Annotated in this window: 49 protein-coding genes (2 of these 49 cut by a window edge); 16 read left to right on the top strand and 33 right to left on the bottom strand. The window is 64.8% G+C overall.

Annotation, left to right across the window (positions count from 1 at the left end; translation table 11 throughout):
* Both phoB and VOI27_RS07240 read left to right on the top strand, forming a co-directional pair.
* Positions 1-593, top strand: partial view of a phosphate regulon transcriptional regulator PhoB gene (gene phoB, locus VOI27_RS07245; protein ID WP_323764647.1) — the 3' portion only. The gene continues 97 nt to the left of window position 1, outside the view; the window shows 593 of its 690 coding nt (coding positions 98-690); its start codon lies beyond the left edge, outside the window; it ends in the stop codon at positions 591-593.
* 161 nt (positions 594-754) lie between these two features.
* On the top strand, positions 755-1,981 hold the full coding sequence (locus tag VOI27_RS07240; protein ID WP_323764646.1) for an acyl-CoA dehydrogenase: 1,227 nt from the start codon (positions 755-757) through the stop codon (positions 1,979-1,981).
* A 5-nt stretch (positions 1,982-1,986) separates the two neighbouring features.
* Here the strand turns inward: VOI27_RS07240 and VOI27_RS07235 are convergent, their stop codons facing one another.
* Positions 1,987-3,324, bottom strand: coding sequence for a hypothetical protein (locus tag VOI27_RS07235; RefSeq protein ID WP_323764645.1), 1,338 nt, complete (start codon positions 3,322-3,324; stop codon positions 1,987-1,989).
* A 273-nt stretch (positions 3,325-3,597) separates the two neighbouring features.
* On the opposite strand from VOI27_RS07235, the gene ilvD reads away from it, so the two are divergent.
* On the top strand, positions 3,598-5,433 hold the full coding sequence (gene ilvD / locus VOI27_RS07230; protein ID WP_323764644.1) for a dihydroxy-acid dehydratase: 1,836 nt from the start codon (positions 3,598-3,600) through the stop codon (positions 5,431-5,433).
* Between the two features lie 761 nt (positions 5,434-6,194).
* Here the strand turns inward: ilvD and tsf are convergent.
* From tsf to VOI27_RS07195, 7 genes are all read right to left on the bottom strand, one after another.
* The gene (tsf, locus tag VOI27_RS07225; RefSeq protein WP_323764643.1) at positions 6,195-7,070 is read right to left on the bottom strand and encodes a translation elongation factor Ts; all 876 of its coding nucleotides are present in this window, start codon (positions 7,068-7,070) and stop codon (positions 6,195-6,197) included.
* Positions 7,071-7,180: 110 nt separating this feature from the next.
* Positions 7,181-8,044, bottom strand: a complete 864-nt coding sequence (gene rpsB / locus VOI27_RS07220; protein WP_323764642.1) for a 30S ribosomal protein S2 — start codon at positions 8,042-8,044, stop codon at positions 7,181-7,183.
* A gap of 574 nt (positions 8,045-8,618) precedes the next feature.
* Complete coding sequence (locus VOI27_RS07215; protein WP_323764641.1) at positions 8,619-9,707, bottom strand: sn-glycerol-3-phosphate ABC transporter ATP-binding protein UgpC; 1,089 nt, start codon at positions 9,705-9,707, stop codon at positions 8,619-8,621.
* A 21-nt stretch (positions 9,708-9,728) separates the two neighbouring features.
* Positions 9,729-11,384, bottom strand: coding sequence for an alpha-glucosidase (locus VOI27_RS07210; RefSeq protein ID WP_416374652.1), 1,656 nt, complete (start codon positions 11,382-11,384; stop codon positions 9,729-9,731).
* A complete protein-coding gene (locus tag VOI27_RS07205) occupies positions 11,384-12,523 on the bottom strand; it encodes a carbohydrate ABC transporter permease (protein WP_323764639.1) in 1,140 nt (379 codons plus the stop codon). The genes VOI27_RS07210 and VOI27_RS07205 overlap by 1 nt, the downstream gene beginning before the upstream one ends.
* A 19-nt stretch (positions 12,524-12,542) precedes the next feature.
* Positions 12,543-13,541 (bottom strand): sugar ABC transporter permease, encoded by a 999-nt coding sequence (locus VOI27_RS07200; RefSeq protein ID WP_323764638.1) that lies wholly within the window; start codon positions 13,539-13,541, stop codon positions 12,543-12,545.
* 81 nt (positions 13,542-13,622) lie between these two features.
* Positions 13,623-14,978 (bottom strand): ABC transporter substrate-binding protein, encoded by a 1,356-nt coding sequence (locus VOI27_RS07195; RefSeq protein WP_323764637.1) that lies wholly within the window; start codon positions 14,976-14,978, stop codon positions 13,623-13,625.
* A gap of 278 nt (positions 14,979-15,256) precedes the next feature.
* Between VOI27_RS07195 and VOI27_RS07190 the strand changes: the two genes are divergently transcribed.
* From VOI27_RS07190 to VOI27_RS07165, 6 genes are all read left to right on the top strand, one after another.
* Complete coding sequence (locus VOI27_RS07190; protein WP_323764636.1) at positions 15,257-16,285, top strand: LacI family DNA-binding transcriptional regulator; 1,029 nt, start codon at positions 15,257-15,259, stop codon at positions 16,283-16,285.
* Between the two features lie 64 nt (positions 16,286-16,349).
* A complete protein-coding gene (locus VOI27_RS07185; protein ID WP_323764635.1) occupies positions 16,350-17,324 on the top strand; it encodes a glucokinase in 975 nt (324 codons plus the stop codon).
* An 86-nt stretch (positions 17,325-17,410) separates the two neighbouring features.
* Complete coding sequence (locus tag VOI27_RS07180; protein ID WP_323764634.1) at positions 17,411-18,358, top strand: NAD(P)-dependent oxidoreductase; 948 nt, start codon at positions 17,411-17,413, stop codon at positions 18,356-18,358.
* A 386-nt stretch (positions 18,359-18,744) separates the two neighbouring features.
* Entirely contained in the window at positions 18,745-21,603 is a 2,859-nt protein-coding gene (locus VOI27_RS07175) for a molybdopterin oxidoreductase family protein (RefSeq protein ID WP_323764633.1), read from the top strand.
* 253 nt (positions 21,604-21,856) lie between these two features.
* Positions 21,857-22,597 (top strand): 4Fe-4S dicluster domain-containing protein, encoded by a 741-nt coding sequence (locus tag VOI27_RS07170; RefSeq protein ID WP_323764632.1) that lies wholly within the window; start codon positions 21,857-21,859, stop codon positions 22,595-22,597.
* Positions 22,598-22,605: 8 nt separating this feature from the next.
* On the top strand, positions 22,606-23,541 hold the full coding sequence (locus VOI27_RS07165) for a dimethyl sulfoxide reductase anchor subunit family protein (protein ID WP_323764631.1): 936 nt from the start codon (positions 22,606-22,608) through the stop codon (positions 23,539-23,541).
* Between the two features lie 22 nt (positions 23,542-23,563).
* On the opposite strand, the gene VOI27_RS07160 is transcribed toward VOI27_RS07165, so the two are convergent.
* The 9 genes from VOI27_RS07160 to ltnD form a co-directional block, all read right to left on the bottom strand.
* Positions 23,564-24,526: an oligopeptide/dipeptide ABC transporter ATP-binding protein gene (locus VOI27_RS07160; RefSeq protein ID WP_323764630.1), complete on the bottom strand. Its 963-nt coding sequence runs from the start codon at positions 24,524-24,526 to the stop codon at positions 23,564-23,566.
* Complete coding sequence (locus VOI27_RS07155) at positions 24,527-25,510, bottom strand: ABC transporter ATP-binding protein (protein ID WP_323764629.1); 984 nt, start codon at positions 25,508-25,510, stop codon at positions 24,527-24,529.
* A complete protein-coding gene (locus tag VOI27_RS07150) occupies positions 25,510-26,454 on the bottom strand; it encodes an ABC transporter permease (protein WP_323764628.1) in 945 nt (314 codons plus the stop codon). Before VOI27_RS07150 ends, VOI27_RS07155 begins: the two co-directional genes overlap by 1 nt.
* Positions 26,454-27,434 (bottom strand): ABC transporter permease, encoded by a 981-nt coding sequence (locus VOI27_RS07145; RefSeq protein ID WP_323764627.1) that lies wholly within the window; start codon positions 27,432-27,434, stop codon positions 26,454-26,456. The genes VOI27_RS07150 and VOI27_RS07145 overlap by 1 nt, the downstream gene beginning before the upstream one ends.
* Before the next feature lie 271 nt (positions 27,435-27,705).
* On the bottom strand, positions 27,706-29,268 hold the full coding sequence (locus VOI27_RS07140; RefSeq protein WP_323764712.1) for an ABC transporter substrate-binding protein: 1,563 nt from the start codon (positions 29,266-29,268) through the stop codon (positions 27,706-27,708).
* 99 nt (positions 29,269-29,367) lie between these two features.
* The gene (locus VOI27_RS07135; protein ID WP_323764626.1) at positions 29,368-30,141 is read right to left on the bottom strand and encodes a hydroxypyruvate isomerase family protein; all 774 of its coding nucleotides are present in this window, start codon (positions 30,139-30,141) and stop codon (positions 29,368-29,370) included.
* Complete coding sequence (locus tag VOI27_RS07130; protein WP_323764625.1) at positions 30,138-30,788, bottom strand: aldolase; 651 nt, start codon at positions 30,786-30,788, stop codon at positions 30,138-30,140. The genes VOI27_RS07135 and VOI27_RS07130 overlap by 4 nt, the downstream gene beginning before the upstream one ends.
* Positions 30,785-32,056, bottom strand: a complete 1,272-nt coding sequence (otnK, locus tag VOI27_RS07125) for a 3-oxo-tetronate kinase (protein ID WP_323764624.1) — start codon at positions 32,054-32,056, stop codon at positions 30,785-30,787. Before otnK ends, VOI27_RS07130 begins: the two co-directional genes overlap by 4 nt.
* Positions 32,053-32,961, bottom strand: coding sequence for an L-threonate dehydrogenase (ltnD, locus tag VOI27_RS07120; protein WP_323764711.1), 909 nt, complete (start codon positions 32,959-32,961; stop codon positions 32,053-32,055). The genes otnK and ltnD overlap by 4 nt, the downstream gene beginning before the upstream one ends.
* 276 nt (positions 32,962-33,237) lie before the next feature.
* On the opposite strand from ltnD, the gene VOI27_RS07115 reads away from it, so the two are divergent.
* Positions 33,238-34,272 carry a LacI family DNA-binding transcriptional regulator gene (locus VOI27_RS07115; protein ID WP_323764623.1) on the top strand — a complete coding sequence of 345 codons (1,035 nt, stop codon included), beginning with the start codon at positions 33,238-33,240 and terminating at the stop codon, positions 34,270-34,272.
* A 24-nt stretch (positions 34,273-34,296) separates the two neighbouring features.
* On the opposite strand, the gene VOI27_RS07110 is transcribed toward VOI27_RS07115, so the two are convergent.
* The 3 genes from VOI27_RS07110 to VOI27_RS07100 are packed head-to-tail and all read right to left on the bottom strand — an operon-like array spanning position 34,297 to position 36,443.
* Positions 34,297-34,497, bottom strand: coding sequence for an FCD domain-containing protein (locus VOI27_RS07110; RefSeq protein WP_416374651.1), 201 nt, complete (start codon positions 34,495-34,497; stop codon positions 34,297-34,299).
* The gene (locus tag VOI27_RS07105) at positions 34,494-35,648 is read right to left on the bottom strand and encodes a fumarylacetoacetate hydrolase family protein (RefSeq protein WP_323764621.1); all 1,155 of its coding nucleotides are present in this window, start codon (positions 35,646-35,648) and stop codon (positions 34,494-34,496) included. Before VOI27_RS07105 ends, VOI27_RS07110 begins: the two co-directional genes overlap by 4 nt.
* Positions 35,649-35,693: 45 nt before the next feature.
* The gene (locus VOI27_RS07100; protein WP_323764620.1) at positions 35,694-36,443 is read right to left on the bottom strand and encodes an SDR family oxidoreductase; all 750 of its coding nucleotides are present in this window, start codon (positions 36,441-36,443) and stop codon (positions 35,694-35,696) included.
* Between the two features lie 159 nt (positions 36,444-36,602).
* On the opposite strand from VOI27_RS07100, the gene VOI27_RS07095 reads away from it, so the two are divergent.
* From VOI27_RS07095 to VOI27_RS07080, 4 genes are all read left to right on the top strand, one after another.
* On the top strand, positions 36,603-37,421 hold the full coding sequence (locus VOI27_RS07095) for an IclR family transcriptional regulator (RefSeq protein ID WP_323764619.1): 819 nt from the start codon (positions 36,603-36,605) through the stop codon (positions 37,419-37,421).
* Positions 37,422-37,827: 406 nt separating this feature from the next.
* Positions 37,828-39,003, top strand: a complete 1,176-nt coding sequence (locus VOI27_RS07090; RefSeq protein ID WP_323764618.1) for an efflux RND transporter periplasmic adaptor subunit — start codon at positions 37,828-37,830, stop codon at positions 39,001-39,003.
* Positions 39,004-39,006: 3 nt separating this feature from the next.
* Complete coding sequence (locus VOI27_RS07085) at positions 39,007-42,135, top strand: efflux RND transporter permease subunit (protein WP_323764617.1); 3,129 nt, start codon at positions 39,007-39,009, stop codon at positions 42,133-42,135.
* 132 nt (positions 42,136-42,267) lie between these two features.
* Positions 42,268-42,465 carry a hypothetical protein gene (locus tag VOI27_RS07080; protein WP_323764616.1) on the top strand — a complete coding sequence of 66 codons (198 nt, stop codon included), beginning with the start codon at positions 42,268-42,270 and terminating at the stop codon, positions 42,463-42,465.
* 728 nt (positions 42,466-43,193) lie between these two features.
* Here the strand turns inward: VOI27_RS07080 and VOI27_RS07075 are convergent.
* From VOI27_RS07075 to VOI27_RS07065, 3 genes are all read right to left on the bottom strand, one after another.
* Positions 43,194-45,374, bottom strand: coding sequence for a hypothetical protein (locus VOI27_RS07075; RefSeq protein WP_323764615.1), 2,181 nt, complete (start codon positions 45,372-45,374; stop codon positions 43,194-43,196).
* Between the two features lie 579 nt (positions 45,375-45,953).
* Positions 45,954-48,197 (bottom strand): Hint domain-containing protein, encoded by a 2,244-nt coding sequence (locus tag VOI27_RS07070; RefSeq protein WP_323764614.1) that lies wholly within the window; start codon positions 48,195-48,197, stop codon positions 45,954-45,956.
* Between the two features lie 225 nt (positions 48,198-48,422).
* Positions 48,423-49,180, bottom strand: a protein-coding gene (locus VOI27_RS07065) for an IS5 family transposase (protein ID WP_323764613.1) whose coding sequence is annotated in 2 segments (ribosomal slippage) — positions 48,423-48,856 and positions 48,856-49,180 — 759 coding nt in all. Because the reading frame shifts where the segments join, the coding sequence is not laid out codon by codon here.
* 205 nt (positions 49,181-49,385) lie between these two features.
* Between VOI27_RS07065 and VOI27_RS07060 the strand changes: the two genes are divergently transcribed.
* Positions 49,386-50,381 (top strand): ParA family protein, encoded by a 996-nt coding sequence (locus VOI27_RS07060; protein WP_323764612.1) that lies wholly within the window; start codon positions 49,386-49,388, stop codon positions 50,379-50,381.
* Complete coding sequence (locus tag VOI27_RS07055; protein WP_323764611.1) at positions 50,378-51,247, top strand: SIR2 family protein; 870 nt, start codon at positions 50,378-50,380, stop codon at positions 51,245-51,247. Before VOI27_RS07060 ends, VOI27_RS07055 begins: the two co-directional genes overlap by 4 nt.
* Before the next feature lie 387 nt (positions 51,248-51,634).
* Here the strand turns inward: VOI27_RS07055 and VOI27_RS07050 are convergent, their stop codons facing one another.
* From VOI27_RS07050 to VOI27_RS07005, 10 genes are all read right to left on the bottom strand, one after another.
* On the bottom strand, positions 51,635-52,345 hold the full coding sequence (locus VOI27_RS07050; RefSeq protein ID WP_323764610.1) for a hypothetical protein: 711 nt from the start codon (positions 52,343-52,345) through the stop codon (positions 51,635-51,637).
* A gap of 459 nt (positions 52,346-52,804) precedes the next feature.
* Positions 52,805-54,373: a hypothetical protein gene (locus VOI27_RS07045; RefSeq protein ID WP_323764609.1), complete on the bottom strand. Its 1,569-nt coding sequence runs from the start codon at positions 54,371-54,373 to the stop codon at positions 52,805-52,807.
* 7 nt (positions 54,374-54,380) lie between these two features.
* On the bottom strand, positions 54,381-54,527 hold the full coding sequence (locus VOI27_RS07040) for a hypothetical protein (RefSeq protein ID WP_323764608.1): 147 nt from the start codon (positions 54,525-54,527) through the stop codon (positions 54,381-54,383).
* 8 nt (positions 54,528-54,535) lie between these two features.
* The gene (locus VOI27_RS07035) at positions 54,536-54,823 is read right to left on the bottom strand and encodes a hypothetical protein (protein WP_323764607.1); all 288 of its coding nucleotides are present in this window, start codon (positions 54,821-54,823) and stop codon (positions 54,536-54,538) included.
* Between the two features lie 22 nt (positions 54,824-54,845).
* Positions 54,846-55,130, bottom strand: a complete 285-nt coding sequence (locus tag VOI27_RS07030; RefSeq protein WP_323764606.1) for a hypothetical protein — start codon at positions 55,128-55,130, stop codon at positions 54,846-54,848.
* Complete coding sequence (locus VOI27_RS07025) at positions 55,105-55,551, bottom strand: hypothetical protein (protein ID WP_323764605.1); 447 nt, start codon at positions 55,549-55,551, stop codon at positions 55,105-55,107. The genes VOI27_RS07030 and VOI27_RS07025 overlap by 26 nt, the downstream gene beginning before the upstream one ends.
* Positions 55,548-55,925 carry a hypothetical protein gene (locus VOI27_RS07020; protein ID WP_323764604.1) on the bottom strand — a complete coding sequence of 126 codons (378 nt, stop codon included), beginning with the start codon at positions 55,923-55,925 and terminating at the stop codon, positions 55,548-55,550. Before VOI27_RS07020 ends, VOI27_RS07025 begins: the two co-directional genes overlap by 4 nt.
* A gap of 66 nt (positions 55,926-55,991) precedes the next feature.
* Entirely contained in the window at positions 55,992-56,537 is a 546-nt protein-coding gene (locus VOI27_RS07015) for an N-acetylmuramoyl-L-alanine amidase (RefSeq protein WP_323764603.1), read from the bottom strand.
* Between the two features lie 77 nt (positions 56,538-56,614).
* Positions 56,615-57,376, bottom strand: coding sequence for a hypothetical protein (locus tag VOI27_RS07010; RefSeq protein ID WP_323764602.1), 762 nt, complete (start codon positions 57,374-57,376; stop codon positions 56,615-56,617).
* Positions 57,376-57,671 carry the final stretch of a hypothetical protein gene (locus VOI27_RS07005; protein ID WP_323764601.1) on the bottom strand. 1,522 nt of this gene lie beyond the right edge of the window, so the window shows 296 of its 1,818 coding nt (coding positions 1,523-1,818); the start codon falls outside the window, past its right edge; the stop codon is at positions 57,376-57,378. Before VOI27_RS07005 ends, VOI27_RS07010 begins: the two co-directional genes overlap by 1 nt.

Here is a 57,671-nt window from a genome sequence, read left to right as displayed (position 1 = left end):
GCCGGGCCGAGGATGGCGAGCAGGCGCTGCTTCTGGCCGAGGAGGAGGCGCCGGACATCATCGTGCTCGACTGGATGCTGCCGAACGTCTCGGGCATCGAGGTCTGTCGCCGGCTGAAATCGCGCCCCGAGACCCGCGGTGTGCCGGTGATCATGCTCTCGGCCCGGGCCGAGGAGGTCGACCGGGTGCGCGGGCTGGAAACCGGCGCCGACGACTACGTGGTGAAACCCTATTCGGTGGTCGAATTGATGGCGCGGGTGCGCGCCCAGCTGCGCCGCACCCGGCCGGCCAGTGTCGGTGAGCGGCTGGAATACGAGGACATCGTGCTCGACAGCGAGACCCACAGGGTGACCCGCGCCGAGCAGCCGTTGAAACTGGGGCCGACCGAGTTCCGGCTGCTGACCACTTTCATGGAAAAGCCGGGCCGGGTCTGGACCCGCGAGCAGCTGCTCGACCGGGTCTGGGGCCGCGACATCTATGTCGACACCCGCACCGTCGACGTGCATATCGGCCGGCTCAGGAAGGCGCTGTGCCAGCATGGCGGCGGCGATCCGCTGCGCACCGTGCGCGGTGCCGGCTACGCCCTGGGCTGACAGGCAAACTGGCCGAGGACGCCCGCAAGGGCGGAGGAGGGCGCTCCTCAAGCCCTTGCGGGCTTTCCTCGTGCCTCAGCGTCATTTGATCATATCCCGGTTTCCTTCCGCCCCGGCGATGCGTTATTCTCGGCGCAATTCACCCCATGGGAGGCCTGCCGATGTCTGCACTTGATGTGACCCCACTGAAGCCCAAGGACGCGCCCGATCTCGGCCGCTTCGACTGGTCGGACCCGCTGCGCCTGTCGGGCCAGCTTACCGAGGAAGAGCGCATGGTGGCCGAGGCCGCCCGCGCCTATGCCAGCGAGAAGCTGGCGCCGCGCGTCATCGAGGCCTACGAAAAGGAAACCGTCGCGCCCGAGCTCTTTGCCGAGATGGGCGAGATGGGCCTGCTCGGCACCACCATCCCCGAGGCCTACGGCGGCATTGGCGCAGGCTATGTCACTTACGGTCTCGTCGCCCGCGAGATCGAACGGATCGACAGCGGCTATCGCTCGATGATGTCGGTGCAATCGAGCCTGGTGATGTACCCGATCTATGCCTATGGCACCGAAGAGCAGCGCCAGAAGTATCTGCCGGGATTGGCAAAAGGCGAATTGATCGGCTGTTTCGGCCTGACCGAGCCCGACGCGGGCTCCGACCCCGGCGGCATGAAGACCCGGGCGCAAAAGATCGACGGCGGCTACCGGCTGACCGGCACCAAGATGTGGATTTCCAACGCGCCGATCGCCGATGTCTTCGTGGTCTGGGCCAAGTCTGACGCCCACGATGGCAAGATCAAGGGGTTCGTGCTGGAGAAGGGCGCCAAGGGGCTCTCGGCGCCGAAGATCGGCAAGAAGCTCTCGCTGCGCACCTCGGTCACCGGCGAGATCGTGCTCGACGGGGTCGAGGTCGGCGAAGACGCGCTCTTGCCCAATGTCTCCGGTCTCAAGGGGCCGTTCGGCTGCCTCAACCGCGCGCGCTATGGCATCGCCTGGGGAGTGATGGGCGCGGCGGAGTTCTGCTGGCATGCGGCACGCGGCTATGGCCTTGATCGGCAGCAGTTCGGCAAGCCGCTCGCCGGTACGCAGCTGTTCCAGAAGAAGCTCGCCGACATGCAGACCGAGATCACCCTCGGGCTGCAGGCGGCGCTGCAGGTCGGACGGCTGATGGACGAAGCCAATGCTGCGCCCGAAATGATCAGCCTGATCAAGCGCAACAACTGTGGCAAGGCGCTGGATATCGCGCGGATGGCCCGCGACATGCATGGCGGCAACGGCATCTCAGGCGAGTTCCAGGTGATCCGCCACATGGTCAACCTCGAGACGGTGAACACCTACGAGGGCACCCATGACGTCCATGCGCTGATCCTAGGACGGGCCCAGACCGGCCTTCAGGCCTTCTTCTAAGGCCTTCAGAAGTCGAGGAACTTCGCGCTGGCAAAGCCGGTCTCGCCAGCGGGACCGGTGATCTTCCACCACATCCAGTTCGTATCGACGCAATTGGCCAGCGCCGCCCGGTCAAACACCCGGTCGGCATTGGCCGCACGGCAGAGCGCGGCGCATTCGGCATGGTCCGGATGATCCGTGTCCGCCGCCGGGCTCTTGCCAATTTCGAAGGTTTCCCCCAAAGGCAGTTCGCCCAGCTTCTCAGAGTCTACCGTAGGTTCGGCGCGCAAGGATGTGTAATTATTCACATTTATCACTTCAGCAGTGCCGCTTTCCGATCGGCAGGGCGTGGGCCGGGTCAGCACCGCTTCGCTGGCATCCTCGGGCAGGGCGCGGCCGTCGGCCAGCGCCTCGAGGCTGGTCCCGGCGGGAAACATCGCCGCCGCCGGGATTGGTGCCCAGAGGTACATCAGGTCCGGATCGCCGCAATCGTCGGGGCCGACGCTGGTGTAAGTCTCGCCATCGATGCCGCAAATCAGCGGCAGCGGCGTGCCATCACCGGCGGCGGCCACCGTGGCGGCGCATTCATGCAGGTCGTCGCTTGCGAACTGCAGCTCGTAGCGGTCTCGCACGGTGCCGCCGGCGATCCAGCTCGAGACCGAGAGCTCGTAGTCAGCCCCGTTGCGCCCGAAGCTCACCTGACTTTCAGCAAGACGTGAAGGCCAGGCAGTAAGACTCTGACACGCATGGAAAAAGCCGCGATCCGAGAGGGCCGGCGCGTCAAAGCCCGTGAGCGCGATATCCCAGCGCCCGGCCTTGTTGACGGTGTCGACCTCGAGCTGCGCACCGCCTCGCACCGCTTCTATCAGGTCGGCATCGACATAGGGGCGCGGTGTGTCAGGCCGGGGCTGTGCCGCAAGCGCATAGAAGCCCAGCAGATCGTCAGCGGTGGTCTCTGAGCCCAGGTCAGGTGCGGCGAACCCAAGGGTGCCGCCGACATGCAGCCGGCGGTGAGTCAGTCCCGGCGCCGTGCCTTGTGCGGCGGTTCCGAACAGAAAGACGAAGCCGCAGCTGCCGCTGCAAGTGGCACCTTCGTCCACCACAGTTCCGATCCGGTTCTCAAGAAGATGCGCCGCGATCTTCATGCTTTCGGCGAAGTCGCCGCCGGGGCTGTCGAGGCAGAACGTCTTCCAGCGGCCATCATCGTCGGCGGTCCAGTCTGCCGGAGGTTCAAGCGCCAGCGAAGCCAATGCCTCGGCATCGCCGGCGACGATCTCGCCACGCAGGGTGGCTTGACAGAGGCCGGCCGTTCCGGGCGCGTTCTCGAGCGCATGGGCGCTGTGTGGCAAGATCGTCAGCGACAAGACGGCGGTACAACAAGTTGAGAGGTATCGGGTCACGGGAAGCACTCCCAGGTGGGTCCTTGGTGGCAAGCGTACCGTGAGAGGATGGATCTGATCAAGGACGCGTCAAGGCGCGGTCAGGGGGCGCGCGAGGACGTGATCTGCATCTTATAATCAGTATTATGTAAATAAAAGCACTGCGGAACACCATGAAACACGGGGATTTGCCCGCGCCGCCCTTGCCTTTGCCCTGCGAATATTGTTCCTGTCGGGCAAACGTAAAGGAACGCCGACATGCCACATTACCGATCCAGAACCTCGACCCATGGACGCAATATGGCCGGCGCGCGCGGGCTCTGGCGCGCGACCGGGATGACTGACGAGGATTTCGGCAAGCCGATCATTGCCATCGTCAACTCCTTCACCCAGTTCGTGCCGGGTCACGTCCATCTCAAGGATCTGGGCCAGATGGTCGCCCGTGAGGTCGAGGCCGCCGGCGGCGTGGCCAAGGAGTTCAACACCATCGCCGTCGATGACGGCATCGCCATGGGTCATGACGGCATGCTCTACAGCCTGCCGTCGCGCGAAGTGATCGCCGACAGCGTCGAGTACATGGTCAACGCCCATTGCGCCGATGCCATGGTCTGCATCTCGAACTGCGACAAGATCACCCCCGGCATGCTGATGGCCGCGATGCGGCTCAACATCCCGGCGATCTTCGTCTCCGGTGGTCCGATGGAGGCCGGCAAGATCGATATCGCCGATCTCGACATGAAGAAGATCGACCTGGTCGACGCGATGGTCGCCGCCGCCTCGGACACGATGACCGACGAACAGGTGCAGCACATCGAGGAAAACGCCTGCCCGACCTGTGGTTCATGCTCCGGCATGTTCACCGCCAACTCGATGAACTGTCTGGCCGAGGCGCTTGGCCTGGCGCTTCCGGGCAATGGCTCGACACTTGCGACGCATGCCGATCGCAAAAACCTCTTCCTGCAGGCCGGCCGGCAGATCGTGGAGATCACCAAGCGGCACTACCAGCTTGAAGAAAAAGGCTTCCTGCCGCGCGACATCGCCACCTTCGAGGCCTTCGAGAACGCCATGAGCCTCGACATCGCCATGGGCGGCTCGACCAACACGGTGCTGCACCTGCTGGCCATTGCCTATGAAGGCGGTATCGATTTCACAATGCAGGACATCGACCGGCTGAGCCGCAAGGTGCCGTGTCTGTGCAAGGTCGCGCCCAATATCGAGAACGTCCACATGGAGGATGTGCACCGCGCCGGCGGCATCTTCTCGATCCTGGGCGAGCTTTATCGCGCCGATCTGCTGCATGGCGACACCCATACCGTGCACAGCGCCACCATGGCCGAGGCCATCGGCCATTGGGACATCAAGGTCGCCAACAACCCCGAGGCCGAACAGCTGTTCAAGGCCGCGCCCGGCGGCGTGCGTACCACCCAGGCCTTCAGCCAGTCGAACCGCTTCAAGGAGCTCGACACCGACCGCCAGGGCGGCGTGATCCGTTCGCAGGAACATGCGTTTAGCCAGGACGGCGGGCTTGCGGTGCTGTTCGGCAATATCGCCGAGGAAGGCTGCATCGTGAAGACCGCGGGCGTCGATGCCTCGATCCTGCAGTTCACCGGCAGCGCCTACGTCTGCGAGAGCCAAGACCAGGCGGTAAGCGACATCCTGACCGGCAAGGTCAAGGCCGGCGACGTTGTGGTGATCCGCTACGAGGGTCCGCGTGGTGGCCCGGGCATGCAGGAGATGCTCTATCCGACGAGCTACCTGAAATCCAAAGGTCTCGGCAAGGACTGCGCGCTGCTGACCGATGGCCGCTTCTCCGGCGGCACCTCCGGTCTCTCGATCGGCCATGTCTCGCCAGAGGCGGCCGAGGGAGGCACGATTGGCCTTGTCGAACATGGCGACAAGATCGAGATCGACATCCCGAACCGCTCGATCCACCTGGCGGTCGACGATGCCGAACTGGCCGCGCGGCGCGAGAAGCGCGAAGCGCTGGGCTGGAAACCGGACGCGCCGCGCAAGCGCAAGGTCTCGACCGCGCTCAAGGCCTATGCGGCGCTGACCACATCCGCCGCCCGCGGCGCGGTGCGCGTGGTCGACTGACACGCTGGCGGGCAGGGTCCAAGGCCCCTGCCCGGCTGCTGGCGGCTCTTCTGATGGCACTGGCTGCGCCAATCATCTGGTCCCTGCCTTGCTTGCCCTGGCGGAGGCCTCGGCGAGACGCGCCCTGCCCCGTGAACTCTGGCCCGCCAAGGGTCATGGGATTCGGTCCCGTCACCTATTCAAGCCATTGAGATAAATGCGAACGGGTGCGCTGCACCCGAACTGCGAAGCCTGGCCTTGCACCCGGGCGGCGCGTCACCGGAAGTGCTGCGCGATTGAGCATGTCGGTGCTGCCGTTGGTCTGGCGTGCCCGATCCGGCGGTCCCATTAACTGCTTTACGCTTTTTTGACGCTTCAAAGCGATTTGATTGCATCGGATCCGGGGGAGTTTGGAAAACCCCACTTCATTACTTAGGGGAAATGAGGCACTCTAACGGCGTTCCGTGAGTGGTGGCAATTCAGCCAGGGAACGTCAGGAGAGTGCCCCTTGTGATTTCAAGGTTCCGCTGTTCTGCCCGGATTTTCCGGACGGTCGGTTCGGGGTGAATTTCCACCTCGGGCCGGCCACTCGGGCCGCTTTGTCTCATCCCCATAAGATCGGGGCGGTCTGTCAAAGAGCGGAGCTGGCGGTCGCAGTCAGCTCCGCATTTTTTTTGCCCGTAGGTCAGCCTCCCCCAAGACGCAAAAAAGGCCCCGCCAGTCGCGGGGCCTCTGAAAATCGGTGCCACGGGTCGGGCACCGGGAAGATCAGCCTTGGGGGATCAGCCCTGAGCGGCCTTGGCCACTTCAGCGGCGAAATCTTCTTCTTTCTTCTCGATGCCTTCGCCCACTTCCAGACGGACATAGCCGGTGATTTCGACACCTGCGTCCTTGGCGGCTTCGGCAACGGTCTTGTCGGGGTCGACAACGAAGGCCTGGCCCAGCAGGGTGACTTCGCTCATGAATTTCTTCATGCGGCCGACGATCATCTTTTCGATGACGGCGTCGGGCTTGCCGGATTCGCGGGCGATATCGATCTGAACCGACTTCTCTTTTTCCACCACGGCCGGGTCGAGATCGGCCTCGGAGAGCGAGGTCGGGTTGGCGGCGGCGATGTGCATCGCGACCTGCTTGCCGAAGTCGTCATTCTCGGCCGAAAGCGCGACGAGGACGCCGATCTTGCCCATGCCGGGCGCGGCGGCGTTGTGCACGTAGGACACCACGGAGGTGCCTTCGAGACGCTCCATGCGGCGCAGCGACATGTTCTCGCCGATGGTGGCGATCTTGTCGGTGATGGTGTCGGCAACGGTCTTGCCGCCGAGATCGGCCGCGGCCAGCTCGTCAAGGCTCGAGGCGCTGAGGGCGGCCTTGGCGATATCGGAGACCATGCCCTGGAATTCGGCGTTCTTGCCGACGAAATCGGTTTCCGAGTTCACCTCGATGGCGACGCCTTTGCCGGCTTCGACGTTGACGGCCACGAGGCCTTCGGCGGCGGTGCGGCCGGATTTCTTGGCGGCCTTGGCCAGACCCTTGGTGCGCAGCCAGTCGATCGCCGCTTCGATGTCACCATCGGTCTCGGTCAGCGCCTTCTTGGCGTCCATCATGCCTGCGCCGGTCATTTCGCGCAGTTCTTTCACCTGCTTGGCAGAAATCGCCATCATGGCTCTCCTTGAAAGATGTGGGGCCCGGGGTCAGCCCGGAATATTGGGAACCGGGGGCAGCCCGTGCCGCCCCCTCCTGTCTCAAAAGCGTGACGCTGGCGTGACGCTCAGCTGTCGGCTTTCTCGGTCTTGGCTTCCGGCTGGTCGAGATCGTAGGGCGCGTCCTTGGCGATCGCGTCGTCCTTGACGGTCTCGGTCGAGGCGTCGCCGACCACGGTCTCGGTCACGGCTTCCTCTTCCGGAGCTTCTTCCATCGCGCCGATGTCAACACCTGCCGCACCCAGCTGGGCCGACATGCCGTCAAGCGCCGCACGAGAGGCCAGGTCGCAATAGAGCGAGATGGCACGGGCCGCGTCGTCGTTGCCGGGGATGATGTAGTCGACGCCGTCGGGCGAGCAGTTGGTGTCGACGATGGCCACGACCGGGATGCCCAGCTTGTTGGCCTCGGCCACGGCCAGCGCTTCTTTCTTGACGTCGATGACGAACAGCAGGTCAGGCACGCCGCCCATTTCGCGGATACCACCGAGCGAGGCGTTCAGCTTCTGCTGGTCACGCTCCATGCCGAGGCGCTCTTTCTTGGTGAGGCCTTCGAAACCGCCTTCCATCTGCTCGTCGATGTTCTTCAGACGGCTGATCGATTGCGACACGGTTTTCCAGTTGGTGAGCGTGCCGCCCAGCCAGCGGTGGTTCATGTAGTATTGCGCGCACCGCTCGGCGGCATCGGCCACCGGCTGAGCGGCCTGACGCTTGGTGCCGACGAAGAGCACGCGGCCGCCCTTGGCGACGGTGTCACGGATGACCTGCAGCGCCTGGTCCAGCATCGGGACGGTCTGGGTGAGGTCCATGATGTGGATGCCGTTGCGCGCGCCATAGATGAACTCGCCCATGCGGGGGTTCCAGCGTTGCGTCTGGTGGCCAAAGTGAACGCCAGCTTCGAGCAGCTGACGCATGGTGAACTCGGGAAGAGCCATGCTTCTTTTCCTTTCCGGTTTACGCCTCGGTACGGGGTGAGAAGCGGGTGCTTCAACCGGTGGACGCCCGGGGATGTCTCCCCCGAAGGCCCGCCCATACCTGCGGATTAGTGGCGCGCGTATAGACCGGTTGTGCATGGGGCGCAAGGGGCAGTTTGACGCCATGAGCCCGACACCGGTGAATTGTTCACGCGCCGCCTTAGCGCCCGAGACTAACCGAAGAAGAGTGTCCCTGCGCCAGTCGGCAGGTATCGATCTGTCGATGAGCCGGGCCAGCGGCTGCCCGCGGGATGCCGCTCTGACGGTCGTGCATGGCAGTTTGTGCCGACCAAGTCCGTATGACCTTCATTCGTCGCGCTTGGTGTCAAAGCGGCAGCCCGTCAAGCCAGAGGCGTGCCATGTTTTGTCGGCGCATCTCTGGTGCGACGGGGCGGGCAGCCGTTTGCCTCGTAAACGCCGAGAGACCGACGGCCATTGCCCTTGATCCGTACCCATTGCCAATCTCAACCGAATGTCACGGCGTCGACGGAGAGGCGCCGGATCAGGTCCGGCGCGCGGGTGCCCTGTCGCGGCGTCAGCGATAGAGCAGCGACACCCCGTTGGCAAAAAGATGCACCTTGGCCGGATCCGCCGTCAGCCGCACCGCCTGGCCGCGCACGTCGGTGTGGATGCCCTGCAGCTTGCCGATCACCGGGTCGGCCTCGCCCTGCGTTTCGAAATAGAGCAGCGTCACCTCTCCCAGCGCCTCGATGATGTCCACCCTGCCCTCGAAGATCGCCTCGCCCTCGGTCTCGACGAAATCCTCGGGCCTGACGCCCACGTTGACCATCATGCCCATGTCCTGCTCACGGGTCGGATAGTTGGACACCGCCACCCCGCCATCGGCCATCTGCACCTTGGTCTGCGCCCCGGTGCCCACCACCTGCCCCGGCAGCAGGTTCATCGCCGGCGAGCCGATGAACTGCGCCACGAATTCGCCGTTGGGCCGCTCGTAGAGCTCGAGCGGGCTGCCCACCTGGGCGATGCCCTTGTTGGCCAGCACCACGATCCGGGTCGCCAGCGTCATCGCCTCGACCTGGTCATGTGTGACATAGACCATGGTCGAGTTCGGCATCTGCTCCTTGAGCCTCGCAATCTCGATCCGCGTCGCCACCCGCAGCGCCGCGTCGAGGTTCGAGAGCGGTTCGTCGAACAGGTAGACCTTGGGGTCGCGCACGATCGAGCGGCCGATCGCCACCCGCTGGCGTTGCCCGCCAGACAGCGCCTTGGGCAGCCGGTCGAGGTAGTCGCCCAGCTGCAGCAGCCGCGCCGCCTTGTCGACCGCGGCATCGATCTCGGCCTGCGGCTTCTTGGCGATCTTGAGCGCAAAGGACATGTTCTCGCGCACCGTCATATGCGGATAGAGCGCATAGGACTGGAACACCATGGCAATGCCGCGCTGGCTTGGCGGCACGTCATTGACCACCTGGCCGTCGATCTCCAGCGTGCCGGAGGTGATCTTCTCGAGCCCGGCAATCATCCGCAGAAGCGTGGACTTGCCGCAGCCCGAGGGGCCGACAAAGACCACCAGCTCACCGGTCTGGATATCGAGGTTGATGTCCCTGAGCACGTTGACGGCGCCGCCGTAGGTCTTTTCCACATCGGTCAACTTGAGATTGGCCATCGGTCTGTCCCTCCCCGGGCGTTACGTCTTTTGTGCCAGCGCGGGCTGCCAAGGCCCCAGGTGCAGCCGGCCATCCGCCTGCGGCGCGGCCGATCCCAGCTCGGCGCCGATCTGCTGCCATTCGCCCGACGGCATGTCGATCACCGCCGGCCGGTCGCTCAGATTGAAGGCGCAGAACAGGGTCTCACCCTCGAAGCTGCGGGTGAAGCTCAGCACATCGCCCTCGGCCCGCAGGTCGTCATGCGCGCCCTTGACCAGCGCCCTGTGGGCGTGGCGGAACGACAGCGCCTTGCGGTAATGGTGCAAAAGCGCCTCTGGCGTGTCCTCCTGGGTGGCGACCGAAAGATGCAGATGTGCGCGGCTCACCGGCAGCCAGGGCGTGGCCTCGGTAAAGCCACCGTTCTGGTTCGAGGGGTTCCAGACCATCGGCGTGCGACAGCCGTCGCGGCCCTTGAATTCCGGCCAGAACTCGATGCCGTAGGGGTCCTGCAGGTCCTCGAAACCGACCTCGGCCTCGGGCAGCCCCAGTTCCTCGCCCTGATACAGGCAGACCGAGCCGCGCAGGCAATGGATCAGCGTCGTATAAGCCTTGGCGGCCTGAGGGCTCAGGTCCCAGCGGCTGACATGGCGCGGCACGTCGTGGTTGGAAAACGCCCAGCAGGGCCAGCCATCCGGCGCCGCCGTATCGACGGCGGTGAGCACATCGACAACGCGCTGCGCGGTCAGATCCTTGCCCGACAGGAAGTCGAAGGCATAACACATATGCGCCTTGTCGCCACCAGAGGTGTACTCTCCCATGATCTCGAGGCCGCGCTGCGCGTCGCCCACTTCGCCCACCGCGGTGGTGCCGGGGTATTCATCGAGCAATGCGCGAAAACGTTTCAGGAAATCAATATTTTCCGGCTGGTTCTTCGAGTGAATATGGAGCTGGTAGTTGTAGGGGTTCACTGACGGCGCGATCGAGGCATTGCGAAGTTCAGCCGGTAGCGGAGGATTGTCGCGCAACTCCTTGTCATGAATGTAGAAGTTGATCGTGTCTAGGCGGAAACCATCGACGCCACGGTCGAGCCAGAAGCGCACGCTGTCAAGCAGGGCCTCCTGCACCGCCGGGCAATGGAAGTTCAGATCCGGCTGCGTCGTCAGGAAGTTGTGGAGGTAGTATTGCTCGCGGCGCGTGTCCCATTGCCAACCCGAGCCGCCAAAGATCGACAGCCAGTTGTTCGGCGGCGTGCCGTCCTCTTTCGGATCGGCCCAGACGTACCAGTCGGCCTTGGGGTTGTCGCCGCTCTGACGGCTCTCCTGAAACCACGGGTGCTGGTCAGAGCTGTGCGAGAGCACCTGGTCGATCATCACCTTGAGGCCCAGCTGATGCGCCGTCTCGATCAGCGTGTCGAAATCGGCCAGCGTACCGAACATCGGGTCGACGTCGCAGTAATCGCTGACATCATAGCCGAAATCCTTCATCGGCGAGGTGAAGAACGGCGAAATCCAGATCGCATCGACGCCAAGCGAGGCGATATATGGCAGGCGCTGGGTGATCCCGTTGAGATCGCCGATGCCGTCGCCGTTGCTGTCCTGGTAGGAGCGCGGATAGATCTGGTAGATCACCCCGCCACGCCACCAGTCCTGGTCGTCCTGACGGGAAGGTTTCATTGCGATATCCGTATGTTGGTTCATCATTTTACCGATCCGGCCAAAAGGCCGCGTACGAGGAATTTCTGCATCGAGAAGAAGACGATCAGCGGCACCACGATCGAGACGAAGGCCGAGGTCGCGAGGATCTCCCATTGTCCGCCCCGAGACCCCATGAGGTTGACCAGACGCCCGGTCAGCACCAGCGTCTCGTCATCGGTGCCGAGGAAGACCAGCGCCACCAGCAGGTCGTTCCAGGTCCAGAGGAACTGGAAGATGGCGAAGGAGGCCAGCGCCGGAAAGCTCAGCGGCAGGATGATCTTGGTGAAGATCTGGAACTCGGAGGCGCCGTCGACGCGGGCATTCTCGATGATGTCGCGTGGCAGGCCGACCATGTAGTTCCTGAGCAGGTAGATCGCCAGCGGCAGGCCAAAGCCGGTGTGGGCCAGCCAGACCCCGAGATAGCCCTTGCCGATGCCGATCTGGTTGTGCAGCTGCAACAGCGGGATCAGCGCCAGTTGCAAGGGCACCACCAACAAGCCCACCACCGCCGCGATCAGCAGGGCGCGGCCAGGAAAATCCATCCATGCCAAGGCATAAGCGGCGAAAGCTGCAACGAGGATCGGGATCACCGTGGCCGGGATCGCCACTGTCAGCGTGTTGATGAAGCTGCGCCCGATCCCTGCCCCGGCGGTGTCCGAGGTCAGCACGTTGACATAGTTGCCGAGGGTGAATTCCGGCGGCGAGGAGGCGGTGGTGAAGAGCCGCGGCAGGCGCTGGCCCTCCCAGCTCTCGGGTCCGCTGAGGCGGAAGCTGCCGGTCTCGCTCAGGGTCACCGCGGCGCCGTCGTCCAGATCGACGATCGCGCCGGGCTCATAGGCCTCGGGTTCGCGCGACGAGGTGCCCCAGGCGGTGACGGTGGCATCGCTGCCGGCAAAGAGCTCGCCCTCGATGACATAGAGATCGGCGTCGCGGACCTCCTCGCCCGAGATGCGGACCGCCGGCAATTGCCGCTCCTGGGTGGTCAGCGAGGCCCACCAGCCCGACGAGGAGATCTGGTCCGAGGTGCGGAACGAGCTGACAAACAGCCCCAGCGTCGGGAACACCCAAGCCAGCACCAAGACCAGCACCGAGAGATGCACCGCCCAGGTGAGGGTCGACTTGCGTCCTGCGATATTGTCCATCAGTCAGCCCCTTTCGGCCTCAGCGCATTTCCTTGCGCGCATTGCGCACGTTCCAGACCAGGATCGGCGTCACCAGCAGCATGATCACCATCGCCGAGGCCGAGCCGACACCCCAGTCGAAGGCGCGGAACAGCTTGTCGTACATGTAGTTGGCCAGCACCTGCGTCTCCCACTGGCCGTTGGTCATGGCGAGCACGATGTCAAAGACCTTGAGCACCACGAGGGTGATCGTGGTCCAGACCACCACGATGGTCGGCATGATCTGCGGCACCTTGATCTTGAAGAAGATCTGCCAGGGCGAGGCACCGTCGATGATCGCCGCCTCGATGGTTTCCTCGGGGATGCCGCGCAGTGCCGCCGAGAGGATCACCATGGCAAAGCCGGTCTGGATCCAGACCAGCACGATCATCAGCATGAAGTTGTTCCACGGGATGATCGTCAGCCATTGCTGCGGCTCGCCACCCATCGAGACCCAGAGCGCGTTGAGCACGCCGATCTGGTCGGTGCCTTCGGGACGGGTGTCATAGATCAGCTTCCAGATCACCGAAGCGCCGACGAAGGAAATGGCCATCGGCATGAAGATCAGCGACTTGGCGAAATTGCCCCAGGAGATCCGGTCGGTGAGCTGTGCGGCCAAGAGGCCAAAGCCCGTCGACATCGCCGGCACCACCACCAGCCAGAACATGTTGTTGCGCATCGCCTCCCAGAACTTGTCCTCCGACATCATCTGCCGGTAGTTGGCCAGCCCGACAAAGGCACCGCCCTGGTCGCGGTCGGTCAGCGACAGCCAGAGCGTGGCAAAGACCGGGTAGGCAAGATAGAGGCCTAGCGCAAAGAGCGCGGGAAAGAGAAACAGCCAGGGCCGGATCTGGTTGGCGCGGTTGATATTGCGCCCGGCGTTGGGGCCGCGCGGCGGATACAGCACCGTGTCGAGCAGCAGGTTGGAGAAGTAGAAGTAGCCGATACAGCCGCCGACGCCCACGACGATGGTGATCAGTCCCATGATGGCTGGATGCATGTCTGCTGTCCTCTCAAAGTGACGTCGCGGCTCGAAAGGGCGAGGGCCCGGCCGGGTGTGGCCGGACCCCCGAAGGGGCGCCTACTTCAGCGAATCCCAGCTGTCCTGGATGGACTTGGCCACATCCTCGGCCGCGGTGCCGCCAGCGTAATCCACCATGCCGGTCCAGAACGACCCGGCGCCGACGCCCGTGGGCATCAGGTCCGAGGCGTCAAACCGGAAGGTGGTGGCGTCGAGCAGGATCTCGCCCTGTTTCTTGAGCACGTCATTGGCATAGAGCTCGGTATTGGCCCCAGTAAAGGGTGTCAGGAAGCCCGACTGGGCCATCCAGAGCTCATGCGCGATCGGCGTCTTCAGGAACTCGACAAAGGCGCGCGCGCCGGGGCTGTCCTTGGTGATGAAGGCCAGCGTACCGGCGCCCAGCACCGGCTTGCCCAGATCCTTGCTCTCATAGGCCGGGAAGTAGAAGAAATCGGCATCCACGCCCAGCTCGGTGCCTTCGGGGAAGAAGGTCGGGATGAACGAGGCCTGACGGTGCATGTAGCACTGCGGCGGCGAGGCGAACATGCCGTCCGGACTGTCGCGGAAGTCGGTCGAGGCCACCGCTCCTGCCCCGCCGGCCACCTTGGCATCATCGCGGGCAAAATAGCCGAATTCTTCGATCGCGCCGATCACCGCCGGATCGTTGAACGGGATCTCGTTCGACACCCATTTGTCATAGGTCTCGGGCGATTGCGTGCGCAGCATCAGGTCCTCGACCCAGTCGGTCGCCGGCCAGCCGGTCGCGCCGCCCGACCCCAGGCCAATGCACCAGGGGGTGTCGCCGTCGGCCACGATCTGCTCGGTCAGCGCCTTGAGGTCCTCCATGGTCTCGGGCACCTCATAGCCCGCGTCCTCGAAGTTGTCGGGCGAGTACCAGACCAGCGATTTCAGGTCGATCTTGTAAGGGAAGGCATAGAGCCGGTCCTCGCCGTCGGGACCGGTGAAGGTGCCGAGGCTCACCCAGCTTTCGCCGGCGGCGTAGTTCTCTTTCAGCCAGGCGGCAGTCTCGTCGCCCAGCGGTTCGACAAAGCCCTTGGAGACCAGATCCTGGATCAGACCGGGCTGCGGCAGCACCGCGACATTGGGCGGCGAGCCGGCCTCGGTGTCGATCACGATCTGCTGCTCGTAGCTTTCCGACGAGGCATAGTTCACCTCGGCCCCGGTGGCGTCCTCGAAATAGCCAAAGATGCTCTCGACCAGCCCCTGGTCGTCGCCGCGCCACGGGCCGAAGATGCTGATCGTCTCGCCGTCCAGATTGTGCTCTGAGGCAAAGCTCTCGAGGCTGTCCCAGTTGAAATCGCCCTCGCCCTTGGCAAAGGGCATATGGGCCTCGGCATGTGCCATCGAGGCCGTGATGGCCATGGCGGCGACACCCGCATAAAGCGAAGTTTTCATTTTTATCCTCCCTGTGCGTTACACGCACCTTCCATCGAACACCCGAGCGCGTAATTTTGCAAGACTCTCCTCCAGCCCTCCAGTCCGCATCCCTCAAAGCGCTTTGGCAAAGGAACCATGCGCTGCGGCCGGATGAAAGTCAACCGGAGATTATTCTACGAAACCAGTGATTTCGCCGCGGTGCAGAAAGTCGATGATGTGTAAATGCCAGTTTGCCTTGGCTTGTCGGACATGTAAAACAAAACCGCCCGGTGCCACCTGAAAGGCCAGAGACCGACATGAACCTCAAGCAGCTCTCCGAACAACTGGGGCTTTCGCAGACGACGGTCAGCCGGGCGCTGAACGGCTATCCGGAGGTCAGCGAAAAGACCCGCGAGCGGGTGCGCCAGGCGGCCCTGGCCTTCAACTACAAGCCCAACACCCGCGCCCGGTCGCTGGCCACCGGGCGGGCGATGGCGATCGGCCATGTCATCCCGGTCTCGACCCAGCAGGAGATGGTCAACCCGATCTTCGGCGATTTCGTCACCGGCGCCGGCGAGATCTATTCGCAGCACGGCTATGACATGATGCTGTCGCTGGTGCCCGACCGTGACGAGGAAAGCTTCTACCGCGACCTCAAGATCAAGGGCAATGTCGACGGCATCGTGGTGCACAGCCCGAGCATGGACGACCCGCGCATCGCCCTGCTCAACGAGCTGGGTCTGCCTTACGTCGTGCATGGCCGCGCCAGTTCGGTCACCCTGCCCTATTCCTGGGTCGATGTCGCCAATGCCTCGGCCTTCGAGGAGATGACCGGCCATCTGGCGGGGCTGGGCCACCGGCGCATCGCGCTGATCAACGGCATCGAGACGCTGGATTTCGCCCACCGCAGGCGGCGCGGGTTCCTGCATGCGCTGCGCGACGCCGGCCTCGAGGCCGATGATGATCTGATGGTCTCGTCCGACATGACCGAAAGCTTCGGCTTCAACGAGACCCGGCGGATGCTGGCGCTGCCCAATCCGCCCACCGCCTTTGCCGTGGCTTCGCTGATCACCGCGCTCGGCGTGCGGCGGGCAATCGAACAGGCCGGGCTGACCGTCGGCCGCGATGTCTCGGTCGCCACCTTCGACGACGACCTGTCCTACCTGCGCAACGGCACCGAGGATGCGCCGGTGTTCTCCGGCGTGCGGTCTTCGGTGCGCGAGGCCGGTCGACGGGTGGGCGCCATCCTGCTGTCGCGGATCTCGAACCCCACAGCGCTGCCGGCCTCCGAGATGATCCCCTTCCGGCTGGTCACCGGCACCACCAGCGGCCCCGCGCCGAGCTGAGACCGCACCCATTCGCCCATATCAATGCACGACGCGCCATCAGAGTGCGCCCAGAAGGACCAAGATGACCCAGACCCGAGACCTTACCCTGGTTGCCGACATCGGCGGGACAAATACCCGTGTGGCCCTCGCCTGCGGCACCGAGCTTCAGGCCGACAGCATCCGGCGCTACCGCAATGCCGAGGCCGGCTCGCTCAGCGAGGTGTTCAAGAGCTATCTGGCCGAAACCGGTGCCCGCCCGGTCGCCGCCTGTGTCGCCGGGGCCGGCCCGGTGATGGACGGCGTGCTGCGGATGACAAACCTGTCCTGGGTGATCGACGCGGCCTGCGTGCGAGAGGCCTCCGGCGTGACCCGGGTGGCGGTGCTCAACGACCTGCAGGCCCAGGGCCATGCGCTCAGCCATCTCGGGACCGACGACCTGCGTCCGCTGCTCAACCAGGGTCAGGGCGCCGGCAGCACGCGTCTGGTGATCGGGCTCGGCACCGGAATGAACATCGCCATGGTGTTCGAGGATCGCGGCATGACCTTGGTGCCGCCGTCAGAGGCTGGCCACATGAGCCTCGCCCTGCGCCAGCCCGACGAACTGGGGCTGGTGGCGTTCCTCGCCGACGAAGGCGGCTTTCCCTCGGTCGAGGAGGCGCTGTCTGGCCGCGGCCTGCAGGCGCTCTATCGCTGGCGCCGCGCCGAGGCGGGGCTCCCCGGCGGCAAGCCGCCGGCCGAGATCATGGCCGGCGTCGCCGATGGCAGTGATCCGCAAGCGGTGGAGGCGGCCGAGTATTACGTCCGCTTCACCGGCCGCGTCGCCGGCGATCTGGCGCTGGCCCAGCTGCCGTTCGCCGGGATCTACTTCATCGGCGGCGTCAGTCGCTCGCTGGCACCCTATTTCGACGACATGGGCTTTGCCACCGCCTTTCGCAACAAGGGGCGGTTCTCGGAGTTCATGGACCAGTTCCCGGTCTGGCTGATCGAGAACGACGAGGCCGCGCTATTGGGCTGCGCCTCGCATATGGCCGAGATCATGGCGCAAGCGCCGGCGTGAAATCGTCCCGCCGCGGCGCGAATTCGTTTGACCGCCGCGCTCCGTCTCTTCGAGATGGGGCGACGCGATAGAAGGAGGGCGGCGCAATGAAGATCGGGTTCGTGGGTCTGGGCAATGTCGGCAGCAAGCTGGCCGGCAGCCTGTTGCGCAATGGCCATGACCTCGCGGTGCATGACCTCGACGGCACGCTTGTGGCCGGGTTCACCGCCCGGGGCGCGCGCGATGGCGGCTCGCCGGCAGAGGTGATGCGCAGCTCTGACACGGTGATCACCTGCCTGCCCTCGCCCTTGGCCTCGGCGGCGGTGGTGCAGCAGATGCTGCCGGAGGTCGCGGCCGGCAAGGTCTGGATGGAGATGTCGACCACCGATGCGGCCGAGGTCACGCGGCTGGGCGGCGAGGTCATCGCCCGCGGCGGCGCGGCGGTGGATTGCCCGGTCTCGGGTGGCTGTCACCGCGCCGACACCGGCAATATCTCGATCTTCGCGGGCTGCGACCGGGCCACCTTCGAGCGCGTTTTGCCGCTGCTCACCACGATGGGCCGGCGGGTGCTGCACACCGGCGATCTCGGCTCGGCCTCGGTGCTGAAGGTGGTGACCAACTACCTCGCCACCGCCAACCTGCTGTCCTGCGCTGAGGCGCTGGTGACCTGCAAGGCCGCCGGCATGGACCTCGCCACCGCCTACGAGGCGATCGCCATCAGCTCGGGCACCAGTTTCGTGCATGAGACCGAGAGCCAGGTGATCCTCAACGGCTCGCGCGACATTTCCTTCACCCTGGACCTGGTGAAGAAGGACATCGGGTTGTTTCAGGAGGTGGCGGAGCGCGCCGGGGTGCCGCTGGAGATCAACCCGCTGATGATGCGGATCATCGACGACGGCATCGCCCGGTTCGGCGCGCGCGAGCTCTCGCCCAACATCATCCGGCGGCTGGAGGAGGCCACCGGTCAGGAGGTGCGCGCGCCGGGGTTTCCGGCGCAGATGCGCGACGACGAGCCGGAGGAGCCGGGCTACGAGATGGTGCCGCGCGGGCGGTAATGCAGGGCAATCCGCCTGCGCCGCAGTCCCTGCGCGCGCCGGACCTGATCCGGCGCCTCCCGGCTGTCGCTGCCCATGAGGTCCCGAGTCACGCCCGGGACGGTGTCGCCAAGCGTGGAACAAGGCCGAAGGCCGCCGGTCTCTCGGCGTTTGCAGGGCCAGCGGCTGCTGCAGGCGCATCGATCTCAGGTTCTACGGGTCTGGCTGGCATAAAGGGACATGTAGCCACCGGCAAAGCGGCACCCCGCGGGCGGCCGCTGGTCCGGCGCATTGCTGGTGTCAGGGAAAATCGCCCATTTCTCCGCAGCAACCAAGGAAATATTTCCTAACCCCAGCCTTTTATGCCAACGTCCTTCTTGACCCGAAGCGACCTCAGGACCAAGCGCATGACAGGCAGCCCGAAGATCGAGACCAGCGCCCCGGTCGGCGACGAGATGAAGCAGACCACCTGCTACATGTGCGCCTGCCGCTGCGGCATCAACGTGCATCTCAAGACCGGCGCCGACGGCAAGCAGGTGGTCCGCTACATCGAGGGCAACCGCAACCACCCGGTCAACAAGGGCGTGCTCTGCGGCAAGGGCTCGGCCGGGATCATGCAGCACTACTCCCCGGCTAGGCTGCGCGCGCCGATGAAACGCACGGGCCCCCGCGGTTCGGGCCAGTTCGAGGAGATCTCCTGGGACGAGGCGCTGGAGATCGCCACCGGCTGGCTGGGCAAGGTGCGCAAGACCGACCCCAGGAAACTCGCCTTCTTCACCGGTCGCGACCAGAGCCAGAGCCTCACCGGCTTCTGGGCAATGAAATATGGCACGCCGAATTTCGCCGCCCACGGCGGCTTTTGCTCGGTCAACATGGCGGCCGGCGGGCTCTATACTTTTGGCGGGGCGTTCTGGGAGTTCGGCGATCCGGACTGGGACCTGACCAAGTATTTCATGCTCTTCGGCGTCGCCGAGGATCATGCCAGCAACCCGATCAAGATCGGCATCGGCAAGCTCAAGTCCCGCGGTGCCAAGGTGGTGTCGGTCAACCCGGTGCGCACCGGCTACAACGCCGTCGCAGATGAGTGGGTCGGCATCCGCCCCGGCACCGACGGGCTGTTTGTCGGCGCGCTGATCCATGAGCTGTTCCGCAGCCAGCAGATCGACCTCGACTACTTGGTGCGCTACACCAATGCGCCCTGGCTGGTGATCCACGACCCCGGCGCGGCCGACGATGGGCTTTTTGCCCGCGACGGTGACGGCAACCCGCTGGTCTGGGACGCGGCCGCGGGCGATTTCGGCAACGGCAAGGCTGCCGACATCCAGCCGGCGCTGACCGGCTCGCGAGAGCTGCCCGAGGGCCGCAAGGCGCGGCCGGTCTTCGAGTTGATGGCCGAGCGTTATCTGGGCGAGGACTACGCCCCCGAGGCGGTGGCTGAGCGCACTGGCATCCCCGCCGAGCAGATCCGCAAGATCGCCGCCGAGCTGGCGCACGTCGCCTTCAAGGAAGAGATCGTGCTCGACCGTCCCTGGACCGACTGGGCCGGGCGCAAGCATGACAAGATGATCGGCCGTCCGGTCTCGATGCACGCCATGCGCGGCATCTCGGCCCATTCCAACGGCTTCCAGACCTGCCGGATGATCCATATCCTGCAGATCCTGCTGGGCTCGATCGATACCCCGGGCGGTTTCCGCTACAAGCCGCCCTACCCCAAGCAGACCCCGCCCAACCTGCTGCCGCATGGCGCCGCCGGTGACATCGCGCCGGAAATGCCGCTCGGTGGCCCGCATCTGGGCTTTCCGCACGGGCCGGAGCATCTGCTGCTCGACGGCGACGGCCAGCCCAACCGCCTCGACAAGGGGTTCAGCTGGGACGCACCGATCTCGGCCCACGGGCTGATGCACATGGTGATCAACAACGCCGCCAAGAAAGACCCCTACGGCATCGACGTGCTCTTCATGTACATGGCCAACATGGCGTGGAACTCCTCGATGAACGTGCCCGGCACGCTGGATGCGCTGACCGCCAAGGACGACAACGGCGAGTATGTGATCCCCAAGATCATCTATTCCGACGCCTATTACTCGGAGACCGTGCCTTTCGCCGACCTGATCCTGCCCGACACCACCTATCTCGAACGCTACGACTGCATCTCGCTGCTCGACCGGCCGATTTCCGAGCCGGAGCTGGTGGCCGACGGCATCCGCCACCCGGTGGTGCAGCCCGACCGCGACGTGCGCGGCTTTCAGGAGGTGCTGATCGATCTCGGCGCGCGGCTGAAACTGCCCGGGTTCGTCAAGGAGGACGGCAGCGCGATGTACAGCGGCTATGCCGATTACATCACCAATCACGAACGCAAACCGGGCATCGGCCCGCTCGCCGGCTGGCGTGGCGAGGATGGTGACAAATCCTGCGTCGGCGCGCCCAACCCCGACCAGATCGACCGCTACATCGAGAACGGCGCCTTCTTTGGGCTGCATCTGGATCCGAGCCATGCCTATTACCGCTTTGCCAACCGCGGCTACCTCGACTGGGGCATCGAGAAGGGCATCCGCCTGTCGCCGGAGCCGACGATCATGCAGCTCTATTCCGAGCCGATGCAGAAGTTCCGTCTGGCCGCGCTGGGCCACGGCGCGCGCCAGCCGCCGGACCGCGCGCGCGAGCGGATCCGCACCCATTTCGACCCGCTGCCGTTCTGGTATCCGCCCTTCGAGGAGCAGATGACGACGGGCTACCCGCTGCATGCGATCACCCAGCGGCCGATGCACATGTACCATTCCTGGGGCTCGCAGAACGCCTGGCTGCGCCAGATCACCGCACAGAACCGGCTCTACGTGCATACTTCGGTCGGTGCCGAACATGGGCTGATCGATGACGACTGGGTCTGGCTCTCGTCGCATCTCGGCCGGGTGAAATGCCAGATCCGGCTGATGGACGGGGTCAACCCGCACACGGTCTGGACCTGGAACGCCATCGGCAAGCGGCGCGGCGCCTGGGGGCTGTCGCATGACGCGCCGGAGGTGAAGGAGGGCTTCCTGCTCAACCACCTGATTTCGGAACTGCTGCCCAAGGGCGGTGGCGGTTATCGCTATTCCAACTCCGATCCGCTGACCGGACAGGCGGCCTGGTTCGACCTGCGGGTGAAGATCGAGAAAGCCGAGAGCGCCGGAACGGAGCCACTGTTCGAGCCCTTGGGCGAGGATGTCTGGCCGGACCGTCCACAAACGCTGGCCTTTGGCCGGCAATGGAAGGAGCCGGCGGAATGAGCGTGTCACAACTCCGGCCACAAAGGCGCGCTCGCGCCATGCCCGACCTCGGGGGCGTCTCTCAACCAGATGCGACGGTCCGAGTGCAGAACGCCATCCGCAGCGCACGACGGAGAAATGCCCTCCCGGGGGAGAGGTGTCGCCAGTGGTCGCTCGGACCAGTGGTGCACCCATTGGCGACCATGGCGCATGCGCGCCGGATCGTGCCTCTGCTTTCTGTTCCGCGCGAACCGCACAAACCGGGAGACACCCAATGACCACCCTCCCCGAGAAAACCGACAAGAGCCTCGGCCTCGTCATCGACCTCGACATCTGCGTCGGCTGTCATGCCTGCGTCACCTCCTGCAAGGAGTGGAACACCGGCGGCTACTCCGCCCCGCTCACCGACCAGGAGCCCTATGGCGAAGACCCGCACGGTGCCTTCCTCAACCGCGTCCACAGCTACGAGGTCGACAACGCCCACTGGAAGGGCACCGTCCACTTCCCGCGCTCCTGCCTGCATTGCGAGACGCCCGACTGCGTCACCGTCTGCCCCACCGGCGCCAGCTACAAGCGCGAGGAGGACGGCATCGTTCTGGTCAACCCCGACACCTGCATCGGCTGCAAGCTCTGCTCCTGGGCCTGCCCCTACGGCGCGCGGGAATATGACTATGACGACGGGGTGATGAAGAAATGCACCCTCTGCGTCGACCGGATCTACAACGAGACCATACCGGAAGAAGACCGCGTGCCGGCCTGCGTCAAGGCCTGTCCTACCGGCGCCCGCGCCTTCGGAGACCTGGCCGACCCCGACAGCGCGGTGTCACGGAACGTCGCCGCGCGCGACGGCTTCAACCTGCTCGACGAGTTCGGCTTCAAGCCGGTCAACAAGTACCTGCCGCCGCGCAAGGCCTCTGACCGTACGCCGCAGGTCGCAACCGAGCCCGCCGCGCCAGAAACCGGATCCGCGCTCGAGAAACTCTTTGCCTGGGCCGACCGCGCCCTCAGCCGCTAAGGACAGCCATGCATCCCGCCTATTCGGTCATCCTCTTCACCACCTCCTCTGGCGCCGGCTATGGCCTGCTGTTCTGGCTGTCACTGGCGCATCTGGCGGGCGCCCAGCCGGTCACCGGCTGGTCGTTCTTCACCGGGCTGCTGCTGGCGCTTGGGCTGATCACCCTGGGCCTGCTCAGCTCGACCTTTCACCTCGGCCGGCCGGAACGCGCCTGGCGGGCATTGTCGCAATGGCGCAGCTCCTGGCTCTCGCGCGAGGGCGTGGTGGCCATTGCCACCTACGCCCCCGCCGGGCTGCTGTGGCTGCTGGCGCTCTTCGGCGGGCCGGCCTGGCTCACCCTGCCGCTGGCGGTGCTGGCCGCGCTGGGCGCGGTGGCCACGGTCTGGTGTACCGGCATGATCTACGGCTCGCTGCGCACCATCCGCGAATGGCACCAGCCGCTGGTGCCGGTCCTCTACCTCGCCAATGCCGCCGCCTCGGGCGCGGTGCTGCTGGTGATGCTGCAGGCCTTTGCCGGCCGCGATATCCGGCTGGCCAGCTTGATCGCGCTTCTGGCGCTGATCACGGCCGGCGCGCTCAAGCTGGTCTACTGGCGCCGTATCGATGCCGACCCCGGCGCCTATACCGTCGACATGGCGCTGGGCCTCGAGGGCGTCAAACGCCAGCTCGAGCCGCCGCACAGCCGGCCGAACTACGTGATGCGCGAGATGGGTTATGACGTCGCCCGCAAGCACGCCGAAACGCTGCGCCGCACGGTGCTGATCTGGGGCTTTGTCGTGCCGGGCGTGATGCTGGCGTTCCAGGCACTGACCGGCGGGCTGGGTCCGGTGCTGATGCCGGTTGTGGTGCTGGCGGCGGCCGCCGGGCTGGTGGTGGAGCGCTGGCTGTTCTTTGCCGAGGCCAGCCACGTCTCGATGCTCTACTACGGCGCCGAGCGCGCCTGAGCCGGCCCCGACGGGCCGGCCCCTATTCCGCGAAGTGACAGGCCACCCGGGTGCTGCCGATCTGGCGCATCCGCGGCCGGTCCTGCTTGCAGATATCCTGCGCCAGCGGACAGCGCGGGTGAAAGGCGCAGCCCGGCGGCGGGTTGATCGGATCGGGGATCTCGCCTTCGGGCGGCTGGATCTCGCGGCCGAAGGCATCCATCTTGGGCGCCGCTTCCAGCAGCATCTGGGTATAGGGATGCTTGGGATCGGTAAACAGCTGCTCGGGGGCCGCCTCTTCCACCAGCCGGCCGAGGTAGAGCACGCCGATCACGTCGGCCATGTGGCGCACCACGGTCAGGTCGTGGCTGATGAACACATAGGTCAGCCCGAAATCGTCCTTCAGATCGCTCATCAGGTTTAAAACCTGCGCCTGCACCGACACGTCGAGCGCCGAGGTCGGCTCGTCGCAGACGATCAGCCGCGGCTCGCTGGCCAGCGCCCGGGCGATGCAGATCCGCTGACGCTGCCCGCCCGAGAATTCATGCGGAAACTTGCCGGCATCCTTGACCGAGAGCCCCACCTGCTCGAGCAGCTTTTCCGCCATCCCCTCGGTCTTGCCCCCGCGCGAGGCGACCGGCTCGACGATGATGTCCTTGACCCGCCAGCGCGGGTTGAGCGAGGCATAGGGGTCCTGAAAGATCATCTGGATATCGGCCCGCACCGCGTCCACCTTGGCGGCGTCGGCCTCGTTGGCGAGGTCCACGCCCTCGATCTCGACCTTGCCCTCCGAGGGCCGCAACAGCCCCACCAGCATCTTGCCGATGGTCGATTTGCCAGAGCCGCTTTCGCCGACCAGCGCATAGGTCGATTTTTCCGGCACCACGAATTCCACATCCGACACCGCGGTGAGAAACTCCTTGGGGCGGCGCTCCAGCACCCGGTTCAGCCAGGGTTTCGAGACGTCGAACACGCGGCTGAGATTTTCGACTTTGACCAGCGCCATTCAGGAAACCTTTTCTTCGACGTCTTCGACAAGCGGGTGCCAGCAGGCGGCCATGCCGTCCTTGACCCGAGGCGGCGGCGGCGTGCGGCAGACCTCGGTGGCGCGCGGACAGCGCGGGTTGAAGGCGCAGCCGTCGGGCACCGCATCGAGCCGCGGCATGGCGCCGGGGATCTGGTGCAGCCGCGCCTTGCCGGCCGAGGCCAGCGGCGTCGAGGCCATCAGCCCGTGGGTATAGGGATGCTGCGGCCGGGTCAGCACCTGCTCGACCGGGCCAAGCTCGGCCAGCCGGCCGGCATACATCACCGCCACCCGGTCGGTGGCCTCTGCGATCACCCCCATGTCATGGGTGATCAGCATCACCGCCGTGCCCCGATCGCGGCAGAGCCGCTTCAAAAGCGCGATGATCTGCGCCTGCACCGAGACATCAAGCGCGGTGGTCGGCTCGTCGGCGATGATCAGCGAAGGCTCGGCACACAGCGCCAGCGCGATCACCACCCGCTGCCGCATGCCGCCGGAGAACTCGTGCGGGTAGGAATTGACCCGCGCGGCGGCTCCGGGAATGCCGACCTCTTCCAAGGCCGCCACGGCGCGCTTCTCGGCCTCTTTCTCGGAGATCTTGAGATGGGTGCGCATGGTCTCGACCAGCTGGTCGCCGATCCTGAGCAGCGGGTTGAGCGAGGTCAGCGGGTCTTGGAAGACCATGCCGATTTCCTTGCCGCGCAGCCGCCGCATCGCCTCGCCACGCAGCTGGTCGATGCGCTTGCCGTTGAGCCAGATCTCGCCCGATGCGACATGCGCCGGCGGTGTCAGCAGGCCGATCACCGCATTGCCGGCCATCGACTTGCCGGCACCGCTCTCGCCCACCACGCCGAGGATCTCGCCCTTGTGGATGTCATAGCTGACGCCGTCCACCGGCCGGACGATGCCGTGGCGGGTGGGGATCTCGACCGAGAGGTCGCGGATGGAAAGTACGGGTTCAGACATCAGCGCAGCCTCGGGTTCAATGCGTCGCGCAGCCAGTCGCCCAGCAGGTTGACCGACAGCGCCAGCGCCAGGAGCGTCACCGCCGGGAAGAACAGGATCCACCACTCGCCGGAGAACAGGAAGCCCTGGCCGATGCGGATCAGCGTGCCCAGCGAGGGCTGGGTCGGCGGTGCGCCGACGCCGAGGAACGACAGCGTCGCCTCGGCGATGATCGCCAGCGCCAGCGAAATGGTGGCGATCACCAGCACCGGCGAGAGCACGTTGGGCAGGATGTGGCGCAGCATGATCGCGCCCGGCCGGCGACCGATCAGCCGCGCCGCCTGAACGTATTCCTTGTTCTTCTCGACCAGCGTCGCGCCGCGCACCACGCGGGCGAACTGCACCCAGTCCGACAGGCCGATGGCGAGGATCAGCACCCAGATCGCCATCTGGTCGCGGTATTCCACCGGTGTCACCCCCTTGGCGATGCCAAAGATCAGCATGGCCACGAGGATCGAGGGAAAGGTCAGCTGAACGTCGGCCACGCGCATGATGATGGTCTCGATCCAGCCCCCGACATAGCCCGAGATCAGCCCAAGGGTGATCCCCAGCACCATGGCAAAGGCCACGGCCGCCACGCCGACAAACAGCGAGATCCGCATGCCGTAGAGGATGGTGGAAAACACGTCGCGGCCCTGATCATCGGTGCCGAGCAGGAATGTCTCGCCGGTAAAGGCGTTGGGTTCCAGCGGCGGGGTGAAGCCGTTCATCAGGTTGAGCGAGGCGGGATCGAAGGGGTTGGTGGTGGCGATCAGCGGCGCGAAGATCGCCGAGACCATCAGCACCAGCACCACCAGCGCCGAGACCACCGCCACCGGCGAGCGGCGGAAGGTGTAGAAGACATCGCTTTCCAGCGCCAGGCGCAGCCGGGATTTCGGCGGCGGCGCGACGGGTGTATCGGTCATCAGTGGCCTCCCGAGCGGTCCGCGCGCAGGCGCGGGTCGATGAAGAAATAAAGGATGTCCACCAGCAGGTTGATGCCCACGAACATCACCGAGATCAGCATCAGGTAGGCGGCCATCACGGGGATGTCGACGAACTGGACGGCGTTGATGAACAGCAGGCCGACGCCGGGCCACTGGAACACCGTCTCGGTGATGATGGCAAAGGCGATGATCGCGCCGAGCTGAAGCCCGATCACGGTGATCACCGGCACCATGGTGTTCTTGAGCGCGTGGTGGAAGTTGACCGCCCGCTCCTTGAGCCCGCGGGCGCGGGCGAAACGGATGTAATCCTGGCGCAGCACCTCGAGCATCTCGGAGCGTACCAGCCGCATGATCAGCGTCATCTGGTAAAGCCCCAGCGTGATCGACGGCAGGATCAGCGCCTTGAGGCCGCTCTCGGTCAGGAAACCGGTTTTCCAGCCGCCGATCTGCACCACCTCTCCGCGCCCGAAGCTGGGCAGCCAGCCAAGCTCGACCGAGAAGACATAGATCAGCAGGATGCCGATCAGGAAGGTCGGCAGCGAGACCCCAATCAGCGAGGCCGACATGATGCCATGCGCCAGCCAGCCGTCGCGGCGGATCGCGGTGAAGACGCCGAGCGCGATGCCGAAGACGATGGCCAGCACGCCCGACACCGCCGCCAATTCCAGCGTCGCCGGGGCGCGTTCGAGCAGGATCTGCGTCACCGGGCGACCCTGCCGGTAGCTGACGCCGAAGTTGCCCTGGATCGCCTCCTGCAGGAAGCGGAAATACTGCACGAAGAACGACCGGTCGAGCCCGAGCTGTTCGCGCAGCCGGGCGATATCCTCGGCGGTGCGTTCCTGGCCCAGCATGTTGTCGATCGGATCGCCGACGAAGTTGAACATCGAAAACGCGACAAGCCCCACGATCAGCAGGACGAGAAGGGACTGGCCGATGCGGCGGATGATGAATGCAAGCATGAGCGTCAAGAGATAACGGAGGCTATTGCGGGTCAAGGGCAAAAGCGGCGGGGTGACGCGGCGGCGACCCCGATGTGACGCGATGTGACGTGGAGTTGGGGGCGTTGCGGGCGGGCCCACGCGCGTCTCGACCGAATTGCCCGTGCCCTCCGCGGGGAGTTTTCGGGGGCTTTGCCCCCGGACCCCCAAGGTATTTCTGAACAGAAGAAGCCCCGGGACGGCGCCCGGAGCGGCGGGGCCGGCAGATCGCTGGCCGGCCCCGTCAGTGGCCTCAGTTCACGGTCACCCAGCGCAGGATGAAGAAGTCGTCGGGGCGCTGCGTCAGCTCGATATTGGCCCGCGTGCCCCAGACCAGCGGCTGCACGTAAAGCGGCACATAGGCCTGCTCGTCGGCCATGATCTGCGCCACCTCGTCGAGCATCGCCTGGCGGGCGGCGGGGTCGATCTCGGACTGGATCATCGGCAGAAGCGCGTCGATCCGGTCATTGGAGTATCCGCCGAAGTTCCAGCTGCCGAGCTTTTTCTCCTCGTTCGGGGTGGCGACGAGAAAGCGCACCGGGTGCTCGGCATCGAAGGTGCCCGGCGACCAGCCCAGCAGGTACATGTCGAAATTGTCGGCCCTGAGTTCCGGCCAGTAATTGTTGACCGGCATCGCCTCGAGCGTCGCCTTCAGCCCGACCTGCGCCAGCATGCCGGTGACCGCCTGACAGACCGACTCGTCGTTGAGATAGCGGTCGTTGGGGCATTTCAGACCGAAGGAGAAGCCCTCGGGATAGCCCGCCTCGGCAAGCAGCGCGCGGGCCTTGTCGGGGTCATGGGCGGGGGCCGCGGCCAGCGCCTCGGAATAGCCGCTCATCGCCGAGCTGACCAGCTGGTTCACCGGTTCGGCATTGCCGCGCATGATGGTCTGCAGGATCGCCGGCACGTTGATCGCATGCGCCACCGCCTGGCGCACCCGGGCATCGGCAAAGGGGTTCTCGCCCTCGACGTCGGCCGAGAATTTCAGCGTCTCGGCCTCATGCGGAAAGCCCAGCATGATGACCCGCGCCTCGATGCCCTGCACCACCTTGACCTCGGGGTTCCCGGCCAGCCGCGCCACGTCCTGGATCGGCACCGGGTTGATGAAGTCCACGTCGCCGGAAAGCAGCGCCGCCAGCGCCGTCGCCGGGTTCTGGATCGGGGTCAGCTCGGCGCGGGTGAGGTTGTGCTCCGCCTCACCCCACCAGCCCTCGAACGGCTCGAGCACCGTGCGCAGCCCCGGCTCGCGCGCCGTCACCTGGAAGGCACCGGTGCCATTGGCGTGGAGCGTGGCGTGATTTCCGGCCTCCTTGTCGGGACGGCTGGCGCTGTTGGCCTCGGCCCAGCCACTGTCCATCATCATCCAGTTGGCGATCGAGGAGGGAAACAGCGGGTTCGGCTCGTTGGTCATGAAATCGATCGTGTAATCATCGACCACCTTGACCTCCGAGACCGGCGCAAACCAGCTCGCGGTATCGGCCTCCGGGCTCGAGGCCCGCTGGTAGGAAAACAGCACGTCCTCGGCGTCAAAGCTGCTGCCGTCATGGAAGGTCACGCCCTCGCGCAGGGTGAACCGCCAGCCCTCGCCGTCGCCGATCGGCTCCCAGCCGGTGGCCAGAGCGGGCTCGACCGACATGTCCTTGCCGCGGCGCACCAGCCCCTCGTAGACATTGTTGAGAAAGCCCAGCACCGGCGTCGAATTGACCGCATGCGGGTCCATGGTCTGGGGGTCGGTGGTGACCGCCCATTTGAATTCGGCGGCCGCAAGCGGCGCGGCAAGCACCAGCCCCAGCGCGGTGGTGGCCGCGCATATCATTCGTGACATTGGAAATTCTCCCCTGTTGGCTTTGCCCAAGGGTAGCACATCCCGCCCCGGCGTCCATTCACAAGGGCCTGTGCGGGGGTGGCGGGATGGTCAGTGTCCGCCGGCCCTCAGGGATGTGAGCCAGCCCAGCGTCGCGTCGGTGTCGCCGCCGGGCTTGTATTCCGCCCCGAGCGGCGCGTCGTAGCCGAGCCGGGCGATCATGCCGAACACATGGTCATAGTTGATCTCGCCGTGATCCGGCGCGCCGCGGTCCGGGACGGAGGCAAACTGGATGTGGCCGATCTGCGGCAGCAGCGCCTCGAGCCGGTGGCTCAGATCGCCCTCCATCAGCTGCACGTGGTAGCAGTCGAACATCAGCCTGAGGTTGGGTGCCGCGACCTCTTTGAGGATCGCCATAGCCTGAGCGGTGGTGGTGAGGAAATATCCCGGCGCGTCGTAGCGGTTCAACGGCTCGATCAGGATGGTGAGGCCATCGGGCGCAGCCTTGGCGCAGGCATAGCGCAGGGCGTCGATGAAGGTCCGGTGGGCGTTCTCGCCGTCGGCAAACCCGGCCATGACGTGGATATTGGGCGTACCGATGGCGCGGGCATAGGCGATGGCCTCGTCGATCGCAGCGCGGGCCTCGGTCTCTCGGCCGGGCAGCGCGGCAAGGCCGTTGTCGCCTGCCGTCACGTCGCCGCGGCGGGTGTTGAGGCCGAGCATGGTCAGCCCGGTCTCGTCGAGCGCCGCCTTGACGTCCTCGGCGGCGTGGTCATAGGGCCAGTGGCATTCCACCGCGTCGAACCCGGCGGCATGGGCGGCGCGGATCGCCTCCGGCAGCGGGCGGTCGGCCCAGAGAAAGCCCAGGTTGGCAGAGAATTTCATCCGTCCCACTCCACATCGAATTTGGTCACCAGCGCCTGCACCTGATCGGCGGTCAGCCCGCGCGGCCCCATGCCGCGGGTCATCATCGCCAGCCTTGCGGTGTCTTCGAGCTCTTCGATGGCGTTGCAGGCGGCCTCGATGTCCTTGCCCGCCACCACCGGGCCATGGTTGGCCAGCATCACCGCCGCGCGCTTGCCGGCCAGACCGCGCACCGCCTCGCCCATCGCCGGATCGCCGGGCAGGAAGAACGGCAGCAGCTTGACGCGGCCCAGCTTCATGATGCCATAGGGCGTGAGCGGCGGCAGGAAGTTGTCAGCGTCGACATCCGCCATCATCGACAGCGCCACGGAATGGCAGGAATGCAGGTGCACCACCGCGCCGGCGGTGCTGCGGGTGTCGTAAAAGGCACTGTGCAGCGGCATTTCCTTGGTCGGCTTGTCGCCGCCCATGTGCCGGCCCGTGGCGTCGAAACGGCTGAGCCGGCCGGGATCGAGCCGGCCGAAACTGGTGCCGGTGGGCGAGACCAGCAGCCCGCCATCCTCGGTCCGGGCCGAGATATTGCCGGTGCTGCCGCCGGTCAGCCCGCGGTCGAACATCGATTTCGCCAAGAGGCAGATCTGCTCGCGCAATTGGGTTTCGGGGGTCATGCGGCCTCCAGCTTGGCTTGCGCATCGGTAAAGAAGGTCTCGCTGCCGAAGTTGCCGGATTTCAGGGTCAGCGCGATCTGCTGGCCGTCCGAGTGGCAATAGGTCCAAGGCACGCCCGGCGCGATCTCGGTGCCGATATCGAGCTGGCTGACGCCGAGCGCCTTGGTCACCGCGCCGGAGGTCTCGCCGCCGGCGACGATCACCCGCCGTGCCCCGGCATCGCGGGCTGCCACGGCGCAGGCCGAGAGCGTCGCCTCGACGATCTCGCCGGCCCCGGCGACGCCGAGCTTCTCCTGCGCCGCGCGTACGCTCTCGGGGTTGGCGGTGGCATAGATCAGCGGCGCCGCGCCAAGGTCCTGCCCGGCGAGCCAGTCGAGCGCCGGTTGCGGACCGTTCTCGGCCAGCGCCAGCGGGTCGAGCTGATAGGCCGGCGCGCCGCGACGGGTGTAATCGGCGACCTGTGCGTTGGTCATCGCCGAACAGCTGCCGGAGAGCACGATGGTCTTGGCATCCACCGTCGGCCGTTCGGCCTTTGGCGCATCGGCCGAGAGCGTGCCATCGGCAAGGTAGAGCGCCGGCAGCGGCATGGCGACGGCGCTGCCGCCGGTCATCAGCACCATGTCGCGGCAGGCCTCGGCGATCACCGAGAGATCCTCGTTGGCCACCGCGTCAACCACCACATGCGCCACGCCCTGCGCCTGCAGTTCGCCAAGCGCCGCACGCAGGGCCTCGGGCCCGCGCGCCACGGTGAGCCGGTCGGCCAGCCCCACCGGCCGGCTGACCTGCGGGCTGAGCAGGCGCATCAGGTTGCTGTCGCGCATCGGGGTCAGCGGGTGATCCTTCATCGGGCTTTCCGCCAGCGGCTGCCGGCCGACAAAGAGGTTGCCCATGAAGATCGCCCGGCCGTTTTCCGGGAAGGCCGGGCAGTAGATCGTCTGATCGCAGCCCAGATCGGCCATCAGCGCCTCGGCGACCGGGCCGATGTTGCCCTCTGGGGTGCTGTCGAAGGTCGAGCAGTATTTCCAGAAGAACCGCTGCGCGCCGGCCGCCTGCAGCCATGTCAGCGCCGCGCGGGTCTCGTCCACGGCCTCGTCCACCGGCGCGGTGCGCGATTTCAGCGCGATCACCTCGAAGGCCGCGGTCTCGGTCGGGGGGCTGTCCGGTACGCCGATGCGCAGCGAGACGCGGACGCCGCTGCGGGCGAGCAGACCGGCAAGATCGGTGGCGCCGGTGAAATCATCGGCGATGCAGCCGAGAACGGTTGTCATGCGGTTTCTCCTGGAAGTGTGAGGCCCGCACTGCGGGCATAGACCTTGGCCACGGCGGCGTCATCCTCGCCGCCGAGCCCCATGTCGGCGGCCGCGCTAAACTGCTGCAGCGCGGCTTCGGTGATCGGGGCGCTGAACTGCGCCGACCGGGCGATATCGAGCACGATGCCCAGATCCTTGGGCCAGATGTTGACCGAGCTCAGCGGCGCGTAATCGCCGGCCACCACATGCGGCGCGCGGTTCTCCAGCATCCAGCTGCTGCCGGCGCATTTGCTGATCACCTCGACGAATTTCGCCGGGGCGACCCCTTGGGTCATGCCGAAGGTCAGCGCCTCGGCCATGGCGGCGATGTGGACGCCCGCGAGCAGCTGGTTCACCGCCTTCATCGCACTGCCGGCGCCGGCGGCCTCGCCCAGCTCGAACACCGTCTCGGCGAGGCTGTCGAGCAGTGGCCGGGCAGCCGCAAAGGCCTCGGCGGTGCCGGAGGCCATGATGGTGAGCTGGCCGCTGGCGGCTTTCGCAGCGCCGCCGGAAATCGGCGCGTCGAGGTAGAGCACGCCGTGCGCCGCGCAGCGCGCCGCCATGTCGCGGGCGCACGCCGGCGGCACGGTGGCGCAGGCCACAACCACCGCCCCCGGTCTCAGCTGTGCGACCAGCCCGTCGTCGCCGAAGAGCACGGCGTCGGTCTGTGCGGCGTTGAGCACCACCACCGCGACGGCATCGAGCGTGCCGGCGGCCTCAGACAGCGCACCGCCCTGCCCGCCCTCGGACCGGAACCGCGCCATGTGCGCGGCATCGATGTCGACGCCCCAGACCCGGTGTCCGTCGCGCAGCGCCGAAACCGCCATGCCGTAGCCCATCGAGCCCAGCCCGATGACGCCAATGTTTCGAGACCCCTTGGTCATGGTCACTCCAGTGTCCTGTCCGCCAGCCGCCGCAGCCCGGACGACGGCGCACAAATCCTTGCCTCTCGGCACCGTTGCCTGCGCCCGACCGCGGCAAATGTCGCCTACGCTTCGGTCAACAAGCAACCGGTATCGGTACCGGTATTGATACCAGTCGCACGATCAGCCTAAGCTGTCAACGTTGCGCTGCGGTTTTCAAAGGGCGATGGCGGGCGCGCGCGGCCGGGAACGCTCCTGCCCGATGACAGCGCCACAAGCCGGGATGGTGACAAGATCATGAAAAAACGCAAAACCCTGGCCGATGTTGCCGCCGCCGCCGGTGTCAGCAAGATGACCGCCTCGCGGGCGCTGCGCGGCGACAAGGACGTCTCTCAGGCCAGCGTCGACCGGGTGAAACAGGCCGCTCAGGAGATCGGCTATTACGGGAATCACCTTGCCGCGTCGCTGTCCAGCACCCACACCGACCTGATCGGCGTCGTGGTTCCCAGCCTCGAAAACATCGTGTTTCCGCAGGTCATGTCGGGGGTGACCGACGCGCTGAAGGGCACGGCGTTGCAGCCGGTCTTCGGGGTGACCGACTATGATCCGGAGGTCGAATATGCCACCCTGCGCAACATGCTGTCCTGGCGGCCTGCGGGGCTGATCGTCACCGGGCTCGACCAGCCGGAACACAGCCGCCGGCTCTTGGCCGATGCCGGCGTGCCGATCGTGCAGATCATGGACAGCGAGGGGGAGCCGGTCGATGCCTGCGTCGGGTTTTCCCACACCGAGGCCGGACGCGACATCGCGACCGCGCTGCTGGCGACCGGTCTGCGCCGGGTCGGTTATGTCGGCGGCAACCTCGACAAGGATCTCAGGGCGGCCCGGCGCAAGGCGGGGTTCCGTCAGGCGCTGCGCGACCGGGGGCTCGACCTGTCGGGCGAGATCGACGGCTCCGCCCTGCCACAGGGCGGCGCGGCGCTGCCGGCGGTGGCGTGTGGCCGGCGCCTGACGGCCGAGCTTCTGGCGCGGCGGCCCGAGCTCGACTGCATCTACTATTCCAACGACGACCTGGCCTTCGGCGGCCTGTGCCACTGTCTCGCCGCCGGCATCGATGTGCCCGGCCAAGTGGCGCTGGCCGGGTTCAACGGCCTCGGCCTGATCGAGGGTTTTCCCGGCAAGATCGCCACCTCCCGCACCGCCCGCCGAGAGATCGGCGCGGCGGCGGCGCGGATCATCCTCGAGACCCTGCAGGACCCGGCAGCCGACCGGAGCCGGGTGCAGGTGCTCAAACCCGTCATCTCGCTCGGCGCGCTGGCGGCGGAGAGCTGACGGCGCCTGACAGGGCGCCGCCGATCACCGCGATCCCGGGAGGCCGGGCCACAGCAGGTCGCCATCATAGCCGTCTGCGCGCGCGGGCTGTGCGCGCAGCGCCCGCACCCGCTGGGCCGCCTCGATGTGGGCGCGCATCGCGGCCTCGGCGCGTTTGCCATCGCGGGCCTTGATCGCGTCCAGCACCTCGGCATGCTCGGCGACGGCCCGGCCCGCGGCGCTCAGAGCAGTCCGCGCCCTGCAAGGTTGCGCATCAGCGCCGCGGCACCAAAGGTCCAGGGCGCGCAGTCGCCGCTGTGGCGGACCGTGTTGACCAGGGTGCCAAGGCCGCTGGCGCTGATCTCGACCCGGTCGCCGATCTTGTGGGTAAAGCCTTCGCCCGGCACGTCGCGGTCCTCGGTGGGCGCAAAGAGCGTGCCGAGGTAGAGCATGAAACCGTCTGGATACTGGTGGCTCTCGTTCAGCGTCTGGGCCACAAGGTCGGCCGGGTCGCGGCTGATCTCGGACATCAGCGAGCGCCCGGTCAGGGTAAAGCCGTCGGGGCCGGTCACCGTCATCTCGAGCTCTGCGGCGCGGACGTCGTCAAGCGTGAAGCCCGCGTCGAACAGCCGGATGAAGGGCCCCAGCGCGGCCGAGGCATTGTTGTCCTTGGCCTTCGACAGCAGCAGCGCCGAGCGGCCCTCGACATCGCGCAGGTTGACGTCATTGCCGATGCAGGCCCCGCGGATCTGGCCACGGCTGTTGACCGCCAGCACCACTTCCGGCTCGGGGTTGTTCCAGACCGACATCGGATGCAGCCCCACCGGCGCGCCCCAGCCCACCGCCGAGAGCACCTGCGCCTTTGAGAAGATCTCGGCGTCCGGGCCGATGCCGACCTCGAGGTATTGCGACCAGAGCCCCTCGCCGATCAGCGCCGCCTTGACCCTTTGGGCCTGCTCAGAGCCGGGGGTGATGTCGGACAGGCTGGTGCCGATCAGCTTGCCAATGCTGTCGCGGATGGCGCGTGCGGCCTGCGGATCGCCCGCCGCACGCTCTTCGATCACCCGTTCGACCATGGATTTGGCAAAGGTCACCCCCGCCGCCTTGACCGCCTGCAGATCGTTGGGGGCCAGCAGATGGCGCCTTTCGGGGTCGGCGCCGGCGGCGAGGCTTTCGGCCTCGAGTTCGGCCAGCGGGGCGAGGGCGCGACCGTCCTGCGCCGCCACATGGGCGGCCGGATCGTCCAGTTCCAGCAGGTCGCGCATCGTCGGCACCGCCTGCGAGGTGATGTCGACAATCGCTCCGTCGCGTAGCGCCACCAGCGCCGGCCCGGTCTGCGGCAACCAGACCCGGCCAACGAACACGCCCTCGGCCCCATTCAATCCAGTGGTTGTCATGTCAGCCCCTGATGCTTGCTGTCAAAGAAGGTCGGACCGGCGGGCTCAGATCGTCCAGCCGCCGTCGATCGCCAGCGCCTGGCCGGTGGTATAGCGGCTGGCATCGCCGGCGAGGTAGAGCGCCAGCTCGGCAATCTCCTCGGGCGAGCCGATCCGGCCCATCGGCTGGCGGGCGACGAAATCGGCATGCGCCTTGTCGTAATCGCCGGTGGCGCGCAGGCGGGCATGCATGCTGGGGCTGTCGACGGTGCCGGGGCAGATCGCGTTGCAGCGGATGCCCTGGCCGACGAAATCCGCCGCGATCGACTTGGTCAGACCGATCACCGCCGCCTTGGAGGCACAATAGGCAAAGCGGTTGGGCACGCCCTTGAGCGAGGAGGCCACCGACGACATGTTGATGATCGAGCCGCCGCCGGCCGCGATCATGCCGGGCAGCAGCAGCTTGCACATCCGATACATGGCGGTGACGTTGAGATCGAAGCTGAAGTCCCAGTCGCGGTCGGAGCAGGTCAGGATATCGCCGCTGGCCACATAGCCGGCACAGTTGAACAGCACGTCACAGGCGGTCACATCCGCCAGCGCCTCGGTCAGGGCCGCGGCGTCGGTCAGGTCGACCTGGCGGGTGGTGACGTTGTCCAGCGCCGCCAGCTCCTTCAGGCCGGCGGCATCGATGTCCAGCGCGATGACATTGGCGCCGCGGGCGGCAAACAGCTCGACCGTGCTGCGGCCGATGCCCTGGGCGGCGGCGGTAATGAGGCAGGTCTTGCCGGCCAAGAGATCCTGAGGTGCGGTCATGGGTGTCACTCCGTGTGAAACAGGTTGTCAGGTCGCCCGTCCCTGCCCGCGTCGCCGCCGGCCGCGCAATGCGGGCGTCATTCGCCTGAATATAAATCATGGTTTCAAATACAAATCAATGCTTGATGACCCGAGGCAAAGCCGCCTAGACTGCGGGTCATGACCCGCCAGAAACCCACCGACACCGCGACAGAGGCCAAGTACCGTGCCCCGGCCTTGGAAAAGGGGCTGGAGATTCTCGAGCTGTTGTCGACCCATCAGGATCCGATGACCCAGGCCGAGATTGCCCGCGCCATGGACCGCTCGAAGAACGAGATCTACCGGATGCTTTCGACGCTGGTGCAACATGGCTATGTCTCGCGGACCCAGGGCGGCGAGGGTTATTCGCTGAGCCTCAAGCTCTTTGCCACCGCACAGCGCTATTCGCCGGTGGCCCGCCTGCTCGAGGTGGCCTTGCCGCTGATGCGCCGGGCCGCGCGCGCCACCTGGCAATCCTGCCACGTCGGCATGGAGAGCGGCGGCAGCGTCGTCATCGTCTCGTCCGTCGAGGCGCCGGGCAACTGGGGGCTGGCGCTGCGCACAGGATCGGTCATCGGGTTGGGCAACAGCGGCACCGGCCGAGTGCTGGCCGCCTTTCGCCCTGAAGAGGCGCTGCAGGACCTGCTGGGCCATCACACCCCGGCCCTGGGCGAGCCGGAGCTGGATGAGCCGCGCTTTCGGCAGGAGCTCGAGGCGATCCGCGACCGGGGGTTCTACCGGGGGGCCTCGGACACGCTGGTCGGGGTCACCAACCTCAGCTTTCCGATTTTCGAGCCCACCGGCGAGGTCGTGGCGGTGCTGACCTGCCCCTATCTCGAGCGGGTCGACAGGCTCAAGACCGCGACGCTCGAAGAGACCGAGCAGGTGATCGCCCGTGTTGCACAGGATCTGACGGGGTATTTCCACGGCGAAGCCCTGCCGGAGGACGCCCAATCGTGACCTGACCTGCCGGGCCTGACGGTCAGGCTGGCCCTCCAGAGAGGCCAAAACGCGCCGCACCGCACGGTGCCGGCAGCGGACGGCCAAGCCATGCCGGGATGCGCGGAAGACCGGGTAAGGCGGACCTGCCGCCCGGGGCGGCGTCGCATCCAAAAGAGCCATGTTGCCAAGGGCGTGCGCAAACTTGCGCCGGCCAGACCGGCCCCCCTCTGAACCCTGTAGTGACGTAACGACGATCATTGTCTTGTCACGGGACCACCCTATGGTAGGGAATGCCGTGCTGGCGCTTGCCTGCCCCTGCTGTGCCGGGCCTGCTGCCTGACGGCGCACCCTGAAAGACAACGCCGTATGCTGGCGGGCCGCGCGCCCCTCGGTCGGCCCCGAAATTTGCCGCAACGAGGCCGAGATGACTGACCAACCCGAACCGCTCACCTTTACCGACGACAAGGGCGCGTCGCGCTCGACCTGGATTGCCGCTGCGCTGGTGGTGGCAATCATCGGCTGGATGGGCAGCGGTTTCGTGCTGCCCCCCGAGGAGGCCGAAGCGCCGCGGGCCGAAGCCCCCGGGGTCGCGCCGGTCGCCGTGGCGGTCGAGCAATCCGCCACCGAGCCGGTGACGCTCTATTTCCAGGCCGAGGGCCAGGCCCAGCCCGACCGCGACACCGCGATCCGCGCCGAGGCCTCTGGCGAGGTCGCCGAGGTGCTGGTGGCCAAGGGCGAGGACGTGGCCGAGGGCACGGTGATCGCGCGGCTCTCGACCACCCGCGCGCAATCCGACCTGGCCCGCGCCAGCGAGGAACAGGCCCGGGCGCAGCGCGAGTTCGACAATGCCACCGAGCTGCTGGATCGTGGCGTCTCGACCGCCGACCGGCTCAGCGAGGCCCGCGCCAGCCTGGCCGCCGCGGCGGCCGCGGTGACCGCCGCCGAAGAGGCGCTCCGCGCGCTCGAGATCACCGCGCCCTTTGCCGGCCGGATCGAGACCCTGACGCTCGATCCCGGCGAATACGTCCAGATCGGCGCCGAGGTGGCGCGGATCGTCGACAACCGGCCGCTGACCGTCGCCATTCAGGTGCCGCAGCAGGCGCTGGGCCGGATCAGGAACGGCCAGCCCGCCACCATCAACTTCATCACCGGCGAGGAACGCGAGGGCACCGTCAGCTTTGTCGGCACCTCGGCCAATGCCGAGACCCGCACCTTTCTGGCCGAGATCGACGTGCCCAACCGGGACGGCGCCATCCCGGCCGGCATCTCGGCCGAGATCCGCATTCCCACCGGGACGGCGCAGGCGCATTTCGTTCAGCCCTCGACCGTCTCGCTCAGCCCCGAAGGGCTGCTGGGCGTCAAGGCGGTGGACGCGGCCGATACCGTGGTCTTCCACCCGATCGAGATCGTCCGCGCCGAAATCAACGGCATCTGGGTCACCGGCCTGCCAGACCGGGCGCGGATCATCACCATCGGTCAAGGCTTCGTCAACGCCGGCGAAACCGTGCGCCCCTCGCCCGCGCCGAACGCCGAACCCGACGCCGGATCCGAACCGGCGCCGACGCCGCAGGCCGCTGCCGTGCCGACGCAGGAGAACTGAGCCATGAACAGCCTCATCGACGCCGCCTTCTCGCGCGGCCGGGTCGTTCTCATGGCGCTGGTGATGATCCTCGGCGTCGGCGCTTTTGCCTATGTCGCGATCCCCAAGGAAGCCAACCCGGAGGTGCCGCTGCCGCTGGTCTATGTCTCGACCGGGCTCGAGGGCATCAGCCCGGCCGACGCCGAACGGCTGCTGGTCGAGCCGATGGAGGCCGAGTTCGCCGCCCTCACCGGGCTCGACCGGATGGAGAGCCACGCCTCGGAAGGCTTTGCCAGCGTGCAGCTCGAGTTCACCCCCGGCGGCGACATCGACGAGGCGCTCGACAAGGTGCGCGAGGCCGCCGACCGGGTCGGCGGCAACCTGCCAGAGGACGCCCGCGACCTGACCATCACCGAGATCAACACCGCGCTTTTCCCGATCATCACCGCGATCATTTCGGGGCCGGTGCCGGAACGCACGCTGAACGCGCTGGCCGACGACGCACAAGAGGCGATCGAGGGCCTGCCCGGCGTGCTCGAGGTCGATATCGGCGGCTCGCGCGACGAGTTTCTCGAGGTGCTGATCGATCCGACGGTGTTCCAGACCTACAACCTCAGCTTCGACGAGCTGATCGGCCAGCTGCAGCGCAACAACCGGTTGATCGCCGCCGGCGCCATCGAGACCGGCGGCGGGCGCATCGTGCTCAAGGTGCCGGGGCTGATCGAGGACCTGCAGGACGTGATGGAGATCCCCGTCAAGGTGCGCGGCGATGCGGTCGTCACCTTCGAGGATGTGGCCACCATCCGCCGCACCTTTCAGGACCCCACCGGCTTTGCCCGGATCGACGCCCAGCCGGCGCTGGCGCTCGAGGTCAAGAAACGCTCAGGCGCCAATATCATCGACACCGTTGCGGCCACCAAGCAGGCGCTCGAGGCGCTGCGCGCCGAATGGCCCGACAGCGTCGAGGTGACCTACCTGCAGGACCAGTCCGAACAGGTCGAGACGCTGCTGTCGGACCTCGAGGCCAATGTGATCGCGGCGGTGATGCTGGTGATGATCGTGATCGTGGCAGCGCTGGGCCTGCGCTCGGCGATCCTCGTGGGACTCGCCATCCCCGGTGCCTTTCTCGCCGGCGTCACCGCGCTCTGGGCGATGGGGGTTACCATGAACATCGTGGTGCTCTTTTCGCTGATCCTGGTGGTCGGCATGCTGGTCGACGGCGCCATCGTCACCACCGAACTGGCCGACCGCAAGCTGCAGGAGGGCGTCGCCCCGCGCGCCGCCTATGCCATGGCCGCCAAACGCATGGCCTGGCCGATCATCGCCTCGACCGCCACCACGCTCAGCGTGTTCTTCCCGCTGCTGTTCTGGACCGGCATGGTCGGCGAGTTCATGAAGTTCCTGCCGATCACCGTGCTGCTGACACTCTTTGCCTCGCTGTTCATGGCGCTGGTCTTCATCCCGGTGCTCGGCGGGCTGATCGGCAAACGTCCGCCACAGAGCGCCCGCGCCAAGCGCGCCCTGCATGAGGCCGAACAGGGCGATCCGCGCCGCATCGGCGGGATGACCGGCGCCTATGTCCGGCTGCTCGAATGGGCGATCCTGCGCCCCGGCGCCACCGCGCTCCTGGCACTGGCGCTGCTCCTGGGCGGCTTCGGGCTCTACGGCCAGTTCGGCAACGGCGTGACCTTCTTTCCGGCGGTCGAGCCCGAGTTCATGCAGGTGCAGGTCCGCGCCCGCGACAACTTCTCGATCTACGAGCGTGACGCGCTGGTGCGCCGGGTCGAACAGCGGCTTCTGGGCCGCGACGAGATCGCCACGGTCTATGCCCGCTCGACCATGGGCAGCGGCGCCGACGAGGAAACCATCGGCACCCTGCAGCTCGAGCTGACCGACTGGGACATCCGCCGCCCCGCGGCCGAGATCGGCGAGGAGATCCGCCGCGATGTTGGCGATATTGCCGGCATCGACGTGCAGGTCCAGACCGAGAGCGGCGGGCCGACCAGTGGCAAGCCCGTCAACCTGCAGATCGCCGCCCGCACCCCCGCCCATCAGGCCCGGGCGGTCGAGCAGGTGCTGGCGCTCATGGAGCGGATCGGCGGCTTTACCGACATCACCGACAGCCGGCCCCTGCCCGGCGTCGAGGTCTCGATCCTCGTCGACCGCGCCGAGGCGGCACGCTATGGCGCCGATGTCAGCCTGCTGGGACAGGCGGTGCAGCTGCTGACCCAGGGCATCGCGGTGGCGGACTACCGCCCCTCCGACGCCGATGGCGAACTCGACATCCGGGTGCGCTTCCCGGCCGAGGAACGCTCGCTGTCGGAACTGAGCAACCTGCGGGTGCCGACCTCGGCCGGGCTGGTGCCGATCGCCAATTTCGTCACCTTCGCGCCGTCAGAGCGCACCGGCACGATCACCCGCATCGACGAAGCCCGGGTGGTCTCGATCGAGGCCAACGTCGCGCCGGGCCTGCTGGTCAACGACCAGGTCCAGGCGCTGCAGGCGGCGCTCGAGGCCACCGACCTGCCAGAGGGCGTCAGCTTCAGCTTTGCCGGCGAGGCCGAGGACCAGGCCGAGACCATGGCCTTTCTCGGCGGTGCCTTCGCGGCGGCGATCTTTCTGATGCTGGTGATCCTGGTGGCGCAGTTCAACAACTTCTACCAGGCCTTCGTGGTGATGAGCGCCATCGTCTTCTCGGTCGCCGGCGTGCTGCTCGGGCTGCTGATCACCGGCCGGCCCTTCGGGGTGGTCATGGGCGGTATCGGGGTGATCGCGCTGGCGGGCATCGTGGTCAACAACAACATCGTTCTGATCGACACCTACAACGATCTCAAGCGCGCGGGGCTATCGCCGCGCGAGGCCGCGCTGAGGACCGGGGCGCAGCGCCTCAGACCGGTGATGCTGACCTCGGTGACCACCGCGCTGGGGCTGATGCCGATGGTGCTGGGCGCGAACCTCAATTTCTTCACCCGCGAAATCGTCTTCGGCGCCCCCTCGACGCAATACTGGACCGAACTCAGCAGCGCCATCGTCGGCGGCCTTGTGGTGGCGACGCTGCTGACCCTGGTGCTGACCCCGGCAATGCTGATGCTGGGCGAAAAGCGCGCCCGGCGGAACCTGCCGGCCAGTGCCGGCTCGGCCACGGCCGGCTGATCGGCGGCGAGGCCGGGGAAAACGCCCCGCTGACGGAACAGCCGCAGGGCTTTGGTGGTTACCTCGACACGCGCCACTGGCCGCCGAACCCGGCGGAGGCCCTGGCCCGACATTGAGCCCACGGAGCCCCAGATGAACCTCAGACTGATCCTCGGCCTCGGCCTGGCCGCCATCGCCTGGCGCGCCCTCACCCCGCCGCGCCCGGCGCCCCGCCAGCGTATCCGCGACGCCGGCCCGTCACAGATGCACAACCCGCCCAAAACCTGGGACCGGGTCGACGAGACGGCAGACGAATCCTTCCCCGCCAGCGACCCACCTGCCACCTACTGACCCCCGCAGACAGCCTCGCACGCCACGCCCGCCCCGGCCCCCGAAGACACGCGCCGCCCGCAGAGCAGCCCGCTCCTTCATCTTGCCAAATAAACCTCCGGGGGTGAGGCCGCAGGCCGAGGGGGCTGGCCCCCTTTGCCGAGGCCAGCCAAAGCCGCACCGTCGGAACCCGAAACTCTGTAAGGAAATTCAGCGCATCAGCCAGGCCCGCCCAAGGCCGCTGAACCCGCGCTGAGATCGGTGTGGTACCCAAGGTCGGACTCGAACCGACAAGGCCGTTAAGCCGGGGGATTTTGAATTGTACAGAATTTATTTTTCGCCAGTACGTTATACGAAATCCCTCCCGCAGACATAGCGTGAACAAAATGCGAATGTGGGAGCGGCAGTTTTCTGGTCTCCTATCGCTCCGGTCAGAGGTTCGAACGAGATAGGATCCGGCGAAAGTACACCCGTCCTTTGCCCCTTCTTTATACGGCGTATCCAACAGCACCTCAGCCAATCGCTGCACCGATTCCTCGAAGCTGCAGACCATCCCGCATCAGTGTCGTGCGGGATGATTTGTTCATTGAACTAGCTGACCAATCCTGGCCCGCAGTCCTGCCCGACCCGCCGCCGTGGGTGTGGCCGCGATAGCGGTGAGAAATCGGCAGGGCTGCGCCAGGATGAGGCGCGACCCTGACGTCCGTGAGCCACCGAGGCTCCGCGGCAAGGACATCGCTGGCAAACGGCTACACCGCCAGTTCGTCGCCTTCGTTGCCTTCATCTCCCTCGTTGCCCTCGTCGCCTTCGTTGCCTTCGTCGCCTTCGTTGCCCTCGTCGCCTTCGTTGCCTTCGTTGTCCTCGTTACCTTCGTTGCCCTCGTCGCCTTCGTTGCCTTCGTCGCCTTCATTGCCCTCATTGTCTTCGTTGCCTTCGTTGCCTTCGTTGGCTTCGTCGCCTTCGTCCCCTTCGTCTTCCTCGTTGCCTTCGTTGCCTTCGTCGCCCTCGTCGCCTTCGTCGCCCTCGTTTTGCTCGTCGTTCTCGTCGCCTTCGTTGCCTTCGTCGCCTTCGTTGTCCTCGTCGTCCTCGTTGCCTTCGTCGTTTTCGTCGCCTTCGTCACCTTCGTCGTCTTCGTCGTCTTCGTCGGCCTCGTCGCCTATGGACTCGTCACCTTCGTCGCCCTCGTCGTCTTCGTCGCCTTCGTTGGCCTCGTCGCCTTCGTCGCCGTTGGCGGGTTCGTCGCCCTCGTCGTCCTCGTCGCCTTCGTCGCCTTCGTCTTCTTCGTCGCCTTCGTCACTCTCGTCGCCCTCGTCGTCCTCGTCGCCTTCGTCGTCCTCGTCGGCTTCGTCACCGTGCTGGTCTTCGTTGCCCTCGTCACCTTCGTCGCCTTCGTCGGACTCGTCGCCTTCGTCACCCTCGTTGTTCTCGTTGCCCTCGTCGCCCTCGTCGTATTCGTCACCTTCGTCGCCCTCGAAGCCTTCGTCGCCTTCGTCGTGTTCGTCCCATTCGTCGTGTTCGTTGCCTTCGTCGTTTTCGTTGCCTTCGTCGGCTTCGTTACCTTCGTTGCCCTCGTCGCCTTCGTTGCCCTCGTCGCCTTCGTGGCCTTCGTCGCCTTCGTCCCACTCGTCGCCTTCGTCACCTTCGTCGCCTTCGTCGCCTTCGTCGTCTTCGTTGTTTTCGGTGTCCTCGTTGCCTTCGTCGCCTTCGTCGCCCTCGTTTTCGTTGCCTTCGTTTCCTTCGTTTCCTTCGTTGTCCTCGTTGCCTTCGTCGCCCTCGTCGTGAAAATTCCAGAAGGTTTCGTCGTCTTCGTTGTCCTCGTTGCCCTCGTTGCCCTCGTCGCCCTCGTTGCCTTCGTCGTCCTCGTTGCCTTCGTCGTCCTCGTTGCCTTCGTTGCCCGCTTCGTCGCCTTCGTCGCCTTCGTCGCCTTCGTCGTTCTCGTTGCCCTCGTCCCCTTCGTTCCCTTCGTTGCCCTCGTCCCCTTCGTCCCCTTCGTCGCCTTCGTCCCACCAGTAGCCTTCGTCGCCTTCGTCGCCTTCTTCGCCTTCGTCGCCCTCGTCGTGCTCGTTGCCTTCGTTACCCTCGTCGCCTTCGTTGTTCTCGTCGCCTTCGTTGTCCTCGTCGCCTTCGTCGTTCTCGTCTCCCTCGTTGCCTTCGTTGTTTTCATCCCCGTCGTCGTCTAGTTCGTCGCCTTCGTTGCCTTCGTCGTCTTCGTCATCCTCGTCGTCTTCGTCGCCCTCGTCGCCTTCCTGGAAGATGATATCGATCTCGTCGCCCTCGTCGTCCTCGTCGTCCTCGTCGCCCTCGTCGTTTTCGTCTCCCTCGTCGTTCTCGTCTCCCTCGTCGCCCTCGTCGGCCTCGACTCCCTCGTCGCCCTCTGTGCCCTCGTCGTTCTCGTCGCCTTCGTCACCCTCGTTGTTCTCGTCGTCCTCGTCGTCCTCGTCGCCCTCATCGCCCTCGTTGCCGCCCTGGAGGATGATGTCGGTCTCATCGCCTTCGTCGCCTTCGTTGCCTTCGTCGCCTTCGTTGCCCTCGTCGCCTTCGTTGCCTTCGTTGTCCTCGTTGCCTTCATTGCCTTCGTTGGCTTCGTTATCTTCGTCGCCCTCGTCGCCTTCGTCGGCCTCGTCGCCTTCGTCGCCCTCGTCGTTCTCGTCGCCTTCGTTGTCTTCGTCGCCTTCGTTGCCTTCGTTTTCTTCGTTGCCTTCGTCGCCCTCATTGCCCTCGTTGTCTTCGTTTCCCTCGTTGCCTTCGTTCCCTTCGTTCCCTTCGTTACCCTCGTTACCTTCGTTTCCCTCGTTGCCTTCGTCGCCCTCGTTGCCAAAGCTGAGCGGGGCATCGAGGCCTGCGTGTTCGAAGGCCCGCGCGATGAGCTGCTCAAGGTCGGCGGCGGCGATTGTGTTGTCGGTAGACGCGAGGGTGAGATCGTTGGTCATTGGAGGGACTCCCAAAATCAAGTTTGCACGAATAGACGCAAAACCAAGGTCGCTGACTGCGAAGGCAGTTCTCGGATCAACCCGAAGCCGGTTCAAAGAATTTCGGCGACCAACTGGCCGGATCAATCGAACGGAGCCCAATGCGGTTCGCTCGAAGAAATGCGCGATTACAAAGGAGGCTCGGCCGAGAAATTCGACCTGCAAAATACTAAACTGACACAGGATGCTAGCCGGACCTTTCAGATTCTGTCAAATTTCCGCGGTTGGACGGCCACTGACTTTGGCAAGCAGAGACTGGTGCACGGGCTGAAAAAAGCTGGCAATCATCGAGCTGGCCGAGGCCGGCGCGTGCGACGCCGAGTGCCAGGCGGTGACCGGAGAGAGCGCCGAGATGGCTGCTTTTTACCGCAAGAAGGCGGCTCGGAAACCGCTGAGTCGCGGCACCCAGCCGCGGCGGGACTCAGTAAATTGTGTTGATCGCGTGGTCCCGGTGCCCGCGGGCATTGCGACAGCCCGGTGCAACGATCCACTGAACTGCACCACTGCGATCGCGTGGCAATTGCTAGACCAATGTCAGTCTCAGGCACTCAGACGCGGGCTCCCCATCGGTACCAGCTTATCCGAGAGTCCCAAGCGCGCCCTGATCGGCCCAGGCAACAGACGCGCCGATCCAATCCTCGGCCGATCCATTTCGCACACCAGCCGCTCGGCGCCGTAAAGCGTCAGATATTCCGGAAAATTATCGAACATCCGCCGCCCAAGGTAATCGACGAAGGTCTCGGAAGCCGCACCTTCGGCCAAGATCACATTGTGATGCTCGGTCTCGACGTGGTAATAAGTCACCCGCTCCGGCAGCTCGTCCAATGGCACCCAGTCGATTGACTGACCGTTCACCAGCGCCGAGGCGTTGATCACGAGACCGTCCAAGATCATCCCGTGATCCGCCGTCACGACCAGATCGCGATGCGGCAGGCCGCGGCCCAGCGCCCCGGCACGGATGCGCACCGGTTGCATCCGCTCTCTCGCCAACGCCGTCAGCACCGTCTGCCGCCCAATCCATTTTACCGGCACCGCGCGTCCCTCTGCCGTTACGACCGGATCGCCGATGGCCAAGGTCTCGACCGCGCGCCGACCCTGCGGCGTGGCTATGCCAGTGCCAGGGCCAAAGCAGACGACGTTGAAGTTGATGGTCTCGAAACTCGACACCGCGATGTTGCCGAAGGTCGCGCCGTCCTCTTCGCCCGACGTGATCTGGTAAGTCCCCGCCGGCCCACCGTTCGAGCCAGCCAGAATGTCGTTGATCGTCGGCTGCCCACTGCCGCCAAAGGCCACGGGCGCACCGCCGCCATCCGGAGTAAAGCTGCCGACGGCGCCATTGCTGACGCCCGTCACCTGCCCCGCGGTCAGATTTCCGCTCACCGTGATCACATCGATCCCGGCGGTTTCGTCAGCAATGAAGGTCTCGATCGAGGAGAAGGTGTCGGTTCCGCCGCCGCCCGTCTTCGTGACGGTGCCGTTGCCGGATTGATCAACCGTGACCGAGATCACCTCGTTGTCCAGGGATCCGCTGCCCGAGGCGTCATAGGTATCGTTCGACGCCCCGCCTTCGATGCTGTCGGACCCCGAACTGATCCGCACGGTATCGCCACCGCCATCGCCCCGGACTGTGTCGTCGCCTGCGCCGCCGTCCAGCGTGTCGGCGCCGTCGCCGCCGTCTAGCGTGTCGGCGCCATCGCCCCCCTCCAGCGTATCGGAGTCGGCACCGCCATCCAGCAGATCGTTGCCGCCGTTGCCGACCAGCAAATCGTCGCCGGCGTCACCAAACAGCTGATCGTTGCCCCCCGAAACGGTTCCGGTGCTGGTGTTGGTCTGGAAATCGCCGAAAAGCTGGTCATCGCCTTCCCCGCCGCGCAACGTGTCGTTGCCCCCGGCGAAATCGCCGCCTGACAGAATATCGACATCACCGAACAGCGAGTCGTTGCCGCCACGCCCGAGCAACTCGTCACCGCCTCCGATTACACTGCCCTCAGACTGCTCAGCCACTTCGCCATAGATCAGGTCACCAACAGTGTTCGATCCGGTCAGACTGTCTGCGCCGCCTTGTAGGATCGAGGCCCCACTCATGAAAACCAGATCGCCCGACAGGTCTATTGCGGCACCGCCCTCCGCCACAGTGATCGTGTCGTCGCCGCCGATCACCGTGCCACCGTTTAGATGCCACGCATCGCCTGCGGCGGACACCGGCGATCCCGGCGAGGTGATGTCGATCTGATCATTTCCGCCGGTCAGTTGCGCGCCGACGAAGACCTGATCAGCATCGCCCAGAAGGGTGTAAGCGGCAATGCCTGACCCAGTCTGCGCAGCGGTGATTGTGTCATCACCGCCCGTCAGGTTCTCGGTGCCGGACACTTCCAGGAAATCGCCAAAGAACCAGCCGCCCTCGGTGCTGGTCAGGATCGTGTCGTTGCCGGCCTGTATCGTTGACCAGAACGCATCGGTCTGCTGCACATGTGTGCCGGTGACGACCAGATCGGTCAGATCAGCGTTGAGACCGGTAATGAAGATGTCCGGAACATAAGGTTGATTGCCCCGGAGATTGAAGCTGTCGATCGTGACGCCAGTGACGGTTCCACTGGTGGGAAAGCCGGATCCGTCATATGTGAAACCGGTGCCTGTGACTTCGACGTACGCGTCATTGTCGGCGCCAGATTCGACAAAAAACTGAAACGACGTCGGGGTGGATACCACCGTGGATGTGTATGCGACTTGGTTGGTTGTGATCTGTGAAAAAACCGTCGTGCCTGTGAAATCAAGTGTTGGCATAGGTGCGTTCCTCGCGAAATAAGACCGCCAAATCTAACGGCGGCTTGTGATCGGAATTGGATCAGCAATCGGCGCGCCGTCGAATCGATTCAAAAAAAATCGTGTCATCTCAATGACATCCGGAATGTCGTCGGACAGAATCAGAATATAACGTGGACTAGTTTTCCGGTCACCAGAATTTATTCGCCCGGCGTCCACCAGCTGCTCTATATCTAGGGTCAGGATTCATAACCAATAGATGACGAGTGCTGCGAGGGCGATGGCTGAGAGGAAGACCTTGGGGCAGCGGTCATAGCGTGTCGCCACGCGCCTCCAGTCCTTGAGCCTGCCGAACATGATCTCGATACGGTTCCGCCGTTTGTATCGGCGCTTGTCGTATTTGACCGGCGTCTTGCGCTGTTTTCTGCCGGGGATGCAAGCGCGTATCCCCTTGTCTTTCAAGGCGTCTCGGAACCAGTCGGCATCGTATCCGCGATCTCCGAGTAGCCAGCCGACCTTGGGCAGGCTGCTGCAAAGCGCCCGTGCGCCGATGTAATCGCTGACCTGCCCAGCGGTAACGAACAGGTTGAGAGGACGTCCTTGGCTGTCACAGATGGCATGCAGTTTGGTGTTCATGCCGCCCTTGGTGCGACCGATCAGGCGACCACGCCCCCCTTTTTCGCGGCCATGCTGGTCGCGGTGCGGTGTGCCTTCAGATAGGTCGCGTCGATCATCACGGTCTTTTCCTCGCCGTGTTCGGCAGCCAGGCCGACCATCATCCGCGCGAAAATGCCTTTCTCGCTCCAACGCTTCCACCGACTGTAGAGCGTCTTGTGCGGCCCGTAGGCTTCCGGGGCGTCTCGCCAGCGTAAGCCATTACGGTTTATGAAGATAATTCCGCTCAACACACGCTTGTCGTCAACGCGAGGTTTACCGTGGGACTTCGGAAAGAAAGGGGACAGCTTGGCCATCTGCTCGTCAGTCAGCCAGTAAAGGTCGCTCATGTCACCGCTCCGTTTTTCGAGCCGTGAATCACGCAGCGCACTGAAAATCAATGCATCCTGACCCTAGGATGCAGCCCTTCGGTAGCACAACATGTCGATCGCAGTCCGAGCCCGAGCCAGAAGCTCCGGACTGTAAATGCGATCGAAAGCTTGCGCCAACGGAAAATATCTGAAAAACCGATGCGAACGCATGAGGAGGCTACCCGTGGCTAAGTCAATTACATTCTTTAATAACAAAGGCGGCGTCGGAAAGACGACCTTGCTTTGCAATATCGCTGCATATGTCGCCGACGAATATGAGGCCAATGTTCTAGTTATTGATGCAGACCCTCAGTGCAACGCAACTCAATACATGTTTGACGACAAAAAGCTCTCATATTTTTATGAAGAGACATCATCCTTCACTCTCTACAATGTTATACGACCACTGTCACTTGGGAAAGGGTATAGTCGAGAGCTCAGCGTTTCTCCGAGTCCACGCTTTGATGTGGACGTTCTGCCCGGAGATCCGCGACTCGCTCTCACTGAGGACTTACTTGCGAAGGACTGGGGGTCCGCAATTGGGGGGGACTCTCGAGGTATGAGGACAACTCTTCTTTTCGCAGAGTTAATGAAACGTTGCGATGGTTATGATTTTGTATTTTTTGACGTCGGCCCATCGCTGGGCTCCATAAATCGAGCTGTACTCTTGGGGAGTGACTATTTTATTGCCCCAATGTCGATTGATATTTTCAGCGTCAAGGCAATAGAAAATATTTCCACATGGATGTCCAAATGGAAAAAGCAATGGGATGTTGGTGTGTTGAATGTAGACGATCCTGAGGAAGTAGACACTGAACTGACGCGGGAGCTTAAGTTCGTCGGATACGTTTCGCAGCAGTATATTGCTAAAGCTGACTCTAAAGGAACCAAGAGAGCAGTTAACGCCTACGAGCGGATAATGCGCCAATTTGAGGGTGTCGTGTCTCGCGAGCTTTCAGAAACCGCTCCATTAGCTGCACCAAACAAGAGTTTCGATCTTGGTGCAGTTCCAAATTTGCATAGTTTGATCCCGCTATCACAATCAGCGCGAGCTCCAGTGTTCAAACTTAAAGCGCAAGATGGCGTTCGTGGAGCTCATTTTTCAAAAGTAAAGGATTCTAGAGAAACCTTCGGTGCTGTAGCGAAAGAGATTGTCGAACGGTCAGGGTGGCGGGAATGATTGACTGGCCTGATCAACTCAAGCGAGATCTTCTGGCGCGGAGAGTTGTTGTCTTCCTGGGTAGCGGCGTCTCGAAAAATTCAATTGGACAGGATGGTGAGACTCGCCCGCCACTTTGGGTTGAATTCCTCAACTCCGCTTTGGAAAAGGTTGGCGGCAGGGGAACTTCGCATATCAAAAAGGCCATCAAAGAGAACGACCTTTTGCATGCTTGCGAGTGGCTTAAAAACAAAATGGAGGAAGAGTGGCCTCCATTCCTTCGTGCGAAATTTGTGGACCCTGGATTCACGCCGGCAGAAATTCACAAGGTCATCTTTAACTTGGATCAGAGGATCTACTTGACTCCGAACTTTGACCAAATCTTTGAAAACTATGTGAATGGTGTGACTGGCGGGCTGGTTTCTGTCATGCGTTACACAGATCCTGATGTTCATAATTTTCTGAGAGAGGATCGAACGCATATTATCAAAGTTCATGGCTCCATCGAGCATCCCGCTGAACTGATATTCACCCAACATGACTACGCTAAAGCGCGTGTTTCTCATTCGGCGTTTTATGATGTTTTAGATGCTTGCCTCTTGTCTCATACATTTTTATTTATTGGTTGCGGAATTTCTGATCCGGACCTAAATCTTCTGCTCGAAAACCACAGGTTCAACTTTCCCAACTCGAGACCTCACTACCTGGTGACATCCTCAAAAGTTCCAAAAGATATGGTTAATTCTTTGCGGTATAATAGAAACCTTAAATGTCTTACTTATGATTCAAAAAACCACCATACCGAGCTATTTGATTCGTTGAAGGTTTTGGCTTCAATAATGGATAACGTCGCACCCGTCCCCGCGGAACTGGGCGTGGTCAACTGAGCGCTTGTTGGTTCAGTTCTTGTTACTACGGTATGGAAAAAAATATTTTCTGTGCTGCAATAAATCGGCTCGTCGCGTTTTGATACTACGTTGATCACGGTTTTTCAGCGATGGCCTTCAGTGGCAAAGCAGACGCTCGGGTTTGCCCAAGCTGCAGTTGCGGGGAAAGACAGGTTGCCCGCGATCTAGTCGCTTCCGGACGTTGCCTCAAAGGTCTGCTATCACCGCATTGAATTTTGGCGACACGTCCACTTTGAGCTGAGACCGGTCAAACGGTTGGTCGCGCCGAGGCCTGCAGGGTTAAGAATCGCAAGCCGCAACGCCGCAAATCCGATTTGAGCCCTTAGTTCTAGATTGCTGCAACATAACGCATGTCCGCTTAAGCGATTAAGTCGTCGAAATTTCTTGGCGTCGATCAATCAGGTCCTGCAAACGATCTGCAATCACCTCTAAGAATGCCTTGATTTCATCCACTGTCGGCAAGTTAAATTGCACGGTCGCTCCCGAGTAGTCCTTCCATACTTTACCCCATGCTTTGCTCGTGTTGCCGTCGACATCGAGGTCATCCTCGCAGATTTTTCGCATCTTTTTTTCGAGGCATCGCATTGTTGCGGTATCAATAATCCTTTCAGCTTCGTTGGTTTCTGAGAAACACTGATGGGCAAGAATGGTTGCGGCTGGATGCTTAAGAACATCGGCCCAAAGCCTGATATTCTTCTCTTCAGGTGTCCCACTAAACCCTGATGTCCCTGCCCGCTTCAAAACTTGCTTTTCATAAGCATGTTGCTCTTCCACTGCATTTTGGACTGCTTCACGAAGGGCGCCCAGTTCGCGGACAAGTACTCTGGACAAGCGGTCACAATCCTCATCATCATTGACTAACGTGAGAAGGCTATAAATTCCTTGAATGCTTGAGGCCAAATTACAAGCATCCGCCACATGGTCTACAACCGTTCCACCTTTCATCTTGGCTTGGTCACGATTGTCCGGCATTGCGAATTCAAACAGGCGACACGGAAGCGGGTCTTCGACATCTTCACACAGACGCCGCTCTAATTCGGCAACAATCATGTCAAAATCATTTTTCGAATATTTCATGTTTTTAGAACCTCATCATTGGGCGTCTGCTGCGTTTTTATTATGTTTAGTGCATACAACCCAGTCGGCGCAGCGCGATACGTAATCCGACATCCGACTGTTGCGCGGCGAGCGGCAGCTTTGTCCCGCACTGTTCCCGTTTGGTGAGGTTTGACGGGCGCACCTGCGGCGAACGGCTGCATTGCCCAGTGCGCATGCGGCACCGGTCTTCTGTCATGCCGCCAGACTCCGCGACTTTGCAAAGGTTGCTTCCTGCGCACAGCGGCCATTGGCCCAGACCGCAGCGACGGTCGGCTCACCGCCTCCCCGTCCCTTGCACCGAGCTCAGATCATGCCTCCAAGAATTTACCGATGGTACCAACGTACTGGCAAGCGGATAACTCAACGGCATTGGCAGCAGGCATGTGGCTAAACCGGCAGCCCTTCGTAACCGACGGCCGTTGCTCCCTCCGATCAACCTCACCACGCCGCCGAAACCTCAGACCACTGGTTCGCGTCAAAAGGCAGCTCGGTATGCAGCATCTTGATCGCATGCGTGGCATTGCCGTCGAAGATAGGTCCCGCCGTGTCGAGCCGCCCGTCCCAGGCCACGTCGTAGAGCGCGATCTTCGACGTGACACCGGCGAAGACATGGCCCTGGTCACCGGCGCCCCCTGCCCGCCCCGGTCCCAGATAGCCTCCGTAGACGATCCGCTCGGTGGTCTGGATGTCGGTGATGTTGTCCTTGTGGCTGCCTGCGAAATGCGGGTTCACCGTCCAGCCCTTCACCCCGTCATGCGCCGTGCTGCACTGCATCGATCCGCCGGCGTCAAAGACATCGGTGCCGATCACCATCGGGTTGATCTCGTGGAAGGTCACCGTCCCGAGGCCGCCGTCGTCGTGATAGTTCAGCCCGTCGAGCTCGGAATCGAGCACGATGCAATTGCGCGTTCCGATGCTTTCGCAGGACGTCGTGTAGCAGCCCGAGCCCCGCGCGCCGAGGAACACGCAGTCGCTGAAGTGCGCCCGGCTCCCTGCCCCGCTGGACGCCACCTGTACCCCCGAAAGGAAGATGACGTTCTCGTAGTAGAGTTCACTGGCGCCAAGGATTATGCTGCTAACCGAACGGGTGATCAGGATGTCATCGCCTAGCGTCGGGGCGCCGCCGCCGATCCGGTTGACGTAGAACTTGGCATTGGCGCTGTCGAACCAGTAGCTGCCGGGCAGCGCCGCGACCTCCGCCAGCGAGGTCTTGCGCGCGTATTCGAGCGGCAGGCGGAACGTGCGGCCGCTGACGTGGTGGGTGACGAAACGCGGAACCGTGCGATCGAAGACGCGGCCGGGCTGCGACATGGTGCCGGTGCCGGCCTCCCAGACATGGGCATGACTGGCGTTGGCCGCCCAGCTGGCATCGGCCGGGCCGTAGCTGTTGGAGAGGATCGGCGGGTTGCCCTCGGCATCCGGCACGCCGATGACCCCATGGTTGACGGTGAGCTGGCTGTCGTGGCGAAGCCCGCTGTGGCGGTCATAGGTCGGGCCGGCGGCGTTGTAGAGGTAGATCAGCGCGTTGGTCCCGGCCGCGTTGGCGGCGGTGACCGCGCCGGAGATCAGCGAGCTCTTCGCGAGAGCCCGGGTGGCACCAGAGTTGCCGTTGCTCCCCGCCACGTTGTCGACATGCAGGTACTGCGCCGGTGCCGGCAGGAAGGTCTCGCGGTAGACATGCGGGTCATCGAGGCTGGTGCGCACCCGGTGCGGGCCGACACGCTCGACCGTGAAGGGCGGCGCGGTAAATCCGGTGGGCGTCGGGATCGCGACACTGCGGGCGCGCCGCTCGGAGACTTTCACCAGCTCGGGGTCGGCCTTGTAGACGTGGTCGAACTCGGCCGACCAGGTGAAGGGCCGCAGGGCGCGATAGGTGATCTCGGAGCCGTCCGCGCGCAGGATGCGCAGCAGGCAGCCGGCGGCAACCTCGCCGGCAAAGGGTGCCTCGAGGACGGTGGTGAGATCGGCGACCCGGCCGGCAAGACCGGTACTGTTGATGTCGATCATGGGCATGTCAGAGTACCTCGATAAGCAGCGCGCCGTTCTGGCCGACGAGTTGGCCGTTCTGCATCACATAGGCAAAGCGCGGGATGTCGGGGCGGCGCCCGATCCTGAATTGGCGGAGGGGGCCTGGCACGCCCAGGCCGAAAGCTGTCTGCATGATGGGCCTCACAGGTACTGGATGCTGGCCGAGATGCCGTTCCAGCCGTAAAGCCAGAGACGGGTCGGCGCAGCGACGAGGAAGAGATCGTCGAGGAAACCCTGGAGGCCTTCGCCGGGCTCGAGGGTGGTTGCCCCGACGGTCTCCGGGCCGCCGGCCGGGGCGGCGCCGGCGGTGGCATAGACCGCGAAGGCCTCGTTGCCGAGGTTCTGCACCTTGACGGCGCTGGTGATGTCCTCGGCGGCGGGCTGAGTCCAGGCAGCGCCCGGCGCGGTGAAAACGGAATCGTAAGCCATCAATGCCTCCTCTCGGATTGGGTCAGTGTTTGCGGTCGAGCAGGACGCGCAGGTCGGCTGCCATATGCTCGGTGCGGTGGTCGATTTCGGTCATGCGCTCATCGATCAGGCTCAGCGTGGCATTGGCCCGGCGGGTCTCGCTCAGCACGTATTCGGTCAGGTCGGTCGGCGGCGGGCCGGTTCCGACCTGCGGCGGGGTCTTCCGGACGCCGCGGAATACGGCGGCGATCGCCCCGCCGATCCCCGCCATGAGCCCGGCGAGCCCGACCCAGGCTTCCGGCTCAATCGAATTGATGAACGGCAGCATCGGCGGCGGACCTGTAGGCGGCGAGAATGTCAAAGGCCGCCAGCACGAAATAGGTGCCGACGCCCGTGGTCAGCGCGCCCGTCTGGCCGCCGAGAAACGGCACGGCGAAGAGCACGGCAAGCCCCATGAAGATGCCGGCGCCCAGCACCGCGCCCACGCAGCGCAAAAGTGGCGACCGGCGCCAGTTGCCGTTGATCCAAAGCCCGGCCATGCGCATCGCGGCGATGAAGGTCAGCGGCAGCACCAGCGCCGCCTCGTCAGCCCCCAGCGCCACGAACGCGCCGAAGGCCGAGCTGGTGGCGAGCGTGTCGCCGGGCAGTGCCAGGGTGCAGGCGAAGGTCAGGATGATGCAGCTGGTCAGCCACTCGAGCGCCCGGCCGTTCTGAAGCAACGAGTCCGCGATCGACACATGGGCTGTCACAGCATCAGCTCCGGCGCGGGAAACCCCGCCCGCTGCATGGCCTCGCGGTAATAGCGCAGCGCCAGAGCATCGAGCACCCCCTCGCCCGGCACCAGCGCGCGGATCGCGCCCGGCACGCTGCGATGGGCATATGCGATGGCCGCGGCCTTGATGTCGCCAAGTCCGGCCTCCGGCCCCTCTTCGAGCGCCGCCTCGATGCCGGAGCGGATGGCCGAGTGCAGGGCCTCGCGGTGGGCCGCGTCAATGCGTATGCCGGTCGCGGCCTCGAGGGCCCCAGCGGCCCGGTTGATCAGGAGGGTGAGCACGACGCCGATGCCTGCAAGCAGCAGCTCGACCAGCTCGGCGTTCGACAGGAGGGTCTTGAGGGTGTCCATGCGGAGATCCTTTCATGAGGCGGCACAGCGCCGCGAAGAAGAACGCCAAGCGCCAGTCAGTGAGGGTCATGCGCCGCCGAGGGCGCTTGCGGCCGTGTCGCGGATCTCCGCCAGGCGCCAGCGCAGCCGCGCGGCCTCGGTCGAACTATCTTTCGGCGTCTCGGGCGCTCGGGTGTCGCGGCCTGTCGCCAACCACTGAGGCACCGAGAACCCGGGGCAGGCTTTCGCCGCGTACTGGTTGTGACCGGTGACCCTGAGAGTACCGAAGCGGGCCTGGAGCGCGGCGATCTGCGCCTTCAGGGCCGCGTGCTGCCGGATCGTGAAATTGTCGTGAAACGCGTCGGTTTTGGCCGATCCGTGGCCGCCGATCAGGCAAATGCCGATCGTGCCGGTGTTGCGGCCCCTCACATGCGCCCCGGTGCGCTCCAGCGGCCGGCCCGCGGCCACCGTGCCATCGCGGTCGATCAGCAGATGATAGCCGATGTCGGACCAGCCGCGGTCGGTGGTGTGCCAGCGTCTGATCTCGGCAAGCTTGTCGGTGATGGGTCGCTCGGTCATCCAGTCGGGCCGCGTGGCCGAGGCGTGGATGACGATCTCGGTGATCTTGCGCATGTGGGGTCTCCAATGAAAAAGCCCGCGCGACGGCGGGCGGAGGGTCCGGTGTTCGGGTTTGAAGGCTTGGCGGCGGCTCAGAGCGCCACGTCCAGACGCGTCATGAAGGCGCGCGCATGGGCCACCTCGGCGGTGATCTCGGCCGCGCTCAACACCCGTTCCCAGAGGCGGAACAGCGTCAGGTCGCAGGTGCCGGTGTATTGCGTGTAGCCGGATCCGATCCGCACCATCTGGTCGGTCGGGAAGCGCGGCGCGGTGCTGTCGTCGTCGGCGGTGACGCCCTCGGTGTGATCCTCGGCCACGTTCGGCCCGGCCTCCGAGAAGGTCATCGTGTAGATGTGCGGCGCGCTGGCGTCATTGGCCAGCAGCGCGCAGTCGCCATTGACGTCATCAGAGACCGAAGTGCCCCGCCCTGCCCCCATGCGCACCGCGTTCGGCGAACTCGCGCTGGTGATCCGGCTGTAGAGGCCAAAGGTGGTCGAGGCTGTGGCCTCGTCGCGCGGCGTCCCGGTCCAGGTGCCGAAGAACATCGGTCGGTTGGCGTCGTCGACCAGGCTGTCGACGGTCGAGGCCACCATGAGCACCGTGCCGACGCGCGGCTCGAGGATACGGCTCTGGATGAAGTTGCTGAGGCCGGTGAAGCGCGCGGCCGTGCCTGAGAGCGAGGGGGCCACCGTGCCGTAGACCTCGCTGTCGGGCTTCCCCGGCGCGAAGTTGCGGTGGAAATAGCCATCCGTCAGGTCGCAGAACACATGGCTCAGCAACAGCCCGTCCTGATGCGGGTTGTCGAGCCCGGAGGGTGCAATCACGTTCCCCTTGGCGCGCAGAATGGTGGACATCAGATTTCTCCCTGAATGGCGCAGGCAATCGCTGCGGCGATGGATTTGAGGGTGGCAAAGCGGGTGCCGGCGGTCGGGTGAATGGTGTCTTCGATCTGCCGCAGGACCCCGCTGGTGTCGGCATCGACGGTCTCGGTGGAGGTGCTCAGGTCATAGCCCGCGCCCTGCGCCGCCATGGCCCAGGCCGGCACCACCAGCACCTCGCCAGCGCCGGCATTGGCGGCGGTCTCGGCACTGGCAGCGGCGATCAGCCCCTTGAGCGCGGGCGCATAGGCGTGGGTCCAGACCCGCGAGC

It is taken from the genome of Marinovum sp., from assembly GCF_034669705.1.
Taxonomy (GTDB): Bacteria; Pseudomonadota; Alphaproteobacteria; order Rhodobacterales; family Rhodobacteraceae; genus Marinovum.
Note: the sequence above shows the minus strand (reverse complement) of the source record. Positions and strands in the feature narration are given on the sequence as shown.

Excerpts from the sequence above, each read along its gene's own strand:
- VOI27_RS07150 (WP_323764628.1), bottom strand. The coding sequence starts at position 26,454 with ATGACCGATACACCCGTCGCGCCGCCGCCGAAATCCCGGCTGCGCCTG.
- VOI27_RS07090 (WP_323764618.1), top strand. The coding sequence starts at position 37,828 with ATGACTGACCAACCCGAACCGCTCACCTTTACCGACGACAAGGGCGCG.
- VOI27_RS07205 (WP_323764639.1), bottom strand. The coding sequence starts at position 12,523 with ATGGACAATATCGCAGGACGCAAGTCGACCCTCACCTGGGCGGTGCAT.
- VOI27_RS07185 (WP_323764635.1), top strand. The coding sequence starts at position 16,350 with ATGACCCAGACCCGAGACCTTACCCTGGTTGCCGACATCGGCGGGACA.
- VOI27_RS07095 (WP_323764619.1), top strand. The coding sequence starts at position 36,603 with ATGACCCGCCAGAAACCCACCGACACCGCGACAGAGGCCAAGTACCGT.
- VOI27_RS07055 (WP_323764611.1), top strand. The coding sequence starts at position 50,378 with ATGATTGACTGGCCTGATCAACTCAAGCGAGATCTTCTGGCGCGGAGA.
- VOI27_RS07070 (WP_323764614.1), bottom strand. The coding sequence starts at position 48,197 with ATGCCAACACTTGATTTCACAGGCACGACGGTTTTTTCACAGATCACA.
- VOI27_RS07020 (WP_323764604.1), bottom strand. The coding sequence starts at position 55,925 with ATGGACACCCTCAAGACCCTCCTGTCGAACGCCGAGCTGGTCGAGCTG.
- VOI27_RS07130 (WP_323764625.1), bottom strand. The coding sequence starts at position 30,788 with ATGACCCCCGAAACCCAATTGCGCGAGCAGATCTGCCTCTTGGCGAAA.
- otnK (WP_323764624.1), bottom strand. The coding sequence starts at position 32,056 with ATGACAACCGTTCTCGGCTGCATCGCCGATGATTTCACCGGCGCCACC.
- VOI27_RS07200 (WP_323764638.1), bottom strand. The coding sequence starts at position 13,541 with ATGCATCCAGCCATCATGGGACTGATCACCATCGTCGTGGGCGTCGGC.
- VOI27_RS07155 (WP_323764629.1), bottom strand. The coding sequence starts at position 25,510 with ATGTCTGAACCCGTACTTTCCATCCGCGACCTCTCGGTCGAGATCCCC.
- ilvD (WP_323764644.1), top strand. The coding sequence starts at position 3,598 with ATGCCACATTACCGATCCAGAACCTCGACCCATGGACGCAATATGGCC.
- ltnD (WP_323764711.1), bottom strand. The coding sequence starts at position 32,961 with ATGACCAAGGGGTCTCGAAACATTGGCGTCATCGGGCTGGGCTCGATG.
- VOI27_RS07115 (WP_323764623.1), top strand. The coding sequence starts at position 33,238 with ATGAAAAAACGCAAAACCCTGGCCGATGTTGCCGCCGCCGCCGGTGTC.
- VOI27_RS07190 (WP_323764636.1), top strand. The coding sequence starts at position 15,257 with ATGAACCTCAAGCAGCTCTCCGAACAACTGGGGCTTTCGCAGACGACG.
- rpsB (WP_323764642.1), bottom strand. The coding sequence starts at position 8,044 with ATGGCTCTTCCCGAGTTCACCATGCGTCAGCTGCTCGAAGCTGGCGTT.
- VOI27_RS07180 (WP_323764634.1), top strand. The coding sequence starts at position 17,411 with ATGAAGATCGGGTTCGTGGGTCTGGGCAATGTCGGCAGCAAGCTGGCC.
- VOI27_RS07210 (WP_416374652.1), bottom strand. The coding sequence starts at position 11,384 with ATGAACCAACATACGGATATCGCAATGAAACCTTCCCGTCAGGACGAC.
- VOI27_RS07030 (WP_323764606.1), bottom strand. The coding sequence starts at position 55,130 with ATGCTGCCGTTCATCAATTCGATTGAGCCGGAAGCCTGGGTCGGGCTC.
- VOI27_RS07045 (WP_323764609.1), bottom strand. The coding sequence starts at position 54,373 with ATGATCGACATCAACAGTACCGGTCTTGCCGGCCGGGTCGCCGATCTC.
- VOI27_RS07170 (WP_323764632.1), top strand. The coding sequence starts at position 21,857 with ATGACCACCCTCCCCGAGAAAACCGACAAGAGCCTCGGCCTCGTCATC.
- VOI27_RS07035 (WP_323764607.1), bottom strand. The coding sequence starts at position 54,823 with ATGGCTTACGATTCCGTTTTCACCGCGCCGGGCGCTGCCTGGACTCAG.
- VOI27_RS07040 (WP_323764608.1), bottom strand. The coding sequence starts at position 54,527 with ATGCAGACAGCTTTCGGCCTGGGCGTGCCAGGCCCCCTCCGCCAATTC.
- VOI27_RS07105 (WP_323764621.1), bottom strand. The coding sequence starts at position 35,648 with ATGACAACCACTGGATTGAATGGGGCCGAGGGCGTGTTCGTTGGCCGG.
- VOI27_RS07140 (WP_323764712.1), bottom strand. The coding sequence starts at position 29,268 with ATGATATGCGCGGCCACCACCGCGCTGGGGCTGGTGCTTGCCGCGCCG.
- VOI27_RS07240 (WP_323764646.1), top strand. The coding sequence starts at position 755 with ATGTCTGCACTTGATGTGACCCCACTGAAGCCCAAGGACGCGCCCGAT.
- VOI27_RS07165 (WP_323764631.1), top strand. The coding sequence starts at position 22,606 with ATGCATCCCGCCTATTCGGTCATCCTCTTCACCACCTCCTCTGGCGCC.
- VOI27_RS07215 (WP_323764641.1), bottom strand. The coding sequence starts at position 9,707 with ATGGCCAATCTCAAGTTGACCGATGTGGAAAAGACCTACGGCGGCGCC.
- VOI27_RS07075 (WP_323764615.1), bottom strand. The coding sequence starts at position 45,374 with ATGACCAACGATCTCACCCTCGCGTCTACCGACAACACAATCGCCGCC.
- VOI27_RS07195 (WP_323764637.1), bottom strand. The coding sequence starts at position 14,978 with ATGAAAACTTCGCTTTATGCGGGTGTCGCCGCCATGGCCATCACGGCC.
- VOI27_RS07010 (WP_323764602.1), bottom strand. The coding sequence starts at position 57,376 with ATGTCCACCATTCTGCGCGCCAAGGGGAACGTGATTGCACCCTCCGGG.
- VOI27_RS07080 (WP_323764616.1), top strand. The coding sequence starts at position 42,268 with ATGAACCTCAGACTGATCCTCGGCCTCGGCCTGGCCGCCATCGCCTGG.
- VOI27_RS07175 (WP_323764633.1), top strand. The coding sequence starts at position 18,745 with ATGACAGGCAGCCCGAAGATCGAGACCAGCGCCCCGGTCGGCGACGAG.
- VOI27_RS07085 (WP_323764617.1), top strand. The coding sequence starts at position 39,007 with ATGAACAGCCTCATCGACGCCGCCTTCTCGCGCGGCCGGGTCGTTCTC.
- VOI27_RS07100 (WP_323764620.1), bottom strand. The coding sequence starts at position 36,443 with ATGACCGCACCTCAGGATCTCTTGGCCGGCAAGACCTGCCTCATTACC.
- VOI27_RS07050 (WP_323764610.1), bottom strand. The coding sequence starts at position 52,345 with ATGAAATATTCGAAAAATGATTTTGACATGATTGTTGCCGAATTAGAG.
- tsf (WP_323764643.1), bottom strand. The coding sequence starts at position 7,070 with ATGGCGATTTCTGCCAAGCAGGTGAAAGAACTGCGCGAAATGACCGGC.
- VOI27_RS07145 (WP_323764627.1), bottom strand. The coding sequence starts at position 27,434 with ATGCTTGCATTCATCATCCGCCGCATCGGCCAGTCCCTTCTCGTCCTG.
- VOI27_RS07135 (WP_323764626.1), bottom strand. The coding sequence starts at position 30,141 with ATGAAATTCTCTGCCAACCTGGGCTTTCTCTGGGCCGACCGCCCGCTG.
- VOI27_RS07160 (WP_323764630.1), bottom strand. The coding sequence starts at position 24,526 with ATGGCGCTGGTCAAAGTCGAAAATCTCAGCCGCGTGTTCGACGTCTCG.
- VOI27_RS07015 (WP_323764603.1), bottom strand. The coding sequence starts at position 56,537 with ATGCGCAAGATCACCGAGATCGTCATCCACGCCTCGGCCACGCGGCCC.